The sequence below is a fragment of the Neobacillus thermocopriae genome (assembly GCF_010975035.1).
Classification (GTDB): domain Bacteria; phylum Bacillota; class Bacilli; order Bacillales; family Cytobacillaceae; genus Neobacillus; species Neobacillus thermocopriae.
The window spans coordinates 1-46,287 of the sequence record NZ_JAAIUV010000025.1; the positions used below are offsets into that span (position 1 = coordinate 1).

Sequence of the window (46,287 nt, forward strand, 5' to 3'; positions counted from 1 at the left end):
ATTTACGTTTATTTGCACTTGCTTTAACATGCGTAGAATCAATAAATACATGTTCAGCACTAATCAACTTTTTATCAGAAGCTTCTTTTAGAATGCGGTAGAAGATTTTTTGAAATAGATCTGTATCCTTGAAACGTCTTTCATAGTTTTTTCCGAAGGTTGAGAAGTGGGGGACTTTATCATGAAACCCAAAACCTAAGAACCAACGATAAGCAAGGTTTGTTTCAATTTCTTCAATAGTTTTGCGCATAGAGCGAATACCGAAGGTATATTGAATAAAAGCCATCTTAATTAATACAACAGGGTCAATACTTGGACGACCACGTTCAGATGAATACATATTCTCAACTAATTTATATATAAATGAAAAATCAATAGCAGCTTCTATCTTACGAACCAAGTGATTTTCAGGAACCAGCTGGTCTAAAGTAATCATTTCTAATTGATCTCGATTTACTTGTGTATTTTTAGTAAGCATTTCAATATCACCTCGATATTCTATGACATAATTATACAAAAAATGTCGACAAAATCCTTTAAAAAAGGATTTTGTCGACAGTCTGAAACCGACAGTCGTCAGACTGTCGGTTTTTTTATGAAGAATAGAATGTAGGAGATATGTCTAGCACAACCGACTAGCAAATAAAACACCTTCGTACTCCACCATTTTGCTTTCCTAGTAAGTTTATCTTAGTTGGAGAATTTCACAAAGAAAAGTTTCGGTAGCATAACAAAAATGTGATCAACTTAAAAGTTATATATCACTGACTTATTTCTGATCTATTAAATTTTGATCATAGAATTAATAGATGTACATAGAATGTAGTAACTGATATTTGGGAGGAAACTTGAGATGAAAAAACGTTTGTACCAGTCCAATGTCGCTAGTTATTTCCAAGAACATTCCTCAATTTTCTTATTTATTGTCATCTTATTTTTTATGGGAGTCATTTTTGGCGCTGTTGTTGTTAATAGTATGAGCTTTACACAAAAAGAAGATTTATTCTATTATTTATCACAATTTTTTGGAGAAGTGTCGAATGGAAAAGTAGCCGAGAATTACGATCTTTTTCTGCAAAGTTTTTTTCATAACAGCAAATTTATTGGGTTAATATGGATTTTGGGAATCTCAATTATCGGTCTTCCGGTTATTCTTATTTTATTATTTGTTAAGGGGATGGTAGTTGGCTTTACTGTTGGCTTTCTAGTTAGTCAAATGGGGTGGAAAGGTTTTTCGCTAGCAATCGCTTCAATTCTGCCGCAAAACTTGATCACTATTCCTATTTTTATTCTCATGGCTTCCTTGTCTGTTATTTTTTCATTGAGAATGATAAAAAAACAGTTTATGAAAAAATATGCCCAACCAATGCTGCCTTTATTTAAAGGTTATATATTAGCTCTTATCGGTGCAATATTATTGATTTCAGTTTCATCAGCAGTTGAAGCTTACGTATCACCGTGGTTTATGAAGACAATAATTGAAAAAATAATTTAGAATAATTATTAAATAATAGAATGGGTTATTTATAATAATTTTATTTTGAATCTCTTTCTTCATCTGTTATAATGAGAAATAACAGTGGCGAGGGAGGGACGAAAGGCATGGAAACGAGAATTGAGAGAATAAAAAAACAGTTGCATTCGGCAAGCTACAAACTGACACCACAGCGTGAAGCAACCGTCAGGGTATTGCTAGAAAATGAAGAGGATCATTTAAGCGCGGAAGATGTGTACCTCCTTGTAAAGGAAAAATCGCCTGAAATTGGACTAGCAACAGTTTATCGAACTTTAGAATTGTTAACTGAATTAAAAATTGTTGATAAAATAAATTTTGGTGATGGGGTATCACGCTACGATCTAAGACAGGAAGGCGCGGCACATTTTCATCATCATCTTGTTTGTATTGAATGCGGTGCGGTTGATGAAATACAAGAAGATTTACTTGAAGATGTCGAAGCGATTGTGGAACGTAGATGGAATTTTAAGATAAAAGACCATCGTCTTACTTTTCATGGAATCTGTCATCGCTGCCAGAATAAAGCCAAAGAGGAACAGCCTGCTGAATGATAAATAAAGTCCTTTTTAAAAAGGACTTTTTCTTTTTCCTAATTTCCTATAAAAGGTATAAAACTTGAATAAATTGGCATACCTTTTATTAATAGAATAGGGAATCGGGGGTAGGCAATATGCTCTCATTTATAAAAATACTATTGAAAACGCTAAAGGTTTTTATTATTTTCACTGGATGCACGATTCTATTTTATTATGGTATTATGTGGGTATCTGAAGAATATCAAAATTACCATCGATATGATGAACCAAAGGGTACGGCCCTAAAGGTTTCAAATGAAGTAAACAATACTAGTAATTCTTCCTTGCTAGACCGGCTAATATATTTTTACTTAAATGGGGAGTAAAGAGTGATGGAAGGGCATTTGAAAGATTTTATCGATTATATGCGTTTTGAAAAGGGGTTAGCCCAAAATACAATTGTTTCATATGAGCGAGATTTAAAAGGTTATCTTCACTATTTAAAGGATGAATCTATTCTATCTTTAAATCATGTTCAGCGTGCACATATCATTCAATTTTTAGGATATTTAAAAGAAAACGGTAAATCCCCTAAAACAATTGCCAGGCATGTTGCATCCATCAGAGCTTTTCACCAATTCTTATTGCGTGATAAGGCAGTGGATCAGGACCCTTCCGTTCATATAGAACCACCAAAACTGGAAAGAACGCTTCCTAGTATTTTGAATTTACGAGAAATCGAGCTTCTTTTAGAGACTCCAAAGTTAAATGATCAATTTGGATTGCGGGATAAGGCAATGTTGGAACTTCTTTATGCAACTGGCATAAGGGTAAGTGAGCTCATTGCCTTAGATATAGATCATGTACAAGTAAAGATGGGATTTGTTCGTTGTACAGGAAGGGGAAGAAAAGAGAGGATTTTGCCTGTTGGACAAAAGGCAATACAAGCGATCCAACTTTATTTAGAAGACGGTAGACCGTATTTGATAGGTAAAAATTCACAAGAAAATGCCTTGTTTTTAAATCACCAAGGGAAACGTTTGACAAGGCAAGGATTTTGGAAAATATTAAAAAAACTAGCTGCTGAAGCGGGGATTTCCAAAGAACTGACACCTCATACATTAAGACATTCGTTTGCTGCACATCTAGTTGAAAATGGAGCTGACTTAAAAGCGGTGCAAGAGATGCTGGGACATGCAGATTTATCAACTACACAGATGTATGCCCAGGTAACCAAAACGAAACTTAATGATGTTTATCGAAAATTTCATCCGAGAGCTTAATAGAATGATAGATGGAAATATATAGTTGTTAAAAGCTGTCATAAAATGGGCAGCTTTTTTCTTGTTTTTTTGCATATATGTAGTAAAATAAAAGAGGTCAGACTTCTGACGTATGATTTCTTAGTTTTATTTTGTTAATTTAACCTAAAAAGGGAAACCTATGGTTATGTATTTTTTGATGGATATGTAAACGTTATCAAATTTGATACTAACAAATCATTTATAATCAAGTAAAAGGAGGAATTATCCGTGGCTGCTACTACATATAAACGTATATTTTTAATCGTAATGGATTCCGTAGGTATTGGTGAGGCCCCTGATGCAGATAAATTTGGTGATAAGGGAGCAGATACATTAGGTCATATTGCAGAAAAAATGAACGGCCTCAAAATGCCGAATATGGGTAAATTAGGTTTAAGCAATATTCGAGAATTAAAAGGAATAGAAAAAGCTGAAAAACCGCTTGCCTATTACACGAAGATGATGGAAGCCTCAAACGGGAAAGATACAATGACAGGGCATTGGGAAATTATGGGTTTAAATATCCAGACGCCATTCCGAGTCTTTCCTAACGGTTTTCCTGAGGAGCTTGTTTCTGAGTTAGAAAAGCGTACTGGGAGAAAAGTAATCGGTAATAAACCGGCAAGTGGTACAGCAATCATCGATGAGTTAGGCGAAGAGCATATGAAAACAGGTGCATTAATTGTGTATACCTCTGCTGATTCGGTTCTTCAGATTGCTGCACATGAGGAAATTGTTCCACTTGAGGAACTTTATCAAATTTGTAAAATTGCCCGTGAATTGACACTTGATGAAAAGTATATGGTCGGCCGAGTGATAGCTCGTCCGTTTGTCGGCGAACCAGGTAATTTTAAACGCACACCTAACCGTCATGATTACGCTCTAAAACCATTTGATCGGACTGTAATGAATGAATTGAAGGACGCTGGATTTGATGTCATTGCTATTGGAAAAATTTCCGATATATATGATGGAGAAGGTGTGACCAAATCGTTAAGAACCGTTTCTAATATGGATGGAATGGATAAATTGCTTGAAACTTTTGATATGGATTTTACTGGTATTAGCTTTTTGAATTTGGTTGATTTTGATGCCATTTATGGTCATCGCCGTGATCCTAAAGGTTACGGTAAAGCACTAGAAGAATTTGATACAAGATTACCTGAGGTCTTTGCCAAAATGAAAGAGGATGATTTATTGATTATCACCGCTGACCATGGGAATGACCCGATTGCACCAGGTACGGACCATACTAGGGAATATGTACCCCTGCTAGTATACTCTAAGCAAATGGTTGAAGGAAAAGAATTGCCACTTCGTGAAACCTTTGCTGATGTTGGAGCAACGATTGCAGAAAACTTTAATATACAATTACCGAATTACGGGAAAAGTTTTTTAAATGAATTAAATTCTTAATTAATCTAGAAATTAAAAGGGGTAGGAATATGGATTTTGAAAAGATTCAAAATGCTGCAAGCTTTTTAAAAGACAAATATGATCAAGCACCTAAGATTGGTCTTATTTTGGGATCAGGTCTTGGTATTTTGGCAGATGAAATTGAAAATGCGGTGAAAATACCTTATCAAGAAATTCCAGACTTTCCTGTGTCAACAGTAGAGGGCCACGCAGGGCAGCTTGTCTTTGGCTTGCTAAATGGAGTAAATGTAGTAGCAATGCAAGGCCGCTTTCATTTTTATGAAGGCTATAGTATGGAAAAGGTCACTTTCCCAGTTCGTGTGATGAAAGAAATTGGTGTTGAAGTACTAATTGTTACGAATGCAGCTGGTGGTGTTAATGAAAGCTTTGAACCTGGAGATCTAATGATCATCTCAGACCATATTAATAATATGGGAACGAATCCTTTAATTGGACCAAATGATAATAGATTTGGAGTACGCTTCCCTGACATGTCTGAAGCTTATACGAAAGAGTTACGTGAATTGGCAAAAGAAATTGCTGATCGCTTACAGATAAATGTGAAGGAAGGCGTATATTTCGGAAATCCTGGGCCAGTGTATGAAACCCCAGCAGAGATTCGGATGATCCGTACTTTAGGTGGCGATGCTGTAGGAATGTCTACAGTACCTGAAGTCATCGTAGCTCGCCATAGTGGCATCAAGGTACTTGGCATATCATGCATTTCAAACATGGCAGCAGGAATTTTAGATCAGCCGCTGTCCCATGATGAAGTAATGGAAACGACTGAAAAAGTAAAAAACAATTTCATGAAGTATATTAAAGAGATTGTTAAGAATTTGGCATAATTGAATAATATATGTAAAGTGGTGAAGAAAAATGAGAATGGTTGATTTAATCGAGAAAAAAAGAGATGGACATGAACTAACAACTGAAGAAATTAATTTTATTATTAAGGGATATACGGAAGGGAAAATTCCTGATTATCAAGTAAGTGCTTTTACAATGGCAGTTGTGTTTAGAGGCATGACAGAAAGAGAAAGAGCCGATTTCACAATGGCAATGGTAGAATCCGGAGATCAAATAGACCTTTCACAAATCGAAGGAATTAAAGTTGATAAACATTCTACAGGAGGAGTAGGGGATACGACTACACTTGTTTTAGGACCACTTGTTGCTTCTGTAGGAGTACCTGTAGCAAAAATGTCCGGACGTGGCTTAGGACATACTGGAGGAACCATTGATAAGCTGGAATCAGTTAATGGCTTTCATGTAGAGATTGATAATAAAGAATTTATTGATTTAGTTAATAAAAATAAAATTGCTGTCATTGGTCAAAGTGGAAACTTAACCCCAGCAGACAAGAAATTGTATGCATTAAGAGATGTTACTGGTACTGTTGAAAGCATTCCACTCATAGCTAGTTCAATCATGAGTAAAAAAATTGCCGCAGGTGCAGATGCGATTGTCCTTGATGTGAAAACAGGCGCTGGTGCTTTCATGAAAACACTCGATGATTCACGTGAATTAGCTAAAGCAATGGTGCGAATCGGAAATAATGTTGGACGTCGGACAATGGCAGTCATTTCTGATATGAGTCAGCCACTTGGATATGCCATTGGTAATGCCCTAGAGGTAAAGGAAGCCATTGACACACTAAAAGGAGAAGGTCCTGAAGATCTAACTGAACTTTGTTTAACTCTCGGTAGCCATATGGTTTATCTTGCTGAAAAGGCGAAAAGCTTACAAGAAGCACGAGCGATGCTTGAAAACGCAATTAAGGATGGCTCTGCTCTTGAAAAGATGAAAGTCTTCCTTAGCTCACAAGGTGGTGACGCATCGGTTGTGGATGATCCATCTAAACTGCCGCAAGCTAAATACATTATCGATCTTGAAGCGAAAGAAGATGGTTATGTATCCGAAATTGTAGCTGACGAAATTGGAACAGCTGCTATGCTTCTAGGTGCAGGAAGAGCTACAAAAGAGTCCGAAATCGACCTGGCTGTAGGACTTGTCCTTAGGAAGAAAATTGGAGATCAAGTCAAAAAAGGTGAACCATTAGTAACGATTTACAGCAATTTTGAAGATGTAAGTGAAGTAAAAGAAAAACTACTTCAAAACATAAAAATATCTACAACAAAAGTAGAACCACCAATTCTTATTCATGAGGAAATAACAGAATAAATCGATAGTATGAAAATTAGTGTCAGGCCATGTGTAATATTCACAAGGTGCCTGACACTTTTTTTATTAAAAAAGAGGAAAAAATTGTATAAAGTAATTGAATTTGGAAAAAATGGTGATGATTAAGAATGGAGGGTAATGTGAATGAAACAATTGGTCTATTTAATAGTAACAATTTTATTTACAAGTATCTGGGCTCCATCAGCGTTGGCAGCTGAAGAAAAGAAATCTGCTGATATTGTTTCCAATGTAAAATCGGCAATTTTAATTGAAAGAGATACTGGGAAAGTTTTGTATGAGAAAAACAGTAAGGAAAAACTTCCTCCAGCAAGTATGACAAAGATCATGACCATGTTACTAATAATGGAGGCAATTGATAAAGGAAAGCTAACATGGGATGAAAAAATCCGTACGAGTGAACGTGCGGCTTCGATGGGTGGCTCACAAATATTTCTTGAACCCGGCGAGGAAATGACGGCAAAGGAAATGATGCAAGGAATCGCCATCGGTTCTGGAAATGATGCTTCTGTCGCTATGGCTGAACATATTGCAGGTTCAGAAGAAGCATTTATTGAAATGATGAATGATAAAGTAAAGGAATTGGGCTTAAAGGATACAGTTTTTAAAAATACAACAGGTCTCCCTGAAAGTGGGCATTACAGTTCAGCCTACGACATGGCTATTATCGCAAAAGAACTTTTAAAATATGAAGATATAACTAAGTTTACAGGTTTATATGAATCCTATCTGCGTGAAAACACAGATAAAAAATTCTGGCTAGTTAATACAAATAAACTAGTACGCTTTTATCCTGGAGTCGACGGATTGAAAACAGGTTTTACTGCTGAAGCAAAATACTGTCTCACAGCAACAGCACAGAAAAATGGAATGCGCGTTATTGCGGTTGTATTCGGTGCTCCAACTGCAAAAGAACGAAATGCCCAAGTAACAAAAATGCTTGATTATGCTTTTAGTCAATATCAAACTCAACCGGTCTATAAACGAAATCAAACAATTGGAGTGGCAAAAGTAAGCAAAGGACAGGAGAAAACAGTTGAAGCTGTAACAAGTGAACCTCTTTCACTTCTTACTAAAAAAGGAGAAAAAACGAAGGATGTAAAGCAAAAGGTTACGATTCAAAAAAATCTGAAAGCACCTATCAAAAAAGGTGACCAGGTTGGATCTGTAAAGCTTATAAGAAATGGGAAAGTCATACTTAATAGTCCACTGGTTGCTAAAAAAGATGTAAAGCAAGCAGGTTTTTGGACACTGTATAAACGATCATTTGGAATGTTTACAAAAGCCGGAAAGTGATTGCTTTCTTTGGCAATGTGTCGAAATACTAATGAACATCACTAGTTTTATCGAATAACGACTAGTTTTGTATATGTAGCAGGAAATTAAAGGGCTTAAGGCGAATTGACTCACTATACCTGAGAAAGCGGAAAGTGCCTTGGAACATTTTGTACAGTGTAAGAAAATTCTTTAGTGTGAAGGTGCTGAAGCTGGACAAGATGAAGGAGGACTAAGGATAGTGAGTCTTAACATTGAATTTGAAACGAAACATGACGTTTTATGTATTCGGCTTAGTGGTGAATTGGATCATCATACAGCGGATGAACTTCGTGAGAGGGCAACAGCCCTCATTGAAAAAAATGAAATTCGTCATATTGTCTTGAATCTGGAACAGTTAACCTTCATGGACAGCTCTGGTTTAGGCGTAATATTAGGAAGATACAAGCAAATAAAACAGGTACATGGAGAAATGGTCGTTTGTGCAATCTCCCCGGCAGTGCAAAGATTATTTGATATGTCTGGTCTATTTAAAATAATTAAAATGGAACCGACTGAGGAATTTGCATTGCAAAAATTGGGGGTGGCTTAGAGTGAAGAACGAAATGAGCTTACAGTTTAGTGCTTTAAGTCAAAATGAATCATTTGCCCGTGTAACAGTTGCCGCCTTTATTGCCCAGTTAGATCCTACAATGGATGAACTGACGGAAATTAAAACAGTTGTTTCAGAAGCAGTGACCAATGCGATCATACATGGATATGAAAATGATCCGAACGGTATTGTCTATATTCGTGTATCGATCGAGGATAATCTAATTGATTTATCCATTAAAGATAATGGGATAGGTATTGCAAATGTCGAGGAAGCCCGTCAACCACTATTTACAACAAAGCCGGAATTAGAAAGGTCTGGAATGGGATTTACTATCATGGAAAATTTCATGGATGAGGTCGAAATTCATACGCAACCAGGCAGCGGAACCGAAGTTAGATTACGAAAGCATTTAAAATCTCGCAAAATGCTTTGCAATTAAGGAGACTTGCCAATGGATGTGGAGGTCAGGAACGATAATAATCAAATCTATCTAAAAGATCATGAAGTTAAAGAGCTTATCAAAAAAAGCCAAGAAGGAGATCAAGAAGCCAGAGATTTAATTGTTGAAAAAAATATGCGGCTTGTTTGGTCTGTTGTACAACGATTTCTAAATCGTGGCTATGATCCAGATGACTTGTTTCAGATTGGTTGTATTGGATTATTAAAATCTGTTGATAAATTTGACCTTTCCTATGATGTTAAATTTTCCACCTATGCTGTTCCGATGATTATTGGGGAAATTCAACGTTTTATTAGAGATGATGGTACGGTAAAGGTCAGCCGTTCATTAAAAGAATTGGGAAACAAAATTCGAAAGGCTAAGGATGATTTATCCAAAACACTTGGTAGAATTCCAACAGTTAATGAAATCTCGGAGTATCTTGGGCTATCACCAGAGGACGTAATTCTAGCCCAAGAAGCAAGCAGGACCCCATCATCGATTCATGAAACTGTCTATGAAAATGATGGCGATCCTATTACCCTGCTAGATCAAATTGATGATGGAAATGAAGGAAAATGGTTTGATAAGATTGCATTAAAAGAGGCCATTCGAGAATTGGATGAAAGAGAAAGATTAATTGTTTATTTAAGATACTATAAGGATCAAACTCAATCAGAAGTGGCTGTCAGATTGGGCATTTCTCAGGTCCAAGTATCGAGATTGGAAAAAAAGATATTGCAACAAATGAAGGACCGTATGGAATTATAATCCATACGGTCTTTTTTGTATGAAAAATTTACTTATAACTCATACTAATTACGAGAAATTTTTGGTAGGGAAGTGAATGATTTGGAAGGTACAATTTACATTCGCATGAGAAATCGTGTTCAATCCCCTCCAAATGAAAAAGTTTATTTAAAGGACGCAGCTCAAATAATTGCTCCTGAGTCATTGCTTCCTAGATTAAAATCATTGATCATTCACCAATTAACAGAATCGGATGGAAATATAGTTGTAGTAGATGTAATGAAGGTAATTGGCATAATAACAGAAAAATTCAATGGGATTGAGGTTCAAACCATTGGTCCTGCACAAACAATTATTGAAGTGGTTACAAAGAAAAAAGGAGTATCTATTCCTTTTTTTCTTTTAATATGGTTTTTACTATTTTTTGGCTCTGCTATGACGCTCATGAATTTTCATGAAGATGTCAGTATGAGAAGTGTTCAGGAAAAAATATATTTAATTATTACTGGTGAGAAAGATACAAAGCCATTGCTTTTTCAAATTTCCTATTCGATTGGATTAGGCTTGGGGATGGTATTATTTTTTAATCATGTATTTAAAAAACGGATTAATGATGAACCTAGTCCACTTGAAGTTGAAATGTTCAATTATCAAATGGATTTAGATAATTATGTCATTCTAAATGAAAACAAAGAAAGTATGAAACGAGTCAATGACGATTAAAATTGTGGCGGTTATATTTATTGGATTATCAAGTGGACTAATGGTAGGAAGTGGATTTGTTGCTCTCATCACGGTTTTAGGTTTAATACCGAGATTGACTCAATTGTCAAAAACGATGATTATGATTCATTACTATGAATGGGCAGTTGTGTTTGGAGCCTTGGCTGGAGTGATTGCCAGCTTAAGAGACCCAGTTCTTGGAATTCCGAGCTTCATTTTAATTCCGCTTGGACTTACTGGAGGGGTTTTTGTTGGAATGCTGGCTGCAGGGTTGACAGAAGTATTGAATGTCTTTCCAATTTTAGCTAAACGTATAAATTTGGATGGACAAATAGTCATATTAATCATGGGGATTGTTTTAGGGAAAATATTTGGATCTATCTTCCAATGGCTATATTTTGTCCATCGTTAATTGAAATCTTGCTAATGAAAGGAAATCTATCATATGGACACACCAAGACGAGTGATATTAGTGACTGATGGTGATGAACATACAAAAAGGGCCCTGGAGAGTATTGCTCGAAAAATTGGTGGCCGATGTATATCGAAGTCTCAAGGAAACCCTTCCAAATTATCCGGACCGGAGTTAGTCGAATTAATTAAGAAGGCACCACATGACCCAGTACTAGTGATGTTCGATGATAGTGGTATTATTGGAGAAGGAGCAGGTGAAACAGCATTACGGTATGTTGCTACACATCAAGATATCGAAGTTCTTGGAGTGGTTGCTGTAGCGGCTAACACAAAAAATAGAGAATGGACTAAAGTAGATGTAAGTATTGATCGAGAAGGAGAATTGACCCCATATGGAGTCGACAAATTTGGAATAGCAGACCTGGAAGTAGGAAGAATAAATGGAGATACGGTTTATTGCCTAGATGAATTGAATATCCCATTAATTGTTGGTATAGGAGATATCGGAAAAATGGCAAGGCGGGATTCTTATGAGCTTGGTTGTCCGATTACGGAAAAAGCCGTAGAACTTATTCTTGAAAGGAGTGGTTTTTTTGAATCAAATGCCAGTACAGACATGGCCGATTCCTGAATCTGTAAACGAAATAGAAAACTATATGAAGCAGCGGGTAGGTTTAGGGATCAGTTTTGATTTAGGCGTTAGGAAATTAAAGATACTAAAACATGATGTTCATATTTATTATATAAATGGATTATGTGATACAGAGTATATTATTCAATTAATTAAGGAATTAGTGGCTATAAATAACAGGGAAAAATTATCTGTTAACCTTTTTCATATCATTGAAAATAGGTTAGTTAACCAATCAGTGGAACGCATTCAACAGATGGATCAATTAGTTGATAAAGTTTTGTCAGGTTTAATTGTTGTTGTCATTAATGGGGAAAGTACAGCTCTAGCTATTGATGTAAGAAGTTATCCAGGCCGAGCTCCACAAGAACCAGATACCGAAAAGGTTGTCCGTGGATCAAGAGATGGATTTGTTGAAAATATTATCCTTAATACAGCTTTGACAAGACGGAGAATTCGTGATGAGCGACTTCGCTTTGAGATGTTGAAGGTTGGTAAGCGTTCAAAGGCAGATGTTGCATTGGGGTATTTGGAGGATGTCGCAGATCCAAATTTAGTAAATATTATTAGAAAAGAATTACAGGCAATAAATATCGATGGAATACCGATGGCAGATAAAACAATTGAAGAATTTGTTGTAAAACAAGGCTTAAATCCATTTCCTATCGTAAGATATACCGAAAGAGCCGATGTTGCGGCCATGCATATTTTAGAAGGTCATGTTGTGATATATTGTGACACTTCCCCAAGTGTAATTATCACACCGACAACCTATTTCCATCATGTACAGCATGCAGAGGAGTTTCGAGAATCTCCTGCCATGGGTACTTTTGTTCGTTGGACGCGTTTTTTAGGTGTGTTTGTCTCCATTTTTTTGTTGCCCTTTTGGCTGCTAATGGTTTTGGAGCCGTCCTTATTGCCTGAACAGTTTAAGTTCATTGGCCCTAATGATAAAACAAATATTCCGATTATCGTGCAATTGTTTATCGCGGATTTTGGTTTGGAGTTTTTGCGTCTTGCTGCAATTCATACGCCTACTCCTCTGACAGCAGCGATGGGTTTAATTGCTGCAGTATTAATTGGACAAATTGCCATTGATGTTGGTTTGTTTGTTCCAGAGGTGATTCTTTATGTAGCAGTTGCAGGAATTGGGTCATTTACTACGCCTAGTTATGAGTTAAGTGTGGCGAACAAAATTGCAAAAATGCTTGTTATGATTTTGACAGCTGCGTTTCATGGCCCCGGATTCGTGATAGGTTGCACACTTTTGTTTATCTTTCTTATTAATATGCGTGCCCTTAACACTCCGTATTTATGGCCTTTTCTCCCATTTGAACCAAAAGGATTTATGCAGATTTTATTCCGAAGAGCTATTCCAGGGTCCATCTTAAGACCAAGCATTGTTCACCCTAGGGACCGTTATCGTCAGGCACCAAATAATCAATAGAAAATAGATAATTGCAGATTTTTCTGAGTTGTGCTAAAGTATGTTTAATTAAATGAAGGATTGTGAAATAAATAGGCAGTATCTTTCGCGGATTCTGTCTATTTATTTATTATCTTTTAGGATTGTTTACATAGACTGTAGTGAGTCGTAACGGAGAGAGGGAATCGGGTATGTATTTTTACGGTACAACAGGAATTAATAATCAAGGACATTTGGAAATTGGCGGAGTGGATACTGTTCAATTAGCTAAAGAATTTGGTACACCACTATATGTTTATGATGTAGCTTTAATTAGAGAAAGAGCGCGAGGCTTCAAAAAGGCGTTTGAAGAGCAAAATGTTAAGGCTCAAGTTGCCTATGCTAGTAAAGCGTTCTCAACTGTGGCAATGGTACAGTTGGCAGAAGAAGAGGGGCTATCTCTTGATGTTGTATCTGGCGGTGAATTGTATACAGCTATAGCTGCAGGATTTAATCCTGCAAAAATACACTTCCATGGTAATAATAAAAGTAGAGAAGAATTAGAAATGGCTATTGATCACCAAATTGGCTGTATTGTAGTAGATAATTTCTTTGAAATCGAACTCTTAAAAACAATTTGTCAAGAGAAAAATGCAAAGGTAAATATATTGCTAAGAGTGACACCAGGTATTGAAGCCCATACACATGATTATATTTTAACTGGCCAGGAAGATTCAAAATTTGGCTTTGACCTTCAAAACGGGCAAGCAGAAAAGGCACTGAAAATAGTCCTTAAAGAGAAACAGTTTAATGTTCTAGGGCTACATTGTCATATTGGGTCGCAAATTTTTGAAACGACTGGATTTTTATTAGCTGCCAAAAAAATTGTTAACAAATTAGCTGAATGGAGAGATCAGTTCTCCTTTGAAGCAGAGGTTCTTAATTTGGGTGGCGGATTTGGCATCCGATATACAAAAGAGGACGAGCCCATTCAACCATCACAATATGTTAGTGATATAATTAAAGAGGTAAAAAGCTTGACGAACCAACTATCGTTAAAAATGCCGGAAATTTGGATTGAACCAGGTCGGTCACTTGTAGGAGATGCTGGAATAACTTTGTACAAAACAGGATCTTCCAAAGAGGTTCCGGGCGTACGAAAATACCTTGCTGTAGATGGTGGCATGAGTGATAACATTCGTCCTTCGCTTTATCAGGCAAAATATGAGGCTGTTTTGGCTAACCGTCCGCTTGATCCAGTAAACGAAACAGTATCGATCGCCGGAAAATGTTGCGAATCAGGAGATATGTTAATATGGGACCTTCCATTGCCTGAGCCTGGATATGATGATATTTTAGCTGTATTTTGTACAGGAGCTTATGGGTATTCAATGGCAAATAACTATAATCGAATACCACGCCCAGCAGTCGTATTTGCTGAAAACGGTCAAGCTACCCTTGTTGTAAAAAGAGAGACATATGAAGACATTGTAAGACTTGATCTACCATTAACATAATAAGCTGCCGTAGTTACGGCAGCTTATTATGTTAAGATGAAAAAATTGCTTTTATTGTATCGATAAGCCAAATGAAAAATTGTTTTATTTTCTCTAAAAATCCTTGTCCTTCTTCCGATTTTAAGAAATTCGAAATACGGTCTTTTGCTTTATTTAATTGGTCGCTTACCTGATTCCAATCAATATCTAAACTCTTAATTTTATTAAATAATTCAATAAGCCTTTGTATTTGTTCTTCCGTGAGGGTAACGTTTAATTCTTTTGCTTCTTGTTCAATAATTTTCCGTAACTCCTCGTCATTTTTTGGTTTATTCTTAGCAATTTCCTCCTTGATTTTTGCCATCAATGCGGCAGCGTTTTCGTTTCCGATGCTATCACCAAGTTTTGCGGTTTCAACCATTTCCTGATTGGCAGCTTGTTTCACCTCTTCAGGAATGGTTTCATCCGCAGAAATTTCATATGCTTTAATAATTCCTGTAAGAGCAGCAGTACCAGAAACGGTTACAGGAGCGGTTATATAAATGTTTGCATCTTTTACACCAGCAGTGATGAGAGCATTCACATACATTTCGTCTGTTACCCAGTTTATATTTTTGGTTTTTACGGTTATACCTGATCCTTTAGATGCTGCTGTAATCGCAGAGGATGAAATGGCTTTCGTTCCAATTAAAGATTTGGCTATATATTTTCCTAGATATTGATGCTCTTCTTGATTTGTTACTGTTACAATTTGTACATCCTGAGGTGCACCCATTTCATTTAATAAATTTGTTTTTTGTTCCTCTGTTAAATTCTCTCCTAAAGTGACAATCATATCTCCTTCAGCCATGTCGGCAAAACTTCGAACAGGAAAAGCAAATAAAATAATGGTCATCAAAAGTATTATTAATTTTTTCATAATTACCTCCTACATCATTCCTATTTATCCACTTAGTGAAAAGAATTTCTCTTCATTAATATAACCGATTTCATTAATAATAACGTGAAAAAACATCTAGAAGTTTCATAGAAAAATGGATTTGATAAAATAGCTATTGGATTACATGGATTATTTTTTTCATTTAGTGTAGAATGTTGCTTATGATAAATTCACTAGCGGGGGAATTTTTTCATGAAGCAAAATAACTGGGTGTTGTTTGGCATATTAATCGGATGTGCTGTATTATGGGGCATTATTTATTGGGTTTTTATTGGACCTAACCAATCATAATATTTTCATTGATGATTTTCCATTATTTATGTATGATGAAGAATATTGAAACATTTATTTTTACTCCCACATATGATAAATAAATGTTTTTTCATCAGATTAATAAATTCATTTCGAAGAGTAAACTTCGGTTCATTTCATATAATGAGGGATTAAAATGTTAATTCGTTATAAGAAAACATTTGAAAAAATTGCAATGGGATTAATGTCTTTTATGCCTAATGAAAAGGATTTAAAGAAACTCCAGCAAACAATGAAAGAATACGAAACAGAAGAGAATCGACAGCTTTTCCTATGGAAAGAAGATGATATTATAGGTTTGCTTGGTGTTCTTTTTCAGCAGGAATCAAATACATTAGAAATACAACATATATCCGTAAATCCATCCCATCGTTCTCAAGGGGTAGGAAAAAGAATGGTAAAGTCATTAAAAGATATGTATCCAGATAAAGAAATTATTGCTAATAATGATACTGCCCCATTTGTTGAAAAATGTGATATTTGCTAAAAAAGACAGCGGGTTAATTGTTTTCGCTGTCTCTTTTAGCTTTAATGGCCCTATTTCTTTCTTTAATGACATTGGTTCGGTCACGTAATTGATGGCGGTGAATGAGATGGATATTATTGAGATCACTTTCCTTTCCCCACACAAATCCGTTCCGTGCACAAGCAATTTCACATAAGTTCATTAAATGAGGGTCAATGATAGGTAAGTCAAAGCTAGTGTATTTTCTTCCTTTTTCGATAGACTGTAAACGTTTCTTTATAATGTCAATAAGAGCTTTTTCATTCAATCCTAATTTACTTACTAATTGACCTTGGTGCTGAATAATATGAATAGCCTTTTCAATCGTTTTTTTTGCTCCTCTAAAATTACCACGACGGTGATGATATTGGGATACAGCCAATAATATCAATCCAACCCAAATTGATTGTTTGTTTCTAGGTTCAATCTTTTTCCAATAATCTTCAAGTATTTCATGGCATTCAAAGTAATCCCGAGTACCATGAAAGTGGATTAAAAATTGGATATATTCTTCAGGGTACAAACAATCCCTCCTGACATACGTGATAAATTTCATTTTATCATAACCATAGATCAAAAAGTGATAGTATTGCATCTTAATCACTATATCTTCTTACTTTTTTATTGGACAACATAAATGAATCCACTATACTAGAAATAGTCGTTTTTGATAAGAAAGAAAATTTATTTATGTTGGTATTTAAGAATGGTCAAGAGCAAGCGCCATTGGTTAAGTCACGCCTAACTTAACGCGTTACGATCATTCAATATGGATTCGCTTATAATTAATCTTGTTTCCATTTTGGTAGTGATCCAGGTTATCATTTACTGACCAGGATGCTTTACTTGTAAATCTTTTTATATTTATAGAATTTTGGTGATTTAAATGCCATATCAGGTGAAAATTGAAGCGTTTGAAGGTCCCCTTGATTTGCTGCTTCATTTGATTAATCGTCTTGAAATAGATATTTATGATATTCCAGTAGCTCAAATTACCGAACAATATTTAATGTATATAAAAACGATGAAGGATTTAAAACTCGATGTTGCGAGTGAATATTTGGTTATGGCTGCAACCCTTTTAGCTATTAAGAGTAAAATGCTTCTTCCTAAACATGAAGAAAACGACCACGATGATGAGGTGGAATTATCTTTTGAGGAAGACCCAAGGGATGAACTTGTTGAACGGTTAATAGAATATCGAAAATATAAAGAGGCAGCGCAGGAGTTAAAATTAAAAGAAGAAGAGCGAGGGCTCATGTATACGAAACCACCTAGCGATCTTTCAGGTTTTGCTAAGGACATAAACTCCACTCGAATTGAGTTAAACGTTTCACTTTATGATATGCTTGCTGCTTTTCAAAAACTGATGAGAAGAAAAAAACTTCAGCGGCCGATGACGACGAAAATTACACGGCAAGAAATTTCAATTGAGACAAGGATGTCTGAGATATTAGATGAATTAAAAGAACAAAAAGGCCGAAAGAACTTTTTTGATTTATTCCCGTATCCATCAAAAGATCATATTGTTGTAACTTTTTTGGCTGTTCTTGAACTGATCAAGAGAAAGGAAATTGATGCCTATCAACAAGAGAATTTTGGAGATATTTATATTGTAGCAGTTAAGGAAGGAGAAGATGCCATTGGAAATAATTAATTGGACAAGCATCCTTGAAAGTCTTTTATTTGCGGCTGGGGATGAAGGGCTTTCTCTTAAACAAATTGTCGAAGTTATGGATGTTGATGAACTTAAGGCACAAGAAATAATAGAAGAATTAAAGCAAGAATATGAAAGTAAGAATAGAGGAATTATGCTTGTACAGCTAGCTGATACATATCAGCTAGCAACAAAGAAAGAAAATGCAAATTATCTGAAGAAACTAGTGGAATCCCCTCAGACATCTACATTATCACAGGCAGCATTAGAAACTTTAGCTATTATTGCTTACAGGCAGCCAATAACCCGAGTGGAAATCGAAGAAATTCGTGGTGTCAAGACGGAAAGACCGATTAATACATTAATGGCAAAAGCTTTGATTAAAGAAGTCGGACGTGCAGAAGGAACAGGGAGAGCATACTTGTATGGTACAACAAAAGAATTTCTTGACTATTTTGGATTAAAAAGTTTAGAGGAGCTTCCAACGCTGTCGGAGAATGAGGAAGAAGAATTTATTCAAGAAGAAGCTGATTTGTTTTTTGAGAAATTTCAAGAAACGATAAACTCCTAAAAATCGGCTATTTGGTAAAATTTATGCTAAAATAGATGTTGAACTTGAACAACTTCGTCTAACATCAATAGCTTAAAGTGATAGTCATATAGTAAGGAGCGGGATTGGCTTGCAAATTTTAAAGTGCAGGGGATATGAATTAGAGAAACAAAAATCCAATACATCAGAAGATTTTTTTAACCGGAGTGAAATTACTTTTGTAAATGAAGGGAAAGAAAGAACACTTCATGTTTTGTATCTAAGATATTTTGATGAAATCTTCCAAGAATTTACTCCATTTGAACAGGACCCAATATTTTCAGGCTCAGGATATGAAGTACATTTTAAAGATATAGTTGCCCTTGTTTGTTTAATAAAAAATCCGGGACTACGAAAGAGAAAACGATTATATATTAATTCAAAGTACGAATTTGCTTCCTACTTTCAAAATATTCATTTTGATAAACTTAGAGAAATATTTGAATCACTCCATCAAAAGAACAGCTATGATTTACGTTCACCGTTAGAGTTTATTCTACAGCCAAATTAACGAACAGTCTCGTTTCGTTGGAGCTTATATGTCAAAAATTCTGGAGGGAATAAAACATGGGCAATTCATTGGTTCAAACACAATTAATTGATGTGAAGGAATTTTTAATCCAAACAGTTACAGTGCTAGAGAATTTTTTAAATGAAACAACCATATCACAACTTAATGTTTCAAATGATGAGGAACATACGTATATTAAAATGATTTTTTCAAATTTAAGGAAGCTTGCTGTTTATAGTGAAGAAGGACTAGAAGCATGTTCTGTTATTTTACAAAGTGAACCTTTCCAAAAACCTGCAGCTGAGAAGACGTTATACAAAATCTATCATCAATGTATTGAAGAGTTTTTCTCACCGAAAAATGATGCCTGGTATGAAGACAGCCGATCGGCCTATACTGGAAAAAACTCAATAAAGTTTTATCATAGTGTTCCTGAAAGTATATCTAAGTTGGTAAAAAGTTTAGAAGCTGATTTTCAAAGGATTCGTGAAGAACTAGAATATTATGAAACGGATTATCGTACGAAAATGATTCAATCAAAATAGACATTTCAGACTGTCCAAATTCATGGACAGTCTTCCTTTTTGTTCTAAAGTCGCTTTTTTCCTTCATACCATATAGGAGGAAATAAATTCCTATAATGGAAAGAGGGATAAGATGAACCGGTTTAGAGACTATGTAAATGAACTATTTAAATGGAATCAGGAAATGCGCCAGTTTCTAACCTCAGAAAATGTAGGACAAAACTCTGAATTATGGGAAAGCTTAAATGAATTTACGAAGTTAATTGAAGACACGAACCGTGAATTATCTGATCAAGAAATTCTTGGACTACAGGCTAAAGCAGAACAAATACATGAGCAAATGGAATTGTATTTTCAAAGAAAGTACCAAGGGCGGGCCGAAGCAGGAAGGAATCAACCGGTACCTCTTGGCGGTCATAAGCTTCCTGCTCTGCCATATTCATATGATGCATTAGAACCGTATATATCGGCTGAAATTATGAGACTGCACCATGATAAACATCATCGCTCTTATGTAGATGGATTAAACAAAGCAGAACTAAAATTAAAGCAAGCAAGAGAAAGAAATGATTACTCCTTGGTTAAGCATTGGTCAAGAGAACTTGCCTTTCATGGATCTGGCCACTATCTCCATTCAATTTTTTGGAATAATATGAGTCCAAATGGTGGAGGGGCCCCAAAAGGGATGTTGAGGGATGAAATAAACCGCTATTTTGGAAGTTTTCAAACTTTTAAAAAACATTTTTCTGAGGCAGCAAAACAAGTGGAAGGAGTGGGTTGGTCGATTTTGGTATGGTCTCCTAGAGCAAAGCATTTAGAGATTCTTCAATCAGAACGACATATGCTGTTGACACAATGGGATACCCTTCCCATTCTCGTGCTCGATGTATGGGAACACGCTTATTATCTGCAGTATAAAAATAATCGAGCTGATTATGTAGAGAATTGGTGGAATATTGTTAATTGGGATGATGTAGAAAGAAGATTTGAAAGGGCAAGAGATTTAACCCGATTATAAGGTTTCGTAAACACGCAATCCATTAAGGATTGCTGTTTTTTTGTCATATGATAACTTGTCCTGCATAAACTTTTATTAAATTAAGAGGGGGACGAGGTATATCTATGAAAAAAAACAGGAAATGGGTTATTCTTGCCCTCATGGTCACATTATTGGTTGCAAACATCCCTAAAAGAGTGGAGGCCTCCGTTTCGGTTAGTGCCGTGAGTGCTATCCTTATGGAACAAGTATCTGGTCGTGTCCTCTTCGAGAAAGAAGCACATATCAAAAGAAGAATTGCTAGTATTACGAAAATCATGACCGCTATTCTAGCTATCGAATCAGGGAAAATGCAACAATATGTTACAGTTAGCGAAAAAGCTGTCCGTACGGAAGGATCTTCTGTTTACCTTAAACCGGGTGAGAAAATAAAACTAGAGGATTTAGTGTATGGGTTGATGCTTAGGTCAGGTAATGATGCTGCTGTAGCTATTGCCGAATATGTTGGGGGCAGCTTAGATGGTTTTGTTTATTTAATGAATCAGAAAGCGCAGGAAATTGGCATGCATAATACCCATTTTGCCAATCCACATGGACTAGATGATCATGAGGATCATTATTCAACCGCATATGACATGGCCATTCTCACTCGTTATGCCATGCAAAATAAAACATATCAAAAAATTAGCGGCACAAAAGTACATCGCGCACCGAATCCAGAAGAAGAATGGGATCGTGTTTGGAAAAACAAAAACCGTTTGCTTACCAAATATAAATATGCAACAGGGGGAAAAACGGGTTTTACAAAACGGGCAAAAAGGACACTCGTTTCCACAGCGGAAAAAGGAGATATGAGCTTAATTGCCGTCACATTAAATGCTTCGGATGACTGGAATGATCATATTGCTATGTATGAATATGGGTTTAAAAACTTCGATATGGTAGAAGTCCTATCAGAAGGAAAAATTGACTTAGGCAAAAATAAATTCTATAAAAATCATTTATTATTAAAGAAATCAATTATTTATCCTGCTACCAAGGAAGAGATGGATTTATTCTCTGTTAAATACAAACTGAAAAAATTGGATAAAAGATCAGAGGATTCAGGGAAGGTAGAACAAAAAATTGGTAAGGCTATTGTATATTTGGATGGCAAAGCCATAAAGGAAACTCCGATTTATTATTACAATAATACGCAAAAGAAAAAAGGTTTCTTTGAAAATATGAAAAATATATTTTTTTCTATAGTTGGTGTGAACGCAAATGGTTAACTATATATGGGTTTTTATGACAGTTGTTGGCATTGTATTTGCTCTGTTCAATGGGACCATGGAGGAAGTAAATAAGGCAGTTTTCGAAGGAGCGAAAGAAGCTGTCACTCTTTGTATTGGATTGATTAGTGTTCTAGTATTTTGGCTAGGAATGATGAGAATTGCTGAAGAATCTGGACTTCTAGAAAAACTAGCAAAAGTTTTTCGCCCGCTCGTATCAAGATTGTTCCCTGAAGTACCGAACAATCATCCAGCTATGGGATATATGTTGTCCAATATGATTTCAAATATGTTTGGCCTAGGAAATGCGGCGACACCACTAGGCATTAAAGCGATGGAGGAACTGAAAAAATTAAATGGAGGAAAAAATGAAGCTTCAAGGTCCATGGTTACCTTTTTAGCGATTAACACAGCCAGTATTACGATTCTCCCGACCACAGTGATCTCGATCAGAATGACCCATCATTCCACAAGCCCTACCGAAATTGTCGTTCCAACCATCATTGCAACTATCCTTTCGGCAATAGGGGCAGTATTAATTGACCGTTATTTTTATTATCGCAAAAGCCGAAAAGGATGAGGATGAATGGAATTTATTGCGGGTTTATCATTAACATTTATACCATTATTAATAGGTTTTATTTTGATATATGGTACGATAAAGCAAGTACCAACTTACGAAAGCTTTGTAGAAGGCGGTAAAGAAGGAATTAAAATTGCTGTATCCATTATTCCATTTCTTGTTGGAATGCTTGTGGCGATTTCTATTTTTCGTGCATCTGGTGCATTAGAAGCATTAATGAATTGGATACGACCTTTTATGAAAATGATAGGTGTACCAGCTGAAATTGTCCCTTTATTAATTATTAGGCCAATTTCAGGAACAGCAGCACTTGGTATGACAAGTGACTTGATTTCAGTATATGGACCTGATTCTTTTATTGGAAGGCTAGCTTCCGTTCTTCAAGGGAGTACGGATACTACCTTTTATGTCTTAACAGTATATTTTGGTGCAGTTGGAATTAAGAAAATGGGAGATGCATTAAAGGTAGGACTATTAGCAGATGTTGTCGGAATTATAGTAGCCATTTTGGTTGTTGCATTGGTTTTTGGAACAAAATAGTTGAAATATCGAGTGTAACAGGTTCTATTTTGAGAGCCTGTTTTTTTTTGCTTTGTTCCAAAAGCTTCTTTAACTTTGAAAAGTAATGAATTTATGTCATAATTCAGGTGGTAGAAGAAAAACAAATGATTTTATTAGGAAAAACTCTAATAGCCTATAGTTTATTTACAACATTTGAAGTGTTTCGAGGTGGAATGAATGGAAAGATTACAAAAAGTAATTGCCCGCGCGGGTATTGCTTCCCGAAGAAAAGCGGAAGAACTAATAAAAGAAGGGAAAGTAAGAGTGAATGGCAAGGTAGTAACCGAGCTTGGGACAAAGGTAACCCCATCGGATAAGGTAGAAGTGAATGGAATTCCTATAGAGAAAGAAGAACCAGTGTATTTTCTCTTATATAAACCAAGAGGGGTTATTTCTAGTGTAAGTGATGATAAAGGAAGAAAAGTCGTAACCGATTTCTTTCCTGAAGTGAAAGAAAGAATTTTTCCAATCGGCCGACTTGACTATGATACCTCAGGCCTGCTCTTGTTAACGAATGATGGCGAGTTTGCTAATTTACTGATGCATCCAAGAAATGAAATTGAAAAGGTCTATGTAGCTAAAGTAAAAGGTATTCCGTTGAGAGAAAAGTTAAAAAAATTGGAAAAAGGAATTTGGCTTGATGATGGAAAAACAGCCCCAGCCAAAGTGAAATTGCTGTCAGCCGATAAGAAAAAACAAACCGCTATTATTGAAATCACAATACATGAAGGACGGAATCGTCAAGTAAGGAGAATGTTTGAAGCAATTGGCCATGAAGTCATCAAGTTAAAGCGAGAACGATATGGTTTTTTAACGATGAACGGATTAAAGGCCGGTGAAGCAAGAGAGCTTACACCCCATGAAGTAAAACAATTAAGGGCAGCTGCATTAAATTCATCCCAAAAAAATTCATAAATACGTCACATTTACGGCAGTTGTTTCATGTTAATACAAAAAAGTAAAATGATATAATTTAAATTATCTGTGTTCCAGTTTCATAGGGGGGTTACATATGAAAAAACGGCGTTTGGTCACAAGAACAATCATATTACTTGTTCTTGGCGCTGCCGTTGTATACACGTTATATGCAAACTTTACAAAAGACTCAAGACTAAAGGTAGATGTTGGGGACCAGGCACCGGATTTTGTATTAATTGACATGGATGGCAATAAACATCAATTGTCTGATTACCGCGGACAAGGAGTATTTTTAAATTTTTGGGGAACTTGGTGCCCTCCTTGCAAAAAAGAAATGCCATATATCAATAATCAATATAACCAATTTAAAGACCAAGGTGTTCAAGTGTTATCTGTTGATATCCAGGAATCTGAACTGGTGGTTAATCAATTTGTGGAACAGTATAAACTCGATTTTCCGATTATGATTGATAAAGATAAAGAAGTGATGACTGCGTATGGTGTCGATTTATTACCTGCAACATTTTTGATTGATAAAAATGGAAAAGTTGTGAAATATCATACTGGGGAACTTACTGAAGATAAAGTAAGGGAATTTATGGAAAGTATTAAACCTTAGGTAAAATAGGGAGTTTTTATAATGAAGGATGTAAAATGCGAATGTGGTCATGTCAATCCACATGGCACTGTATTATGTGAAGCTTGTGGAAAGGTGCTGGATGAACAAGAGGCCAATAAAAGTAAATTATTGGATATGCGTTATGAAGGCAGTGCCCGCAGGTCACAAACGTATAATAAAACAGTTATTGATAAAATTTGGAACTTTTTTTCATCTGTTAAGGTTGGCGTTTGGCTGATTGTCATTACATTGATCGCTTCAATATTAGGAACAATTTTTCCACAGGAAATGTATATTAACTTGCCGCCAGAAGTTTACTATGAGCAAGAACATGGATGGGTTGGAAAACTATATTATCAGTTAGGATTCCATGATTTGTATAGTTCTTGGTGGTATTTATTACTAATTGCTATGATTGGAATTTCCCTCGTTATATGCAGTCTAGATAGGGTTGTTCCTCTTTATAAGGCATTAAAAGCTCAAAGAGTTACGAGAAATGAAGGTTTTTTGAAACGTCAACGTCTTTTTAGTGCCAGTTCAAATATTTCAGAACATGATATTGAAAAAATTAAAGATCATCTAAAACTAAAACGTTACCATATTCGTGAAGAGAATGGTGATCTATTAGCAGAAAAAGGGCGCTTTTCCCGCTGGGGTCCCTATGTAAACCATGTCGGTTTGATCATTTTTCTTATTGGCGGAATGCTTCGTTTTATACCGGGAATGTATGTATATGAAAATTTATGGGTGAAAGAAGGAGAAACCGCTTTAATTCCTGAAACGGATGGGAAATACTATTTGAAAAATAAAGAATTTATATTAGAGCATTATGATAAGGAAAAAGATCGTACCTTTGAACAAGCCATTGACCGTGCTGGTGATGTTGTAAAAAATTACCAATCTAACGTCGTTCTATATAAGGAGAAAGGTGAGAGTTTACCAGGGGAGAAACCTGACCTTCAAAAAATTAAGGAGTATAAAGTAAAAGTCAATTTGCCATTGAAATTTGAAGGCTATTCTGTTTACCAATCCTCTTATAGAAGTGAACTTGTTGCCATGACATTCTCTTTAGTAAAAAAGGACTCATCACAATCTTTTGGAGATATTACCATAGACCTTAAAAATCCAAAAAAAGAGTATAATCTTGGTAATGGTTATTCAGTTAAGATTATTAACTATTTTCCTGATTTTGAATTTGATGATAATGGAGAGCCAATCACGAAATCAAGAGTTCCCAATAACCCAGCTTTTGTTTTTCGTATGATTTCACCTGAAAAGCCGGAAGGTGAGACAAGTTTTGTTGCGATTCAACAAACAATTGAGCCTCCTGGTGAAAATGCCTATAAAATGGCATTTAAAGGAATTGATACTCAAGAGGTTTCTGGATTTACCATTAGTAAAGACTCAACATTATGGGTTATTATACTCGGTGGAATTATCTTTATGATTGGGGTTATTCAAGGTTCTTATTGGAATCATCGTCGGATTTGGGTACAAAGGAAAAATGGTCAGATTTGGATCGCAGCTCATACGAACAAAAACTGGTATGGCTTGAAACGGGAATTAGAATTTGTCCTTGCTGATACGAAGTTAACGTTCCCAAAAGATCAACTTCAAGGGGAACATGAGGAGAAGGAGGAAGCTTAGTTGGTAGAAATCAGTGGTAATCTGCTGTTTATAGCATTCATACTATATTTAATAGCGACCTTATTTTTTGGTGGTTCGATTAAAGCGAAAAAAGATATCAATAAGAAGAAAGAGACTAATAGTTGGGGGAAAATCGCCGTTTGTCTAACAATAGTGGGTTTTATCTCTCAATTAGGTTATTTTATAACTAGATGGATTGCTGCTGGTCATGCACCAGTTAGTAATATGTTTGAATTTACAACATTCTTTGGTATGGCGCTTGTTGGAGCTTTTATAGTTATTTATTTTATATACCGGTCTACTTTACTTGGATTATTTACCATGCCAGTAGCTATCTTGGTTATTGCCTATGCAAGTATGTTTCCTAGGGAAATTACACCTTTGATTCCTGCATTACAAAGTTATTGGCTAAATATACATGTAACAACCGCAGCAATCGGTGAAGCTATTTTAGCTATTAGCTTCGCTGCCGGTCTTATTTATCTCGTCAAGGCGATTGACCAGACGAAATCGAACAAACAAACATTTTGGCTGGAAACTGTTATGTTTTCATTAGTTACCGTACTTGGTTTTGTCGTAATTACGACAGTATTTTCTATTGTAGGGTATGAAGAGAAGTTTACTTGGGTTGATAAACATGATCAAGAAGCGGTCATGGAATATACAATGCCTGCTATCACGGGTCCGAATGAAGGAGAATTATTGACCAAGGACGGGTTTAAACCTTTAGTTGAAATGCCAGCTTACATTAATGCCAAAAAACTAAATACCGTTATTTGGTCTTTTCTAGGTGGTCTCGTTCTTTATGGACTCATAAGGCTTGTGATTAGAAAGCGAATTTCAGCAGCACTAAAGCCACTTGTGAAAAACATAAAATTGGATCTCGTAGATGAGATTAGTTATCGATCCGTATTAATTGGATTTCCAGTGTTTACTCTTGGAGCCTTAATATTTGCAATGATTTGGGCACAAATAGCATGGTCTAGGTTCTGGGGTTGGGATCCAAAAGAGGTATGGGCGTTAATTACATGGTTATTTTATGCTGCTTTTATGCATCTGCGTTTATCCAGAGGATGGCATGGTGAAAAATCTGCATGGCTCGCTGTTATTGGTTTTGTTATCATTATGTTCAATTTAGTCGCAGTAAACCTTGTAATCGCCGGTCTTCACTCCTATGCGGGTTCTTAAAGAGTCTAGTTGGAACAAATATAAGCCTTCACTTTGAAAAAGTGAGGGCTTTTTATAAAATTAAGAGCGAAGATTTTGTCAAATTTTTGCCACTTTTTAAGGTATTATTTAACTTGGAACTTATAGCAAAATGAAAAGGTATTTTGTAAAATAAACACCATGGGGGGATTGTGAATGGCAAAAGACGTAAAAATATTAGTAGTCGATGATGAAGAACGGATTCGACGTTTATTAAAAATGTATTTAGAACGGGAAGATTATATTATTGACGAAGCAGCAGATGGAAATGAGGCTCTTTTAAAGGCAATAACTAATGATTATGATGTCATTTTGTTAGATTTAATGATGCCTGGTAAAGATGGGATTGAGGTATGCCGTGAATTAAGGGAAAGAAAAACAACTCCAGTTATTATGTTAACTGCAAAAGGTGAAGAGGTTAACCGGGTACAAGGATTTGAAGTTGGAACTGATGATTATATTGTAAAGCCGTTTAGCCCTCGTGAAGTAGTATTACGTGTGAAAGCCTTGCTTAGGAGATCAGCACACCCTATCTTTATCCAAAAGGAAACACCAACAAAGGATATTCTTGTTTTCCCACATTTAACAATTGATAATGATGCACATAGGGTGACTGCGGATGGAAAAGAAGTAAACTTAACTCCTAAAGAATATGAATTATTATATTTTCTAGCCAAGGCGCCCGATAAGGTATTTGATCGGGAACAATTGTTGAAAGAAGTATGGCATTATGAATTTTTTGGTGATCTTCGGACAGTGGATACACATGTCAAGCGTCTTCGGGAAAAATTAAATAAAGTATCCGAACAAGCGGCAAGAATGATTGTAACTGTTTGGGGTATAGGATACAAATTCGAGGTAAATAATGAATGACCTTTTTACGAAGTGTTGTAGGTAAACTTTGGATTACAATTATTTTATTAGTTTCATTTGTACTCTTTATATTAACAGTCATGCTTCTGGAGTTTTTTCAAAATCACAATCTCGTTGAAACGAGGAAGGAATTAACGAGAACGGCTGAAAAAATAGCTGGAGTTTTTGAAAATCATACAAATGAAGAGTTACCAGTGGCATTAGAAATTGCTTGGGAAATTATTGATGATGTCACTAAAGTGGTGGTTGTAAAAAATAACAACGAAGTGTATTACTCTCCAAACACCGAAAACAAGCAGAAATTATCAAAAGAGTATATACAAAGTGACCCGGAATTATCAAAAGTATTTAGTGAAAATATGGCAGTTGAAAAAATTTCAAACCTTTCTTCAAATAATAAAGAGCATGGTTCAAATTATTTGATTATAGGAGTCCCGATGGATCTTCCTGGAAACGAGAGTGGCGCTGTCTTTATTTATCAATCATTGGAGGTCATGCAGGAAACATCAAGGGAGACGACTAAATTTATTCTGCTTGTGGCAGGAGTCGCTATTATATTAACAACTATTTTTGCGTTCTTTTTATCAACGAGAATCACTGCTCCTTTAAGGAAAATGCGTGAGGCTGCATTCGAGGTGGCCAGAGGTAAATTTGATACGAAGGTACCTATCCTTACACATGATGAAATTGGGGAGCTAGCGACAGCCTTTAATCAAATGGGAAGGCAGTTAAAATTTAATATGAATGCACTTAGTCAGGAAAAGGAACAGCTTTCCAGTATTTTAAGTAGTATGGCTGACGGAGTGATTACTTTTAATAGGGATGGAACTATTCTAGTTACCAATCCACCTGCTGATCGATTTCTTCAATATTGGTATTATGAAAAGGGAGATATGGATTCAAATCTGGAAGGACTTCCATCTCAAGTAATGGAGTTATTCCAGAAAGCAGTGGATACAGAGAAGGAACAGGCGGGTGAAATCTCTCTTCAAGGCCGCCATTGGGTAATTCTCGTCAGCCCGCTTTATAGTAACAAATTTATTCGCGGTGCTGTTGCTGTTTTAAGGGATATGACAGAAGAAAGACGATTGGAAAAAATGAGGAAAGATTTCATTGCCAATGTGTCACATGAACTAAGGACTCCTATATCAATGTTACAAGGATATAGTGAGGCAATTGTGGATGATATAGCAGAATCACAGGAAGAAAAGAAAGAAATGGCTAAGGTTATTTATGATGAATCATTAAGAATGGGAAGACTGGTAAATGAACTTCTTGATTTGGCTCGTATGGAAGCAGGCCATATTCAATTAAAGCTTGAAGATGTAAATCTCACATCCTTCATTAGTCGAATTATTCACAAATTTCAGGGTTTGGCTAAAGATAATGGCATTCAACTCCGTACTGAAATGGAAAATGACTTGCCAGCCTTTTGGATGGATCCAGACCGAATTGAACAGGTGCTTACCAATTTAATTGATAATGCGATTAGACATACACCACCAGATGGTTCTGTTACATTAAAAGTTACTTTAGAAGACAAAGGGCTACGAATGGAGGTAAAGGATTCCGGTTCAGGGATACCGGAGGAGGATTTGCCGTTTATTTTTGAGAGATTTTATAAAGCTGATAAAGCGCGAACGAGAGGACGATCTGGTACAGGACTTGGACTGGCCATTGCTAAAAATATTATTGATGCCCATCATGGAAGCATAAATGTTCATAGTAAATTGGGGCATGGAACGACATTTTCCTTCTTGATTCCGCGAAAATCGTAAAAACAACTAATGATTTCCCGAATAATATTGATCCATGCGAAACATTTATTCCGTGAAAACTCATCCATAAATGGGTGAGTTTTCTTTATTAACTATAATATATTAGGAAAAAAATGATTAATGATATGCTGTTTGCGAAGTACAAGACGCCAATCACCCATCTTAAGAAGTTTCGGTCTAGGCAGGAGGTTCTCCGTGATGAATGTAGGAATTGAATACGCTTGGTGTACAAAAAAATAATGAATTTAGTCGTATCTTTTGTGAAAAACATCTTCATAAAATACCAATTTCCACTCAATACCTTCCTTTTTTGCTGTATAAGGTCTATAGTAGAGTAAAAAGCTGAAACCTTTTACATAAAACCATCGACTAATAAGTTGAACGGGGAGGGGAAATGATGGACTCCGTTTTTAATGAGCTTTACCAACATTATCATCAAGACGTTTTTCAATTTTTATTTTATATGGTAAGAAACAGAGAGCAGGCAGAAGATCTTGTTCAAGAGGTATATATAAGAGTATTCAAATCTTATAATCGTTTTGAAGGAAAAAGTAGTGAAAAAACATGGCTTTTTTCCATTGCAAGGAATGTTGCTATTGATTATTTCCGAAAGCAAAAAGGTTGGAAGGGAAGAATTCTTGAAAAGTTTGATTGGTCAATGAGCGAAATAAAGGATAATGTTCCTATTCCAGAGGAAATTGCTATTCAGAAGGAAGAGATACTATGGGTATTTAAATGCCTAGATTATTGTACTGTTGATCAAAGAGCTGTTATTATTCTTCGATTTTTGCATGATTTATCAATCACGGAAACAGCTGAGGCTTTAGAATGGACGGAAAGTAAAGTAAAAACAACTCAGCATCGAGCTTTAAAAGTTTTGAAGAAACAAATGGCAACTTTTTATGAAAAGGAGGGTCTAACAAGTGAAAAAGTCAGAGTGGAGCGATAAAGAGCTCATTGAAATATTAAAAGAGATGCCAAAAGTTAAAGATTATCGCGATCCGCGTGACATTTATCAAAATCTTTCACCAAAAAAGCGTAGAACTTTTCTATGGCTATTGCCTGGTATTGCTTCAGTTGCCGCGTTGTTTCTTCTATTCTTAATTGCTTCGAATATAATCGATAATAACCAACATTCATTAGAAAAGTTAAAGGAAGACACCACTAGTTCTAGGGAGCTGGCTAGGGAAAATCAAGGAACAGGCAATGGGATCAATAATGCTGGGATATTAAAGGATCAATCAGAAACACCAAAAACGAAAGTCACTAAAGAAACTTCTTTCCAAACAGCGGTATATGGTGATAATAATTTACAAGATGGGAAAGTTTTAATTTTTTGGATACCAGATGGTGTACAAGATCAAAATCTTATACCAGTTGCTACGATCGTCAATACTGAAAAAAACAAAAACTGGTTGAGTTTATTTAATGAAAATATGGCTAGATTAAAGGAAAAAGAATGGGGATTAAGTGATTATTACCCTCTAAATGCTTCGCTAAGATTAGATAAGAGTGAGAGAAAAGTTATAGTGGATGTTCCTGACGATCACACATATGGCCAAGGTTCTAAGCAAGAAACGCTATTTATTAATATGTTGAAGAGAAATATTTCTTCCAATAGTGAAGTGAAACAAATAAAATTCACAACAAATGGTAAGTCTGGAATTGAGCTAGGAAATTATGGTGTGGTTGAAGAAATAGACATTAAGGATGAAAAAAAACACGCATATTTCTTTTATTATCCAGAAGGTAGTAATATCCCATTTTTGGTTCCTTCACCTAGTGTTTATAAAGATATAAATACAGCCTTTGATGCCATGACAGGGGATATAGAAGAATATAGATTAGAGAGGTCATTGGTACCATCCTTTGCAATTAATCATGTTTCCATAGTTGATAAAAAATTGCTTCTTACTTTAAATGATAATACTAAATTAAAAGATGACCAAATGACAGTTTGGTCATTAGAGGCTGTTCTTTTAACAGCTAAAGAATTTGGATTTGAGCAAGTTTTAGTGACCAATCCTCCTATTTCCAATATCGGCTCATTTGATTTAACGAGAGAGATTAATGTACCACTTGCACCTAACTTGAGAGAAATACAATAAAAAATCAACCTGAAAAAGGTTGATTTTTTTTGTATAAAAAAATGGAAAGACTCCAAAATATAACAGGTATGGTCAAACTGTTCATCAAATTGTATTGTTCTAAACCACATTAAGGGAACATATGGTTGATGAGAGGAAAAGATTAAAAGGAGGAAATGGTTTACAAATGCTTGACTATATAAAGAGGTTTCTAATTGCTATTATCATGGCACTTTGTGTAAGTTTATTGTTTTTAGGGGTGCGAACTACCGAAGCAGAAATTCTACAAACAATGAATGCTAAAGAGCATTGGATTTGGCCAGCTGATGGGGTGATTTCTGACACATTTGGGACAAGGAATGGAAAACATAAGGGAATAGATATTGCAGGAAAATGGGGTACACCAATCCTTTCCGTTGAAGAAGGAGAAGTGATAAAGTCTTATTATTCAAATACATATGGGAATGTAGTATTTATTAAGCATCCTAGCAATTTTGTCACCGTTTATGCTCATTTAAGCAGCAGGGCAGTAACGACCGGGGAAAAAGTAAAACAAGGTGATGTTATAGGACAAATGGGAAAGACAGGTCATTCAACGGGAACTCATCTTCATTTCGAATCACATCATAAAGAATGGAGATATGATAAGAAATTTGCCATTGATCCTGAAATACTGCTGGGTAAAACAGATGTGGGTGAGGCTGTAAAGGGAGGTGTTGTTGGTATTGGAAAAGAAGTTTTAGAGGTAAGTTCACAAATACATCAGCAAGTTTCCCAACCATCTCAACAATCACCACTACCCAATAAAATACTTTATCAGGTAAAAAAGGGAGATACTTTATATTCTATTGCTAAAAGTATTCATATGCCTGTGTCACACTTGAAAGAAATAAATGGTTTAACTTCAGATGTCATTCAACCAAATCAAATATTAATGATAAAGTAAAGCACTAGCCCCTGATTTAAGATCACGGGCAATTATTATACCAAATATATCGTTTGATCTTAACATGTGGTTCTTTTTTCAGTATAATGTAATTATAATTTTATATCGATCTATCTTCGGGGCAGGGTGAAATTCCCGACCGGCGGTATTAGAGCAATGCTCTTAAGCCCGCGAGCCTATTATGGGCAGGATTTGGTGAGATTCCAAAGCCGACAGTAAAGTCTGGATGGGAGAAGATGGAGGTTCTGCACGCGTTCAAAAAATTATTATTATGTGGACGTTTATTTAGTATGCCTATTCTAACTCCCTCAAGATTTATCTTGAGGTTCTTTTATTTTAGGCGTCTTTAGCTGAACCTCTCTTCCAATTTTGATGGATCAATATAATGGAGAGAGGAAGATGAAAGAAATGAACAACTCAAAGGTTAAATCTATGGTATCCATAGGAATGTTAAGCAGTATTGCATATTTACTAATGTTGCTTAACTTCCCGTTACCGCCTTTCCAAGCATTTTTGTTAATCGATTTTAGTGATATTCCTGCACTTATTGCCGTATTGGCATATGGACCTGTTGCAGGTATCTTAGTCGAATTATTTAAGAATTTGCTTGACTTTATTATGAAGGGCAGCCCTACAGGAATTCCGATCGGCCAAATGGCTAATTTCTTGGCCGGAATACTTTTTGTTTTACCAACTTATTATGTTTATCGGAAATTAAAAACAAATAAAGGGATGACCATTGCATTAATTACAGGAACAATTATTATGTCTATTTTAATGAGTCTTTTCAATTACTTATTTATTTTGCCAGCTTATACGGCATTAATGGGTTTTCCAGATATGCGAAATTATGTTGTACCTGGAATTCTACCATTTAATATAATAAAGGGATTAATAATATCAGTGGCATTTATGCTTGTGTTTACACGTATGAAGGAATGGATATATAAATATGCAATTGTAAAAAATGCACAAAGGAAAAAAGCAGCTTAGGATTTTCCTAGCTGCTTTTTTCCTGTTTTTAGAAGAATTTATGTGTTAAATTTCGCTGTTAATCGGAATTTCATGTTTATGAATGGTTCAGGAAGTTTGGTTTGTTATGTAATTGTGAAGTGTCTTATGTTCTATTTGGAATCTGTATCACTTCTTGTTCATCCTCTCATACAGGAAGGGATTAAAGTTCTGATTACTGTGGGCAAATCAGATTTGTAGATAGTCATCATATATTAGTTAAGAAGTAAAAAAACCCCATACCATATTTGGTGTGGGGTTAGCAGCTTAAAATATCTTTATGACAAATATTACTCAAATTTATTTGGATCGCCATCAAATGGTTCATCTGCAACCTTAATGGAATCAGTTGGACAACCTTCAAAAGCATCCATCATGTCATCAATTAATACATCTGGAATTTCCACAATACCTTCATTATCGTCAAGCGTTACATACGCGATACCTTCATCATCGTAATCATAAATGTCTGGTGCAGCTGCGCCACATGCCCCACATGCGATGCAAGTTTCCTTGTCGACGATAGTATATTTTGCCATGAAAATAAACCTCCCATTATTTTACCAAAAATATTCATACTATTTTCCATTGATGGAATGGAAAACGCATTACACATATCTATTGTAAAACTGTATGGATAACTTTTCAATAGAAAAATGTTATCGTCGTACATTGAAATGCTTAACAAACTTAAATATCTATGGTCACAAGTAGTGGCTTTTCATGTTAATATATTAAAAGAAATAATGCTGTTTTTGTCGAATAAATGAGAAAAGTGGGAACTAAAAATGCAAAAATTAGTGTCCATCATTCTTGATTGTATAAAAAATATAAACAATGAAAGGACTATTTATTCAATATTACACCTGTTAAATGGAAAAAAATCTTCACAAACAATTCAAGATGCTCATCTTTTCTCAATAAAAAAGTATTTCGGGGTTTATGAATCATTGACCAGGGATTCATTTGAAAGGATAATTGATGAAATTGCAAATAATCAATGGATTAAACCAATTGAGGAACAGAGGTATCTGCTTACACCGTCAGGAGAATCGTATTGTAAAAAAAATCCTGTTCCTCCCCATCTAAATGGCTGGAAATATTATTCAATGACGAAGTTATTTTGGGAAAGATTATCATTATTCATTCAAGTAACTTCAAATCTTGTGTATAAAGAAACAAAATATATACCAATCCAGAAAAACAAAGACATTCATACATGGGTGAAAGCATGTCTTGTTGGAACCAATATTTCAAGGCAGGAAATTGGCAATCAAATTTTCCATGAGCTATTGGAATGCTTGGATCAAGTGGATGGGATTCAACCACCCGTTTTAGTCTTTCGATTAACAGGATATCAGCAGATTGGATTAACTGCCGAACAAACCGCAAATAAATTAAAAATGGATATGATTGATTATCAATTAGAATTTAATAATATTCTTCATTACATGATTAAAAAGATAAGTGAAAATGAAAAGAATTTTCCTTTATTATCCTTTGCTGTCTATGATATAAAGAAAGCTAATGATTTGACCAATTCCACGAAGAAAACTTGGAATTTATATAGGCGGGGTTATTCGATTAATAGGATTGCAAAGGAACGGAAGTTGAAGGTAAGTACAATTGAAGATCACTTTGTGGAGATTGCACTCAATGTGAAAAACTTTTCAATTGATGAATATGTTGATAAAAGTCAACAGGAAAAGATTCTGGAAGTAGCTCGTCAAGAACAGACGAGGCAATTAAAACAAATAAAGGAAATGTTGGGATCTGTAACTTATTTTCAAATAAGACTCGTCTTGGCAAAGTATGGTGAACGTCAATGGAATTAGAAATGTTATTGAAAAAACATTTTGGCTACCATACCTTCAAAACTGGCCAGAAGGAAGTAATCTCCTCCATTTTATCTGGGAATCATACTTTAGCTATGCTTCCAACAGGAACGGGAAAATCTTTATGTTATCAGCTTCCAGGATATGTACTGGAAGGGCATATTTTAATTATTTCACCACTCCTTTCTCTTATGCAAGATCAAGTCGAGCAGTTAAAAAAGTTTGGTGAAAAAAGAGTAATTGCATTAAATTCGTTCTTAAGTGTAGAAGAAAAGCGTAGTGTACTTACTGACCTAAAAAATTATAAATATATTTTTATCTCACCAGAGATGCTTCAACTATCTTATATTATCCAGAGGTTGCAAAGGCTAAAAATTTCTTTGTTCGTAGTAGATGAGGCACATTGTATTTCACAATGGGGATATGATTTTCGGCCGGATTATTCCAAATTGGGGGAAATACGAAAAAAATTGAATGATCCTGTAACACTCGCATTAACTGCAACTGCAACAAGAAAAGTTCGTAATGATATTATAAAATCTTTAGAACTCAATGAAGTTGCTAAAATAGAATCATCAATTGATCGTCCAAATATTGCCCTTCATGTAGAACAAATATCCGGATATCAGGAAAAAGAAAATCGGGTGTTGAATTTAATTGCCAAGCTTAAAAAGCCTGGTATCGTATATTTTTCAAGCAAGAAAGCAGCGGATCATATGGCTTTGGTACTTAGGAAAAAAACAAATCTCCGTGTAAGTGCTTATCACGGAGGAATGGATTCGAATACGAGAGTTTTGATCCAACAACAATTTATTCATGGGCAGCTGGATGTTATATGTGCAACAAGTGCCTTTGGAATGGGGGTTAATAAAGAGAATATTCGTTTTATTATTCACTACCATATGCCTCCGCAAATAGAATCGTACTTGCAGGAAATAGGTAGAGCTGGGAGAGACGGGAAACCAAGTGTCGCTATATTATTATACACTCCGGGCGATGAACGTTTGCCTCTTCAACTTGCAGAAGCTGAGCTCCCTACCAATCTACAGATTGACTGGTTGTTCAAAATAATTTTCCAAGAGCAAATAATAGGGAAAAAACAGCTAAATCCCGAATGGCAGGAACTTGGTGGTTTTTCTGAATTACAGTGGAGAATTGTTGAGAGTTTTTTCTCTGAACCAATGCAAGAATTAGATGATCTACTTTCATTAAAGGATACGATTCAAGAATTTATTAACGAAAGACTGGAGATTAAGAAACAAAACATCTTTCTAATGAAAAAATTTATTGAATCATCCAAGTGCAGAAGGGAATTTATTCTGCAGTTTTTTGATGAAACAATGGTAAATAAATTACATTCTTGCTGTGATTTATGTGGAGATGATATCCAAGCTTTTTATGGAAATGAGGTTTGTGGTCAATCACCATCTAATGAGGAAACATGGAAGGATTACCTTGCCAAAATTTTAATTAATAGCGAGTTGAGGGAATGAGAAAAAAATACCAGGAGTTAATCAATAGTCTGACTGACAAAGAATTGCACATTCATTTGTATTTAACACAAATAATTCTCCTTGTCATCTCATTTGTTTTAGGACTGTGGTTATTTGATGATTTTTCTTATTTAAACAATTTTCATCTATATGATCTTAATATATTGACCATAGGTTTTTCCGCCGGTATGGGCGTTGTGATGATTGATATTATATTAATGCAGGTTCTGCCATCCTCCTATTATGATGACGGCGGTTTAAATATTAGGATATTTAAAAATAGGAAAATATTCCAAATTTTGTTTTTGGCTGCATTTGTATCGTTCAGTGAGGAGTTGTTGTTTCGGGGGATTATCCAAACAAAAGTAGGACTTTTTTTGGCAAGCTTGATATTTGCTATTATTCATTATCGATATCTTTTTAATTGGTTTTTATTCTTGAATATTGTGTTGTTAAGTTTTTTCATTGGAGCGATTTTTGAATGGACAGATAACTTAGCAGTCACTATTATGATGCATTTTACCATTGATTTTTTACTTGGATTGTATATTAGATATAAACACTTCTCCAATTAGTGAAGAACAGGAAGGAGCAGGGTTTTATGAATAAAGAAGAGCCGTATAGAGAGCAAGCTGACAGATTAAAGCAGCCAATCGAAAAAATGAATAACACACAAGATATATATAAAGAACTTCCACCAAGAGAGCAACGGCATCGTGAAAAAAAGAAAAAAACAAAATGGAAAATAAAATATCCAGTTATTCGATTATTAGTCCTTTTGTTTATTCTTCTTCCTGTCATCATTTTCAGTGTAATCACATATTTGGATGAGAAAAGGATTCCGGTGGCCAAAAAAACATCTGGAGATTCCATTGGTTATGAAACGATTAATCTTAAAAATGTTAGTTCAGATGAACAATTGGAGGAAAATGAACAAGAAAGTATTGTAGAAACTATTAATGAGATAGAGCAATCCCAAACAAAACATGAAGATAAATTACCGGTCATTGAAACAGATAATATTGAACTTACAGATAAGAATGAAACTGTAGAAAATCATGCAGGAATAAGGAACTCTACTGTGGCTGGAAGTAACAAAGAGAATAAAAACAATGAGACTCACGGAGCAAATTCTGAAGAGGATAGCAGTAATCATACTAAAAATGAGAAAATAATTTATCATAAAGTACAGCAGCAAGAAACATTATTTAGAATAGCTATGAAGTATTATCACTCTCAAAAAGGGATTGAAATAATAAAGAGGGCTAATCATCTTAATAATGAGGAAATATATGTAGGTCAAGTTTTGAAGATTCCTTTAGATTAGTAACCGATCAAAAAGATCGGTTTTTTTATATGATACGAAAAAATATTTCGGAAAGGGTGTAGTATAAGTCCCATAGTGTAGAGGCGAATTTGCTCGTCAATCCAAATTTGATCAACAGCCAATTGAGAGCACAACATGTCTACGGCAGCATTTGCATCGCACGCTCAAAAGCGATTGGAAGGTAGCTATACGCCACTGGTACAGGACGCTTACGCTTTTCTAATTAGCCATTCATATTGGAGTGGACAAGTTCATATAAATATACCGAGAAAAGGAGGGATCATATGGATAATCCAATTCGGTTACTTGAACATACAGATGAAGCAACAAAGCAAATGCTTGAAAATCTTCGAAAAAGAAAGAAAAAATTTGATGATGCTGAAAGATGGCATTATATTTCAATTTATATAACCCTTTTTGTGGCATTCATATTTTTTATTTATTTTTATTTTACTATTGCTAAATTCTATTCTTATTCCTTTTTTGCCATGTTTTCTGCTGCAATTAATGACCAAATAAACATACTATTAATGGCTTCAGTCATTATAGGTCTCGGAGCAATGAACGTATTGAGGCAGCAAAAAGAGAAAAAGGAGAAAGAGTATCATGATTTACGAGTTGAAATTGTAGATAAAAGTAAGGATTTATGGAAAAAGGAAGAAGAATGGAAAAACCGCCATGTCGTCTTTGAAATAATGAAAAAGAATTATGATATCAATCTTTACCATGAAAAAAAATAAGAAGCAGATAGAACTGCTTCTTCTCGTTATTAAAAAATTTTTTTCTTTCCTTGCTCTTCTTTTAATATCTCTACTGCTTCTCGGAAACGTTGGGAATGAATGATTTCACGTTCTCGTAGGAAGCGTAATCCATCATTTAAATCAGGATCGTCACTCATATTGATAATCCACTGGTAGGTGGCACGTGCTTTTTCTTCTGCAGCGATGTCCTCATATAGGTCAGCAATTGGATCCCCTTTTGCTTGAATATAGGCGGCCGTAAATGGGACTCCAGCTGCATTATGGTAAAATAAGGCTTTGTCATGGTCTGCATAATGATCACCGAGTCCAGCCGCTTTTAATTGCTCAGGTGTTGCATCCTTTGTTAATTTATAAACCATTGTAGCAATCATCTCAAGGTGGGCGAATTCTTCCGTTCCGATATCGGTAAGCAGTCCGATTACCTTATCCGGAATAGTATATCTCTGGTTTAAATATCTTAAAGCTGCTGCCAGCTCCCCATCTGCTCCCCCATACTGCTCAATTAAAAATTTTGCAAGAGTTGGATTACAGGTACTGACCCGAACGGGATATTGTAGTTTTTTTTCATAAAACCACATTAGTTAGTTCCCTCCCTTTTTTAACTTTTCATATTTGAAGAATCTCCTTATTTAGACCTGCCAAGGCCATGGAGAGTCATCCCAGTTCCATGGATATGCTGAATAACTGTTTCCAAATTGTTGCAATGGGCCAAATTTACTTTCAAACATCTTTTTTAAACGTTTTCGTTCTTTAGCATAATGATTAAACTGTTTAATTGCTTCAAGGTCATCATTATGGGTATCAAGGTAAAGTGAAAGCTCTACTAAAACAAAGTCAACGGCTTGAAGTTGTTCCATTATTTGATAATATTCCGGAGGCACTTGTTTCATGAAGTTTCACCTCTTTTTGGTTTTTCAAATGGATTGAACCAGGGATCATAAAAAGCTTTCCAAAGTGTACCGGCTCTTAGTGCCTCCTGCGGTGAAAATTGTGGTAAGTTGGGTGGTTGAAATCCCATAAATAAATTGGGTGGAGTGGAATATGTTTTTTCAAGTATTGGTTTACATGGATCAAAGGGACTTACATATGGATGATAGGTTCTGAGAAACTTATTCAAAAGAATCCCTCCCTTTATTTCATATCATTTAATCATATGAATCTTCTTCATTTACATGACAAAAAAATTGATAAGCTTAAAGGTTTTTGAAATAACTGGAAAAGTAGATTTTAGTGAGTTGAGTGTTTAAGTGGTTAATAAAATGGGGGAATAGTTGTAATAAGAATTACCGTCTATACATTAGTATGAGGATTTTTATACACTTATGTTGATTTAAACGGATATTTCATTCTATTAAAATTTCGGAGATAGCTGGATTCTGTATTTGTGATCTACATAAATAAATTGTCACCATTACCCAGAGTTGACACGTCTAGTTGATTCAGACATTCACAAACTGAGCAAAACCTTCATACTCTAAAACAAGAGTTATCATAAGCAGGGGGCAAAAGCATGCGCTTGGAACGCTTAGCATTGAATAAAATTAAAATTTTTTTAACCTCCGATGATTTGTATGAAAGAGGACTTTCAAATGAAGATATCTGGAAAGAATCAGGAAAGTGGAATCAACTCTTTCATGATATGCTTGATGAGGCAAGTGATGAGTTTGATGTTGAAATTAGAGGGTCGGTAGCAGTAGAAATTTTTTCTCTTCATGCTCAAGGTATTATTATGATTATTACAGTTAATGATGTCAAAGAGGACGAAGTATTATTGGACGAAGGCTATATTGAAATGCAAGTTAGAGTAGGAGGATGTGAAGTTCTTCTATTTGAATTTAACGAATTAGAAGATGTAATTAATTTATCCAAAAGACTTTCTTCTTTAAAGATTTTTGATGGAACTCTCTATTCAATGAATAATCATTATTATGTTTTAATCGATGATATAAAGCCAGAAAAAACACCTGTTACTGCCTCTATCCTTTCGGAGTTTGGCGTTGCCACTTTAATAAGCCCATTTGTACTTGAGGAATATGGAAAACTAATTATTAAAAATAATATGGTAAAAACAATTCTTAAATATTTTAAATAAAAGTTTATATTTATGAAGTAAAAGAATATTCGTTCATATTGGTATATATAAGTGCATAATTATTTGTCGCCATTTGCTATTTTAAAATAGCTTTTTAAGAAGCGAATGGCATCGTTTACATAATCGCACGATATTAAAAGGAAAACTGAATTTTTGTTCTTGCATTAATCATTTAAAGGTGTATACTTGTGACTGAAAGCGGACAACATTCGTTTAAGTGATTTCTTAGGAGGTTTACAAATGGTTGCCGGAAAAAGTACTGAAAAAACGAATCCAGAAGGTAAACATGATGTACTTAAATCAACACAGACTGTGATTCATAAAGCCCTTGAAAAATTGGGTTATCCAGAAGAGGTATATGAATTGTTAAAAGAACCATTACGCATGATGACTGTAAAAATTCCAGTAAGAATGGACGACGGTTCCGTTAAGATATTTACAGGTTATCGTGCTCAACATAACGATGCAGTAGGACCTACAAAGGGAGGAATCCGATTTCATCCAGGGGTGACAGAGACAGAAGTGAAAGCCCTTTCGATATGGATGAGCTTAAAATGTGGTATTGTTGATCTTCCATATGGCGGCGGAAAAGGCGGGATTGTATGTGATCCACGGGATATGTCATTTAGAGAGTTAGAAAGGTTAAGCCGTGGTTATGTACGCGCTATCAGTCAAATTGTTGGCCCTACTAAGGATATTCCAGCCCCAGATGTATTTACGAATTCTCAAATCATGGCTTGGATGATGGATGAATATAGCCGAATTGATGAATTCAATAATCCTGGCTTTATCACAGGAAAACCGTTAGTACTTGGAGGATCTCACGGACGTGAATCGGCAACTGCAAAGGGTGTAACTATCTGTATAGAAGAAGCTGCTAAAAAGAAGGGTATTTCTATCGAAGGAGCTCGTGTAGTTGTACAAGGCTTTGGAAATGCAGGAAGTTACCTAGCTAAATTTATGCACGATGCGGGAGCAAAAGTTATTGGGATCTCGGATGCATATGGAGCCCTATATGATCCTGATGGACTTGATATTGATTACCTCCTGGACAGAAGAGATAGTTTTGGTACTGTTACAAAGTTATTTAATAACACAATAACGAACAAAGAATTACTTGAATTAGAGTGCGATATTTTAGTTCCTGCAGCTATTGAGAATCAAATTACTGAGGAAAATGCACATAATATTAAAGCTAGCATTGTGGTTGAGGCAGCAAATGGTCCAACCACATTAGAAGCCACTGAAATTTTAACTGAGCGCGGAGTACTACTTGTACCAGATGTTCTTGCTTCCGCTGGAGGCGTAACCGTATCATACTTTGAGTGGGTACAAAATAATCAAGGTTATTATTGGTCCGAAGAAGAAGTTGAAGAAAAGCTTCGTAAAGTAATGGTGAAAGCATTTAATAATATTTATGATACTGCTCAATCTCGACGTGTCGATATGCGTTTAGCCGCATATATGGTCGGAGTTAGAAAAATGGCAGAAGCTAGCCGTTTCCGAGGTTGGATTTAATTAAAGACTTAACGTTGAAATATTGTTGAAAAACTCCTATCATAATCAAGGTAGGAGTTTTTCATTTGTTTTCTATTTAGATTGAAGGAGTGGACCGTTTTGCAATTTGAAGATACAATCATTGTCGGCGGCGGGCCTTGTGGATTAGCGGCAGCAATAGCATTAAAGGAAATTGGGAAAAACCCATTGATAATAGAAAAAGGGAATATCGTTAATTCGATTTATAATTATCCAACCCATCAAACATTTTTCAGTACGAGTGAAAAATTGGAGATAGGTGATGTCCCTTTTTTGACAGAAACATATAAACCGAAAAGAAATCAAGCACTTGTTTATTACCGGGAAGTAGTCAAAAGGAAAAACTTGAGGATTAATGCCTTTGAAAAGGTTATCGAAGTAAAAAAATCAGGTAAATATTTCGAAGTAATCTCTGATAAGAATATTTATCAATCTCGTTATGTCGTAATAGCGACTGGATACTATGACAACCCAAATTTAATGAATGTACCTGGTGAGGATCTACCTAAAGTTTTCCATTATTTTAAAGAAGCACATCCTTATTTCGATAAAGATGTCTGTGTAATTGGTGGGAAAAACTCTAGTGTTGACGCGGCACTTGAATTGACTAAGGCAAATGCAAGGGTGACCGTTTTATACCGTGGTAAGGAATATTCACCAAGCATTAAACCATGGATCCTTCCTGAATTCGATTCTTTAGTACGAAATGGCATCATTCAAATGGAATTCAATGCCCATGTTGAAGAAATCACAATGGACAAGGTGATCTACTCAAAAGATGGAGTTAAGAAATTTCTGAAAAATGATTTTGTCTTTGCAATGACAGGTTATCATCCAGACCATCAATTCTTAAAAACAATGGGAGTCCAAATTGACTCAGAATCTGGAAGGCCAATCTATAACCCCGAAACAATGGAGACAAATGTGGAAGGAATTTATATTGCTGGCGTCATTGCAGCAGGTAATAATGCAAATGAAATTTTTATAGAAAATGGCAAATTCCATGGCGGACAAATAGCCCGCTCCATTTTAGAAAAAGAGCAAAAGGGGGAATAAAAAAATGAAAAAGGTCGTATTGTTAACAACGGGTGGAACAATAGCAAGTAAGACAAATAAAGATTCTGGAAAATTAGCATCAGGAGCCTTAACTGGTGAAGAACTTGCAGCAATGTGTCAATTACCTGAAGATATAGAATTAATTATAGAATCTGTATTTCAGAAGGCTAGTATCCATATTACATTTGACGATCTACTTATTTTAAAAAAGAAAATTGAGGATTATTTTCAGGATGAAACCGTATCTGGTGTGGTCATAACACATGGAACAGATACGATGGAAGAAACTGCCTATTTTCTTGATTTAACAATCAATGATGCTAGACCTGTAGTTGTAACAGGTTCACAGCGTTCTCCTGAAGATTTGGGCAGTGATGTTTATATCAATTTACGACATGCAATTTATTCCGCTTGTTCAAAAGATTTACATCACGCAGGTACAGTGGTTGTGTTTAATGAAAGGATTTTTGCAGCCAGATATGTAAAAAAAGAACACGCATCCAATATTCAGGGATTTAATGCTTTTGGTTTCGGTTATCTTGGAATTATAGATAATGATGAAGTTCATGTTTTTCAGAAACCAATTAAACGGGAATATTATCAAATTACCTCACCTATACCTAAAGTTGATATTATTAAATGTTATATTGGTGCAGATGGAAAATTTATTAAAGCTGCACGGGAAGCTGGTGTTAAAGGAATCATTCTTGAAGGCGTAGGACGTGGACAGGTTGCTCCTGAAATGATGACAGAAATCGAAAGGGCTATTTCAGAAGGAATTAAATTGGTCATAACTACTAGTGCCGAGGAAGGTGCTGTTTATACTACTTATGATTATAAAGGTAGCGCCTATGACTTATATAAAAAAGGTGTTATTCTCGGTAGTGATAATGATTCAAAAAAGGCGAGAATCAAATTAGCTGTAGCATTGGCAAGTGGTTTAGATGATATAAAATTCTAATCTATTATTTCCAAAAAAATTACAACTGACAGAAAAAATCTGTCATTTTCATTATCTCTCTTCCATGTTACGATAGAGTAAACAGATTTGAAAAGAGGTTCAACATGCTGGGGATATTATCAGCTGGGGTTGCTCCTGGTTTAGCATTATTAAGTTATTTTTATTTAAAAGATGAATATGAACCCGAGCCGATTTCTTTTGTATTGCGGACATTTTTATACGGGGCATTATTGGTGTTTCCAATCATGTTTATCCAGCATGTGATAGACACGGAGCATTTAATAAAGTCCCAGATCCTTGAAGCATTCTTAAGTACAAGTCTGCTTGAGGAGTTTTTTAAATGGTTTATCCTATTTTATGTCGTTTATCAGCATGTTGAATTTGATGAGCCATTTGATGGAATTGTCTATGGAGTTTCTGTATCATTAGGTTTTGCTACTGTTGAAAATATTTTTTATTTAATTGCAAATGGGATACAACACGCCATTGCTCGAGCATTATTACCTGTTTCAAGCCATGCATTATTTGGAGTTATTATGGGCTTTTATATTGGAAAAGCTAAATTTACTGATAGAAATAAATCATTATGGGTGATTCTTTCGCTGTTTTTACCATTTATCTTGCATGGTTCCTATGACTATATCATGCTTTCTTTAAAACAATGGCTATTTTATATTTTCCCTTTTATGCTTTTCTTGTGGTGGTTAGGACTTCGAAAAGTAAAGAAGGCAAAAATTCTTAGCGCTAATCATTTTAAAAAACAATACACGATCCAAAAAACCCTTCATTCATAATGAAGGGTTCAGATTGTAGACAAAAGGCATTCCGAATAAGCTTAATTCGAAATGCCTTTTCAAATTTTAAGCAATTTGTGGTCTATATAAACTTTAATTTGACCCCTACGGGGTCAATTATTATACCATTTTTGGACTAGTCCAAGTCCAGTTTGCCAGTTTCTTTAAATTCATTGCAGCAAAAGTAAGCATCGCCTGCATGGACAATTTTTTAAG

52 protein-coding genes and 1 riboswitch are annotated in these 46,287 nt (G+C 35.3%); of the genes, 45 read left to right on the plus strand and 7 right to left on the minus strand.

Annotated features, from left to right (window positions below):
- Positions 1-478 (minus strand): transposase (locus G4Z05_RS13665; protein WP_205597402.1); only part of this gene is annotated, 478 nt, incomplete at its 3' end.
- A 375-nt stretch (positions 479-853) separates the two neighbouring features.
- Here G4Z05_RS13665 and spoIIM point away from each other — a divergent pair.
- From spoIIM to lysA, 16 genes are all read left to right on the plus strand, one after another.
- Positions 854-1,495 (plus strand): stage II sporulation protein M, encoded by a 642-nt coding sequence (gene spoIIM / locus G4Z05_RS13670; RefSeq protein ID WP_163252391.1) that lies wholly within the window; start codon positions 854-856, stop codon positions 1,493-1,495.
- Positions 1,496-1,602: 107 nt separating this feature from the next.
- Positions 1,603-2,067 (plus strand): ferric iron uptake transcriptional regulator, encoded by a 465-nt coding sequence (gene fur, locus G4Z05_RS13675; protein WP_163252392.1) that lies wholly within the window; start codon positions 1,603-1,605, stop codon positions 2,065-2,067.
- A 119-nt stretch (positions 2,068-2,186) separates the two neighbouring features.
- Positions 2,187-2,417, plus strand: a complete 231-nt coding sequence (locus G4Z05_RS13680; protein ID WP_163252393.1) for a YqzK family protein — start codon at positions 2,187-2,189, stop codon at positions 2,415-2,417.
- 6 nt (positions 2,418-2,423) lie between these two features.
- The gene (xerD, locus tag G4Z05_RS13685) at positions 2,424-3,314 is read left to right on the plus strand and encodes a site-specific tyrosine recombinase XerD (RefSeq protein ID WP_163252394.1); all 891 of its coding nucleotides are present in this window, start codon (positions 2,424-2,426) and stop codon (positions 3,312-3,314) included.
- A gap of 249 nt (positions 3,315-3,563) precedes the next feature.
- Positions 3,564-4,751, plus strand: a complete 1,188-nt coding sequence (deoB, locus tag G4Z05_RS13690) for a phosphopentomutase (protein WP_163252395.1) — start codon at positions 3,564-3,566, stop codon at positions 4,749-4,751.
- Between the two features lie 29 nt (positions 4,752-4,780).
- Positions 4,781-5,599 carry a purine-nucleoside phosphorylase gene (locus G4Z05_RS13695; protein WP_163252396.1) on the plus strand — a complete coding sequence of 273 codons (819 nt, stop codon included), beginning with the start codon at positions 4,781-4,783 and terminating at the stop codon, positions 5,597-5,599.
- A gap of 31 nt (positions 5,600-5,630) precedes the next feature.
- Complete coding sequence (locus G4Z05_RS13700) at positions 5,631-6,935, plus strand: pyrimidine-nucleoside phosphorylase (protein WP_163252397.1); 1,305 nt, start codon at positions 5,631-5,633, stop codon at positions 6,933-6,935.
- A 144-nt stretch (positions 6,936-7,079) separates the two neighbouring features.
- Positions 7,080-8,249 (plus strand): D-alanyl-D-alanine carboxypeptidase family protein, encoded by a 1,170-nt coding sequence (locus G4Z05_RS13705; RefSeq protein ID WP_163252398.1) that lies wholly within the window; start codon positions 7,080-7,082, stop codon positions 8,247-8,249.
- 220 nt (positions 8,250-8,469) lie between these two features.
- The gene (spoIIAA, locus tag G4Z05_RS13710) at positions 8,470-8,820 is read left to right on the plus strand and encodes an anti-sigma F factor antagonist (protein WP_163184096.1); all 351 of its coding nucleotides are present in this window, start codon (positions 8,470-8,472) and stop codon (positions 8,818-8,820) included.
- A gap of 1 nt (position 8,821) precedes the next feature.
- Complete coding sequence (gene spoIIAB, locus G4Z05_RS13715) at positions 8,822-9,262, plus strand: anti-sigma F factor (protein ID WP_038535974.1); 441 nt, start codon at positions 8,822-8,824, stop codon at positions 9,260-9,262.
- 12 nt (positions 9,263-9,274) lie between these two features.
- On the plus strand, positions 9,275-10,033 hold the full coding sequence (gene sigF / locus G4Z05_RS13720) for an RNA polymerase sporulation sigma factor SigF (RefSeq protein ID WP_163252399.1): 759 nt from the start codon (positions 9,275-9,277) through the stop codon (positions 10,031-10,033).
- Positions 10,034-10,114: 81 nt separating this feature from the next.
- Complete coding sequence (locus G4Z05_RS13725) at positions 10,115-10,735, plus strand: stage V sporulation protein AA (protein WP_163252400.1); 621 nt, start codon at positions 10,115-10,117, stop codon at positions 10,733-10,735.
- The gene (locus G4Z05_RS13730; RefSeq protein WP_163252401.1) at positions 10,725-11,147 is read left to right on the plus strand and encodes a stage V sporulation protein AB; all 423 of its coding nucleotides are present in this window, start codon (positions 10,725-10,727) and stop codon (positions 11,145-11,147) included. Before G4Z05_RS13725 ends, G4Z05_RS13730 begins: the two co-directional genes overlap by 11 nt.
- A gap of 33 nt (positions 11,148-11,180) precedes the next feature.
- Entirely contained in the window at positions 11,181-11,780 is a 600-nt protein-coding gene (gene spoVAEA / locus G4Z05_RS13735; RefSeq protein WP_163252402.1) for a stage V sporulation protein SpoVABEA, read from the plus strand.
- Positions 11,752-13,227, plus strand: coding sequence for a spore germination protein (locus tag G4Z05_RS13740; protein ID WP_163252436.1), 1,476 nt, complete (start codon positions 11,752-11,754; stop codon positions 13,225-13,227). Before spoVAEA ends, G4Z05_RS13740 begins: the two co-directional genes overlap by 29 nt.
- Positions 13,228-13,397: 170 nt before the next feature.
- The gene (lysA, locus tag G4Z05_RS13745; protein WP_163252403.1) at positions 13,398-14,702 is read left to right on the plus strand and encodes a diaminopimelate decarboxylase; all 1,305 of its coding nucleotides are present in this window, start codon (positions 13,398-13,400) and stop codon (positions 14,700-14,702) included.
- A 31-nt stretch (positions 14,703-14,733) separates the two neighbouring features.
- On the opposite strand, the gene G4Z05_RS13750 is transcribed toward lysA, so the two are convergent.
- Positions 14,734-15,603, minus strand: coding sequence for a DUF1002 domain-containing protein (locus G4Z05_RS13750; protein WP_327989574.1), 870 nt, complete (start codon positions 15,601-15,603; stop codon positions 14,734-14,736).
- Positions 15,604-16,069: 466 nt separating this feature from the next.
- Between G4Z05_RS13750 and G4Z05_RS13755 the strand changes: the two genes are divergently transcribed.
- Positions 16,070-16,420, plus strand: coding sequence for a GNAT family N-acetyltransferase (locus G4Z05_RS13755; RefSeq protein WP_163252405.1), 351 nt, complete (start codon positions 16,070-16,072; stop codon positions 16,418-16,420).
- A gap of 13 nt (positions 16,421-16,433) precedes the next feature.
- Here the strand turns inward: G4Z05_RS13755 and G4Z05_RS13760 are convergent, their stop codons facing one another.
- Positions 16,434-16,961: a DUF309 domain-containing protein gene (locus G4Z05_RS13760; RefSeq protein ID WP_163252406.1), complete on the minus strand. Its 528-nt coding sequence runs from the start codon at positions 16,959-16,961 to the stop codon at positions 16,434-16,436.
- 363 nt (positions 16,962-17,324) lie between these two features.
- Here G4Z05_RS13760 and G4Z05_RS13765 point away from each other — a divergent pair, with 363 nt between their 5' ends.
- The 18 genes from G4Z05_RS13765 to G4Z05_RS13850 all read left to right on the plus strand — a co-directional run bounded on the left by G4Z05_RS13765 (position 17,325) and on the right by G4Z05_RS13850 (position 34,198).
- Positions 17,325-18,095, plus strand: coding sequence for a segregation/condensation protein A (locus G4Z05_RS13765; RefSeq protein WP_163252407.1), 771 nt, complete (start codon positions 17,325-17,327; stop codon positions 18,093-18,095).
- On the plus strand, positions 18,082-18,666 hold the full coding sequence (gene scpB, locus G4Z05_RS13770; protein ID WP_163252408.1) for an SMC-Scp complex subunit ScpB: 585 nt from the start codon (positions 18,082-18,084) through the stop codon (positions 18,664-18,666). Before G4Z05_RS13765 ends, scpB begins: the two co-directional genes overlap by 14 nt.
- Positions 18,667-18,775: 109 nt before the next feature.
- Positions 18,776-19,195, plus strand: coding sequence for a hypothetical protein (locus tag G4Z05_RS13775; RefSeq protein WP_163252409.1), 420 nt, complete (start codon positions 18,776-18,778; stop codon positions 19,193-19,195).
- A 56-nt stretch (positions 19,196-19,251) separates the two neighbouring features.
- On the plus strand, positions 19,252-19,740 hold the full coding sequence (locus tag G4Z05_RS13780; protein ID WP_163252410.1) for a YpuI family protein: 489 nt from the start codon (positions 19,252-19,254) through the stop codon (positions 19,738-19,740).
- 112 nt (positions 19,741-19,852) lie between these two features.
- Entirely contained in the window at positions 19,853-20,737 is an 885-nt protein-coding gene (locus G4Z05_RS13785; RefSeq protein ID WP_163252411.1) for a superoxide dismutase, read from the plus strand.
- 104 nt (positions 20,738-20,841) lie between these two features.
- A complete protein-coding gene (locus tag G4Z05_RS13790) occupies positions 20,842-21,987 on the plus strand; it encodes a D-alanyl-D-alanine carboxypeptidase family protein (protein ID WP_163252412.1) in 1,146 nt (381 codons plus the stop codon).
- The gene (locus G4Z05_RS13795) at positions 21,980-22,567 is read left to right on the plus strand and encodes a nucleoside recognition domain-containing protein (protein ID WP_038535946.1); all 588 of its coding nucleotides are present in this window, start codon (positions 21,980-21,982) and stop codon (positions 22,565-22,567) included. Before G4Z05_RS13790 ends, G4Z05_RS13795 begins: the two co-directional genes overlap by 8 nt.
- Positions 22,568-22,573: 6 nt before the next feature.
- On the plus strand, positions 22,574-23,110 hold the full coding sequence (locus G4Z05_RS13800) for a spore maturation protein (RefSeq protein ID WP_163252413.1): 537 nt from the start codon (positions 22,574-22,576) through the stop codon (positions 23,108-23,110).
- 198 nt (positions 23,111-23,308) lie between these two features.
- The gene (rluB, locus tag G4Z05_RS13805) at positions 23,309-24,046 is read left to right on the plus strand and encodes a 23S rRNA pseudouridine(2605) synthase RluB (protein WP_163252414.1); all 738 of its coding nucleotides are present in this window, start codon (positions 23,309-23,311) and stop codon (positions 24,044-24,046) included.
- 97 nt (positions 24,047-24,143) lie between these two features.
- The gene (resA, locus tag G4Z05_RS13810) at positions 24,144-24,668 is read left to right on the plus strand and encodes a thiol-disulfide oxidoreductase ResA (protein ID WP_163252415.1); all 525 of its coding nucleotides are present in this window, start codon (positions 24,144-24,146) and stop codon (positions 24,666-24,668) included.
- 21 nt (positions 24,669-24,689) lie between these two features.
- Positions 24,690-26,315: a cytochrome c biogenesis ResB family protein gene (locus G4Z05_RS13815; protein WP_163252416.1), complete on the plus strand. Its 1,626-nt coding sequence runs from the start codon at positions 24,690-24,692 to the stop codon at positions 26,313-26,315.
- Positions 26,316-27,503 carry a c-type cytochrome biogenesis protein CcsB gene (gene ccsB, locus G4Z05_RS13820; RefSeq protein WP_163252417.1) on the plus strand — a complete coding sequence of 396 codons (1,188 nt, stop codon included), beginning with the start codon at positions 26,316-26,318 and terminating at the stop codon, positions 27,501-27,503. It abuts the gene before it with no gap.
- Between the two features lie 174 nt (positions 27,504-27,677).
- The gene (locus G4Z05_RS13825; RefSeq protein ID WP_163252418.1) at positions 27,678-28,394 is read left to right on the plus strand and encodes a response regulator transcription factor; all 717 of its coding nucleotides are present in this window, start codon (positions 27,678-27,680) and stop codon (positions 28,392-28,394) included.
- Positions 28,391-30,172 (plus strand): ATP-binding protein, encoded by a 1,782-nt coding sequence (locus tag G4Z05_RS13830; RefSeq protein WP_163252419.1) that lies wholly within the window; start codon positions 28,391-28,393, stop codon positions 30,170-30,172. The genes G4Z05_RS13825 and G4Z05_RS13830 overlap by 4 nt, the downstream gene beginning before the upstream one ends.
- Before the next feature lie 397 nt (positions 30,173-30,569).
- Complete coding sequence (gene sigX, locus G4Z05_RS13835) at positions 30,570-31,121, plus strand: RNA polymerase sigma factor SigX (protein ID WP_163252420.1); 552 nt, start codon at positions 30,570-30,572, stop codon at positions 31,119-31,121.
- Positions 31,096-32,280 (plus strand): hypothetical protein, encoded by a 1,185-nt coding sequence (locus G4Z05_RS13840; protein ID WP_163252421.1) that lies wholly within the window; start codon positions 31,096-31,098, stop codon positions 32,278-32,280. Before sigX ends, G4Z05_RS13840 begins: the two co-directional genes overlap by 26 nt.
- Before the next feature lie 166 nt (positions 32,281-32,446).
- A complete protein-coding gene (locus G4Z05_RS13845) occupies positions 32,447-33,205 on the plus strand; it encodes a peptidoglycan DD-metalloendopeptidase family protein (RefSeq protein WP_163252422.1) in 759 nt (252 codons plus the stop codon).
- A gap of 108 nt (positions 33,206-33,313) precedes the next feature.
- Positions 33,314-33,447: riboswitch (FMN riboswitch) on the plus strand.
- Positions 33,448-33,613: 166 nt separating this feature from the next.
- A complete protein-coding gene (locus tag G4Z05_RS13850) occupies positions 33,614-34,198 on the plus strand; it encodes an ECF transporter S component (RefSeq protein ID WP_395534579.1) in 585 nt (194 codons plus the stop codon).
- A 308-nt stretch (positions 34,199-34,506) separates the two neighbouring features.
- Here G4Z05_RS13850 and G4Z05_RS13855 read toward each other — a convergent pair whose 3' ends face one another.
- Positions 34,507-34,755: a ferredoxin gene (locus G4Z05_RS13855; RefSeq protein WP_038535919.1), complete on the minus strand. Its 249-nt coding sequence runs from the start codon at positions 34,753-34,755 to the stop codon at positions 34,507-34,509.
- Positions 34,756-35,004: 249 nt separating this feature from the next.
- On the opposite strand from G4Z05_RS13855, the gene G4Z05_RS13860 reads away from it, so the two are divergent.
- From G4Z05_RS13860 to G4Z05_RS13880, 5 genes are all read left to right on the plus strand, one after another.
- Complete coding sequence (locus G4Z05_RS13860; RefSeq protein WP_163252424.1) at positions 35,005-36,051, plus strand: YpbB family protein; 1,047 nt, start codon at positions 35,005-35,007, stop codon at positions 36,049-36,051.
- Positions 36,042-37,544: a RecQ family ATP-dependent DNA helicase gene (locus tag G4Z05_RS13865; RefSeq protein ID WP_163252425.1), complete on the plus strand. Its 1,503-nt coding sequence runs from the start codon at positions 36,042-36,044 to the stop codon at positions 37,542-37,544. The genes G4Z05_RS13860 and G4Z05_RS13865 overlap by 10 nt, the downstream gene beginning before the upstream one ends.
- Positions 37,541-38,119 carry a CPBP family intramembrane glutamic endopeptidase gene (locus G4Z05_RS13870; protein ID WP_163252426.1) on the plus strand — a complete coding sequence of 193 codons (579 nt, stop codon included), beginning with the start codon at positions 37,541-37,543 and terminating at the stop codon, positions 38,117-38,119. The genes G4Z05_RS13865 and G4Z05_RS13870 overlap by 4 nt, the downstream gene beginning before the upstream one ends.
- A 26-nt stretch (positions 38,120-38,145) precedes the next feature.
- Positions 38,146-38,871 (plus strand): LysM peptidoglycan-binding domain-containing protein, encoded by a 726-nt coding sequence (locus tag G4Z05_RS13875; protein WP_163252427.1) that lies wholly within the window; start codon positions 38,146-38,148, stop codon positions 38,869-38,871.
- A gap of 284 nt (positions 38,872-39,155) precedes the next feature.
- Positions 39,156-39,611: a DUF2663 family protein gene (locus G4Z05_RS13880; protein WP_163252428.1), complete on the plus strand. Its 456-nt coding sequence runs from the start codon at positions 39,156-39,158 to the stop codon at positions 39,609-39,611.
- 29 nt (positions 39,612-39,640) lie between these two features.
- On the opposite strand, the gene cotJC is transcribed toward G4Z05_RS13880, so the two are convergent.
- Genes cotJC through G4Z05_RS13895 form a run of 3 tightly spaced genes read right to left on the minus strand, consistent with a single transcriptional unit; the run spans position 39,641 to position 40,749 of the window.
- The gene (cotJC, locus tag G4Z05_RS13885) at positions 39,641-40,210 is read right to left on the minus strand and encodes a spore coat protein CotJC (RefSeq protein ID WP_163252429.1); all 570 of its coding nucleotides are present in this window, start codon (positions 40,208-40,210) and stop codon (positions 39,641-39,643) included.
- Positions 40,211-40,261: 51 nt separating this feature from the next.
- Positions 40,262-40,522, minus strand: a complete 261-nt coding sequence (locus G4Z05_RS13890) for a spore coat protein CotJB (RefSeq protein ID WP_163252430.1) — start codon at positions 40,520-40,522, stop codon at positions 40,262-40,264.
- A complete protein-coding gene (locus G4Z05_RS13895; protein WP_038535904.1) occupies positions 40,519-40,749 on the minus strand; it encodes a spore coat associated protein CotJA in 231 nt (76 codons plus the stop codon). Before G4Z05_RS13895 ends, G4Z05_RS13890 begins: the two co-directional genes overlap by 4 nt.
- 393 nt (positions 40,750-41,142) lie before the next feature.
- Here G4Z05_RS13895 and G4Z05_RS13900 point away from each other — a divergent pair, with 393 nt between their 5' ends.
- The 5 genes from G4Z05_RS13900 (at position 41,143) to prsW (ending at position 46,071) form a co-directional block, all read left to right on the plus strand.
- Complete coding sequence (locus G4Z05_RS13900; protein WP_163252431.1) at positions 41,143-41,724, plus strand: adaptor protein MecA; 582 nt, start codon at positions 41,143-41,145, stop codon at positions 41,722-41,724.
- 240 nt (positions 41,725-41,964) lie between these two features.
- Positions 41,965-43,242, plus strand: a complete 1,278-nt coding sequence (locus tag G4Z05_RS13905; RefSeq protein WP_163252432.1) for a Glu/Leu/Phe/Val family dehydrogenase — start codon at positions 41,965-41,967, stop codon at positions 43,240-43,242.
- Positions 43,243-43,341: 99 nt separating this feature from the next.
- Positions 43,342-44,316 carry a YpdA family putative bacillithiol disulfide reductase gene (locus tag G4Z05_RS13910; RefSeq protein WP_163252433.1) on the plus strand — a complete coding sequence of 325 codons (975 nt, stop codon included), beginning with the start codon at positions 43,342-43,344 and terminating at the stop codon, positions 44,314-44,316.
- Between the two features lie 4 nt (positions 44,317-44,320).
- Entirely contained in the window at positions 44,321-45,277 is a 957-nt protein-coding gene (locus tag G4Z05_RS13915) for an asparaginase (RefSeq protein ID WP_163252434.1), read from the plus strand.
- A 104-nt stretch (positions 45,278-45,381) separates the two neighbouring features.
- A complete protein-coding gene (gene prsW, locus G4Z05_RS13920; RefSeq protein WP_163252435.1) occupies positions 45,382-46,071 on the plus strand; it encodes a glutamic-type intramembrane protease PrsW in 690 nt (229 codons plus the stop codon).
- The last annotated feature ends 216 nt before the right edge of the window (positions 46,072-46,287 follow it).

What these genes read in the sequence shown, in the direction of transcription:
- spoIIM (WP_163252391.1), top strand. Translation starts at nt 854, where the DNA reads ATGAAAAAACGTTTGTACCAGTCCAATGTCGCTAGTTATTTCCAAGAA.
- fur (WP_163252392.1), top strand. Translation starts at nt 1,603, where the DNA reads ATGGAAACGAGAATTGAGAGAATAAAAAAACAGTTGCATTCGGCAAGC.
- G4Z05_RS13680 (WP_163252393.1), top strand. Translation starts at nt 2,187, where the DNA reads ATGCTCTCATTTATAAAAATACTATTGAAAACGCTAAAGGTTTTTATT.
- xerD (WP_163252394.1), top strand. Translation starts at nt 2,424, where the DNA reads ATGGAAGGGCATTTGAAAGATTTTATCGATTATATGCGTTTTGAAAAG.
- G4Z05_RS13695 (WP_163252396.1), top strand. Translation starts at nt 4,781, where the DNA reads ATGGATTTTGAAAAGATTCAAAATGCTGCAAGCTTTTTAAAAGACAAA.
- G4Z05_RS13700 (WP_163252397.1), top strand. Translation starts at nt 5,631, where the DNA reads ATGAGAATGGTTGATTTAATCGAGAAAAAAAGAGATGGACATGAACTA.
- G4Z05_RS13705 (WP_163252398.1), top strand. Translation starts at nt 7,080, where the DNA reads ATGAAACAATTGGTCTATTTAATAGTAACAATTTTATTTACAAGTATC.
- sigF (WP_163252399.1), top strand. Translation starts at nt 9,275, where the DNA reads ATGGATGTGGAGGTCAGGAACGATAATAATCAAATCTATCTAAAAGAT.
- G4Z05_RS13730 (WP_163252401.1), top strand. Translation starts at nt 10,725, where the DNA reads ATGACGATTAAAATTGTGGCGGTTATATTTATTGGATTATCAAGTGGA.
- spoVAEA (WP_163252402.1), top strand. Translation starts at nt 11,181, where the DNA reads ATGGACACACCAAGACGAGTGATATTAGTGACTGATGGTGATGAACAT.
- G4Z05_RS13740 (WP_163252436.1), top strand. Translation starts at nt 11,752, where the DNA reads ATGCCAGTACAGACATGGCCGATTCCTGAATCTGTAAACGAAATAGAA.
- lysA (WP_163252403.1), top strand. Translation starts at nt 13,398, where the DNA reads ATGTATTTTTACGGTACAACAGGAATTAATAATCAAGGACATTTGGAA.
- G4Z05_RS13755 (WP_163252405.1), top strand. Translation starts at nt 16,070, where the DNA reads ATGTTAATTCGTTATAAGAAAACATTTGAAAAAATTGCAATGGGATTA.
- G4Z05_RS13765 (WP_163252407.1), top strand. Translation starts at nt 17,325, where the DNA reads ATGCCATATCAGGTGAAAATTGAAGCGTTTGAAGGTCCCCTTGATTTG.
- G4Z05_RS13780 (WP_163252410.1), top strand. Translation starts at nt 19,252, where the DNA reads ATGGGCAATTCATTGGTTCAAACACAATTAATTGATGTGAAGGAATTT.
- G4Z05_RS13785 (WP_163252411.1), top strand. Translation starts at nt 19,853, where the DNA reads ATGAACCGGTTTAGAGACTATGTAAATGAACTATTTAAATGGAATCAG.
- G4Z05_RS13790 (WP_163252412.1), top strand. Translation starts at nt 20,842, where the DNA reads ATGAAAAAAAACAGGAAATGGGTTATTCTTGCCCTCATGGTCACATTA.
- G4Z05_RS13795 (WP_038535946.1), top strand. Translation starts at nt 21,980, where the DNA reads ATGGTTAACTATATATGGGTTTTTATGACAGTTGTTGGCATTGTATTT.
- G4Z05_RS13800 (WP_163252413.1), top strand. Translation starts at nt 22,574, where the DNA reads ATGGAATTTATTGCGGGTTTATCATTAACATTTATACCATTATTAATA.
- rluB (WP_163252414.1), top strand. Translation starts at nt 23,309, where the DNA reads ATGGAAAGATTACAAAAAGTAATTGCCCGCGCGGGTATTGCTTCCCGA.
- resA (WP_163252415.1), top strand. Translation starts at nt 24,144, where the DNA reads ATGAAAAAACGGCGTTTGGTCACAAGAACAATCATATTACTTGTTCTT.
- G4Z05_RS13815 (WP_163252416.1), top strand. Translation starts at nt 24,690, where the DNA reads ATGAAGGATGTAAAATGCGAATGTGGTCATGTCAATCCACATGGCACT.
- G4Z05_RS13825 (WP_163252418.1), top strand. Translation starts at nt 27,678, where the DNA reads ATGGCAAAAGACGTAAAAATATTAGTAGTCGATGATGAAGAACGGATT.
- G4Z05_RS13830 (WP_163252419.1), top strand. Translation starts at nt 28,391, where the DNA reads ATGACCTTTTTACGAAGTGTTGTAGGTAAACTTTGGATTACAATTATT.
- sigX (WP_163252420.1), top strand. Translation starts at nt 30,570, where the DNA reads ATGGACTCCGTTTTTAATGAGCTTTACCAACATTATCATCAAGACGTT.
- G4Z05_RS13845 (WP_163252422.1), top strand. Translation starts at nt 32,447, where the DNA reads ATGCTTGACTATATAAAGAGGTTTCTAATTGCTATTATCATGGCACTT.
- G4Z05_RS13850 (WP_395534579.1), top strand. Translation starts at nt 33,614, where the DNA reads ATGAACAACTCAAAGGTTAAATCTATGGTATCCATAGGAATGTTAAGC.
- G4Z05_RS13855 (WP_038535919.1), bottom strand. Translation starts at nt 34,755, where the DNA reads ATGGCAAAATATACTATCGTCGACAAGGAAACTTGCATCGCATGTGGG.
- G4Z05_RS13860 (WP_163252424.1), top strand. Translation starts at nt 35,005, where the DNA reads ATGCAAAAATTAGTGTCCATCATTCTTGATTGTATAAAAAATATAAAC.
- G4Z05_RS13865 (WP_163252425.1), top strand. Translation starts at nt 36,042, where the DNA reads ATGGAATTAGAAATGTTATTGAAAAAACATTTTGGCTACCATACCTTC.
- G4Z05_RS13870 (WP_163252426.1), top strand. Translation starts at nt 37,541, where the DNA reads ATGAGAAAAAAATACCAGGAGTTAATCAATAGTCTGACTGACAAAGAA.
- G4Z05_RS13875 (WP_163252427.1), top strand. Translation starts at nt 38,146, where the DNA reads ATGAATAAAGAAGAGCCGTATAGAGAGCAAGCTGACAGATTAAAGCAG.
- G4Z05_RS13880 (WP_163252428.1), top strand. Translation starts at nt 39,156, where the DNA reads ATGGATAATCCAATTCGGTTACTTGAACATACAGATGAAGCAACAAAG.
- cotJC (WP_163252429.1), bottom strand. Translation starts at nt 40,210, where the DNA reads ATGTGGTTTTATGAAAAAAAACTACAATATCCCGTTCGGGTCAGTACC.
- G4Z05_RS13890 (WP_163252430.1), bottom strand. Translation starts at nt 40,522, where the DNA reads ATGAAACAAGTGCCTCCGGAATATTATCAAATAATGGAACAACTTCAA.
- G4Z05_RS13900 (WP_163252431.1), top strand. Translation starts at nt 41,143, where the DNA reads ATGCGCTTGGAACGCTTAGCATTGAATAAAATTAAAATTTTTTTAACC.
- G4Z05_RS13905 (WP_163252432.1), top strand. Translation starts at nt 41,965, where the DNA reads ATGGTTGCCGGAAAAAGTACTGAAAAAACGAATCCAGAAGGTAAACAT.
- G4Z05_RS13915 (WP_163252434.1), top strand. Translation starts at nt 44,321, where the DNA reads ATGAAAAAGGTCGTATTGTTAACAACGGGTGGAACAATAGCAAGTAAG.
- prsW (WP_163252435.1), top strand. Translation starts at nt 45,382, where the DNA reads ATGCTGGGGATATTATCAGCTGGGGTTGCTCCTGGTTTAGCATTATTA.